Here is a 55,370-nt window from a genome sequence, read left to right as displayed (position 1 = left end):
CAGTGCCTGTTTCACGGCTCTGACGCCGCTGGTGCCTGAGGGGCTTTACGATTTGCTCAAGTCGGCTTCGTTCCTGGAGTGAGTCGGATCAGCGAAGGTCATCCACTATCCTCAGCCAAGGCCAGCGAGCCTGATAACTTTTCGCCTTCTCATCGAACAAGTCCGGCTGGGGATTTCTTGGATTCATGCGAAGGACGCCTTGCTCTACGTCGTCCAGGCCATAGGGCGCATAGACCTCACCGGTTTCAACATCCAGCCCAATACACGTACCCGCAATCAAGTAACGATCAATGCCATCCTTGGCCGACTGTAGCTGAGGATACGGCTTGCCAAACCGCTGGCCGTACCAAAGGTGGACGCGCGCCTGGTTCTTGATCTCGATGTTGACGTCGAGGTCCTGAAACAGACGCTGGGCGGCGCTGATCACTTCATTCTCGGCCTCCCAAGACAGGTCGGGGTCGAAGTAAAAAACGTCGTAGTCCTTCACGCCCCAAGCGGGTGGGCGCTGCGACTGATGATTCCAGACGGCTTGGAACAGGCAGCCAGCCGTGAGCATGCATTGATTCAAACCGAGTGAAGGCAAGCGCGAAGTGATTTGCGCGTTGATTGGATTGGTCATTGCTATGCTGAGCAAACTTTCGACCGTCAATGTCATATTCATCCTTTTGAAATCGATCCAGGCATGGTGACTGAGCCTAGATCAACTGCAATTTTCGGATAGGAACGTCCATGAATTTCTTCAAGAAGCTCTTCGGTTCATCGAAAACCCCTGAAACCCAAAACGACCAGCCCGCGCCGCAGTCCCACGAGCTTGGCGACCTGACCGAGGCTGAAGCAGCCAATCTGGCCGTCCGGGAAGCCGGCGCAGCGTGCCTGGACCGTCATTGGAGCGCTGTCGGCACGGTCGAGCGGGATGTCCTTGCCTACCTGATCAGTCCGACCTTCTCCGGCGGCCCGTACTGGCCCTCGACCCGCCAGGCCTACCGCGTGGTTCGCCGTGACGACGCGATCATTCTCGCCACTGAAGGCCTGTCCGATCCATTTGATGATACGGAAGGAATGGGCAACGGCTTCGAAATGGAATTGTTCGTCGAAACCGCGGATATCCCCGAGCACGCTTATGGCCCGGTGGGAGAGGTCGATCCTTTCAAACGCAGTTGGGCATTCGAATTGTTGGAACACGTTGCCAAAACGGTGGCCGACGCGGGCGGCATCACCCACCAACTCGACCAGCACGGGGCGCTATCCCTTGAACTTCCCGGGCTGAGCCAATCGCACCACATGAGCGATCAACTGCCCAAACTCTTCGTGACCGATGACGACTCCACCGGCGTTCTGCTCGGCGCCCCGGCACCGGATTTCCCTACCCAACTGGATGACATGCCCTTGTCCCCGGTCAGATTGGTGCCGGTGGTATTGATCACCGCGGCGGAGCTGGAGTATGTCCGTTCCGGTGGACGAGCGGCTCGGGAGGATCTGGTGAGCCGTTTGAAGGCGGCGGGCGTTGGGCATATGAGCAGTCTGCATCGGGCGAGTGTGGTGTGAAGCTGGAACCGGTCATTGAACCTGGCGGTATCCCTTTGGCCTCCTGCTGACTCTTTCAATTCCATTTTCAAGGACGAACCCGTGACCGCATCCCCCGCCAAACTCATCTTCTTGCCCGGCGCCTCAGGCAACACCCAATTCTGGCATCCGGTGGCTGAGCGCTTGGCCCACCTGGCGCAGCCAGTTCATATCGGCTGGCCCGGCTTTGGAGACACACCGCCCATGCCTGGCGTGACCGGCATGAATGACCTGGTGGCGCGTGTGCTGGCCGAGATCGACCAACCCACAGCGCTTGTGGCGCAATCCATGGGCGGTATCGTCGCGGTGCTCGCAGCACTTGAACGCCCTGAGCGGATCACCCACCTGGTGCTGACCGTCACCTCGGGCGGGGTGGACATGTCGGCGCTGGGCGCGTACGACTGGCGCCCGGATTTTGCGGCGGCCAACTTGACACTGCCGAGTTGGTTTCTCGACGACCGCACCGACCTCACATCCCGCTTGGTCGAGCTGCGCATGCCGGTCCTGCTGCTCTGGGGCGACGCTGATCCGATCAGCCCCGTTCGCGTCGGCCAGTACCTTGCCCAACTGTTGCCCCGCGCTGAACTGCACGTTTTCCCTGGCGCCGATCACAGCCTGGGCTTTACTCACGCAGATGAGGCAGCGAGGCTGATCGAGAGACATCTGGCCAGCGAGTGAGCGCAGCACTTGCCGCTTGTTATCGATGCGTCGGACTGATTGTGCGACGCGGTGTGTTTCAAGACCTCTAGTGTCCCAATACCTTTTCGAGACAACAATGACTGACTACCGCGGACTCATCCTCGAACACACCCGTGAAGGCGCCACCGACCTTGCTATCGCGCAACTGGAAGCCAGCCTGGGTGCCCGCTTGCCGGACGACTATCGCCAGTTCCTGAAAACCTGCAACGGCGCCTACTTGGAATACGATGTGCTGGCCACGCTCGCCAATGGCGATGAGGAGTTGCTCAGCTTTTCACTGTACGGGCTGGACCCGGACAAAGAGTATGAATCCAACCCCTTCGAACTGGAGCAACTGCGGGCTCAGCCCGGCTTCCCCGCGACGGGATTGCTGCCGATCGGTCGCGACGGCGGCGCGAGTATCCTACTGCTGGATTTGCGCGAAGGGCGCCAGGACGTGGCGGCGATGGTGGCGGGCTTACCGGCCTGGACCGGGCGCCGTCAGCAGGGCGATGAGTATGTGGTGCTGGCGGATTCTTTCAATGGCTATTTGGATTCGTTGCATTTATCGGAAGAGCGGATCGAGGAGCATATCAATCACTTCATGATCAGCCCTGAGAGTATCGAGGCGACGTTGGAGTGGTTGGATAAGGGGAGTCCGGGCTGGCGGGAGCGGTATCGGGAGTTGTGGAATGCGAGGGTTGTGGATCGGTTGATTTGAAGATTGATTGGTGGATGAATTTCGCTCTTATGAGTGTATACAGTAGGCCCCTTTTGGATCGAAAGCAGGCGGTCATGACTGACTGTTTTCGGCCAGGAGCGGACGCTGGGCCGCGCATGCCCCCATGATCGCATCCAAGGTGATTTATGATGCTCTCTACAGGCTGCAGAGACCGCAGACGCTTTCAACAATCGCTGCGCTGGATCAGGTAACCACGAACTACGCAAGCATTTACAGCCACAAAAGTCATTGACTCGGCTCCTACCTTAATGGGCCCCGCACATTGAGTCTTCGGTCACACTTAGATATCTCTATCCAGTTCATCCCCGGACGCGGCACAATTCCAGCTTCAGTAGCGTCATAATTTGTGAGTTACTGCATAATTGAGGAATTGTCTGGTAACCAACTACTCCGGTTACGTCATACTCTGATACCGCCATTCGGACTCTATTACCATCGGACTATTCATACCACCGTGGCGATATAAAAACTTTCACATCAACTTTGTCGCGCAGTTTTTCGATATCTGTCAACAGGACTAATGGATCCCGGATCCGAGTCTCGGGATCATAGATAAAAAATACAATCTTATTGATGTGCTCATAAGCTGAATATCGAATAACATCAACGATGAGCTCATTCGATAGTTCTCGATCTGACAAACTCCCTCGTGTCTTCTTTATTTCAATAAGCACTCCTTCGTTGACGAGCTGAAAGTCCACCCTGGAAGCTGACCCGGCGATATCCGGGCCCCAGACTTCACGCTTGACGATTCCGAACTCCATTTGCAGCATAGGTAGCATGAGGTCCTGAACATCGTACTCATCGTTAACCTCAAAAGATGGTTTTCCGCGTTGACGGGAATTCAGGGACACCACAAAAGCGTTAAATCGTTTGAAGATAAGAGCGAGCCGGTTATCAACTCCAAGCATTTCACGGGTAGGCGGCAATCGTTCTCTCGGTGAAAAATGATTCTTAAGCTCTAGCTCCTCGAGTCGGATCAGCGCCGCAGGTGAGCGACGGGATAAAAATAATAGCCCAGAGACCAGCAGCATGCTCATCAATAAAACAAACCATATGAGGTGAACGAAATTCAGCGAAACTCTGAATTTATTTTCAAATTTGTACTGAGGAGTGCCGTCCGGCCTGTGCCCTGTTCCAGGCACTACACTTACCTCGTGCTTGACGATTACACCTAGAGTAGGGAAATAGAAACTCAAATGTGGAGGTAACGAATCGGCCACCCCCTTATTGTACCGCTCCAGCTGCCGCGCCTCATCCCGCATAGCGCTCCCATAATAGTCTGACGACAGGTACTCCCTGATGGCCGAATTCCCTAAATCAAAATCTTCGAAGACGGCGTGCACCCACATGATGTAATTCGAGCCAATCGAAATAAAAGCGCATACACCCATAATTTTCGCAAAGAAGACAGCACTTCGAGTGTTTAGTATCGTGTCGGCAAGGGATCGTTCTTCCCGCAACAACCCTAAATAAATGAGTATTCGATTCAACATTTCGAGATCCTAAATCCTTACTTTTCTACGGTCGCCCACCGAAGCGGCAGACAGTTGGTCGATTGAAATAGTTACATTGGATTGGTCTAATGACCAGCCGTTGGTAGTCGAACCGAGATTATTGCGTTCCTGCGAAGCTCCACAAAAAACGCGGAATCTTTTCAAGCTCACGATTGAAGATAGTACCATCGGATTGCAGTCACTGGTTCTGGTAAGCGTTAGCAGCCATGAGGGGCCGGCCTGGGTCGATAGCTGCCCTTCATGAACGGCAGCTGTCGGCCAAAAGCAGACTCTTGGCTACCACGGCATGGTTATGCCAACCCCGGGTTTGGCGAAATAACCATTGCCACCATCTAGCCGGTAAATACTCTCAGTTGCCCCGTGTTATCTTCAATTGCGCTTTTGTAGCGCTGGGCTTCATCCGAATTACGGCAGCACAGGTAGATCACCAGACCTTGTGAAAGGTGTTTTTTGATGTCTTCGATGATCGAAAATGCACGTGAGCGCATGAAGATACCGTCGGTACTGATGAAGATGGATGAGCAGGTGGTTTCAAATACCAGAATGCCATTGGGCGCGCGGAATCCGCTGCCTATCGTGTCGCGCCTGATGGTCACAGCACAGTTTTCCTTGGCTTTTCGAAGGTTCTTATCGACTCGGTGGAGCGAGAATCTGTGTTGATTTTTCTTGGCCCGATAGGAGACTTCACCATTTTCCATGTAACGTCCGGAGAAATCCTTCCAGGCCTCCGCCCCTCCGCGTCCTGTAGTTAGCTGGTTCATATCGAACACGTCGTTGTCGGTCACCACCGTAATCGATGTGGCATTCAGGCAGATGCTCAGCGTCTTAGAACCATTGTGCTTGAAGGCATTTTGGGCAAGTTCGAGAAGAACGTCACATATCAGATAAGGGAATTCACTGTCATATTCGATTTCAGAACAGTAGTTGTGCAGTTTACGTAGCAGTAGAGGGCCATACTCGTTGTTTAGAATGTCATTTAGGCCTAGTTTTTTCACATCTCGTTCGTGTAGAGAAATGGTGTCGCCAATCATCGCGTCGAATAGATGAAGGTAAGCGGGAGACGCAGTTTCAAAGCTGTAGCCATTCGACTGGCACAACGAATCGATAATGATAGGCAGACGCTGGGCTGTCGTAGTAGCAATTTCTTTCTGCCCGATATCCGAGAAGCTGTCGCCGCCGTAATCCGATACCGTCTTGACAACGACCCACGGCACTTGGCCGACGCTTTGCACAAAACCGAAGGCCTCCATTTCTCCGGCTTTCACCTCCGGGTACTGTGCGAGCAAGTCATCGCGGGCCGCATCGCTTTTGTACAGAGTTTCCAGGCTCGCCATGGTCGCAGTGGTACAAGGCACGCTGGCGAGTTGATCTTCGTCCAACACCGTATTGCTATTGAAGGATCTCTTTCTGTAACGAGTGCCAGTAGGCGTGACTTCCATATCATTCAGTGACAAGACATGGGTGCATACCAGTGTCTGACCAATGGATGTGAAATTGGGAGCACCCCAACAGATGCCGGTCAGAATGATCAGGCTCGGCTTCGAGTAAGCGTCGATGAATCGGACTGCGGCGTTGGCGATAGAGCCCTCTTTCGATGCGCCGCTCGCGCCGCTCAAATGCACTATTAGCCTTCTATCCAATGTACCGATGGTGCAGCCTCGGTTGGGTATCTGAAGCCTCAGCTCTGCCTTGTGCTTTAGAATGTCGTTAAGCGCATCCTTTTCCTTGTCGTTGGATGTGAGTATCAGGATGTAATTATTTTCGAGGGCGGGCTCGTGGTAATGAATATCGATGTACTTCATTGCTCTGTCTCATGCTCCTGGTGTTAGACTTTTTAAGAAAAGTTTCCTTACGGTGATCATGCTGTGATTAAACAGGTTCGACAATTATTTACAAATAGTGAACTCCGCTTCATCACCTATTTTTGCCATACTTTATCGCTATTCGGCTACTTTCCATACAATCTCTAATATGCATTACGCAGGGTCAATTTACTCACACCCGAAGGAGATCCGCCGAATCGTGGCGCGCTTCGACAAGCTCGCGGAAGGTTATGCCGCCATGGCCTCGCTCGCTTGCTCCATTCGATGTTTGCGACATCCATTTCCTTACAGGGCCTAAGTGGCTGAAAACAGTCGCTACCGAAGGGCCGCTTTGGGTCCAGAGTGTGTAAAAACGCTTCGCCAAAATTGAAATGTGCGCGTCCACGTTAAATCTGAAATTTATCGGCACGTCAGCAGATGTGGATTTCGCGTAGAAGCGCGATTTTCAGTCCAGTTTTAAGTACCTGTCGTGCTCAAAAACGTTTTTACACTGCCTCGGTCGATTGTAGCCGGTCGCGAAAGACCGGAACCGGCCAAAAGCAGTCAATCGCCGCCTACAAAATGAAGGGCGATTCACAGCGCCCGCATATTGGTTACGTTAGGCGCAGAGACGCTAAGCTCAATGCCCGCGGTGAAGCGTTGAAGCAGAGGGTCCAAGGATGAAGGACGAATACTTCTGCTCGGGCGTAGGGAAAGCTCATTGTTAGAGTGGATGTCCGCGTACTTATTCACATAGCCAAACGAGAACCCCACTCCATTTTGATGCTTATTCAAACACGAGAATATCTATACACGCCTTTAATATTTTCGGCGAGATAACCTCCAACCGAGTCGGCATTTACCAACCCATTGAAGGCGCTTTGTGGTACATCGAAGTATTGGTAAAGCGTACCATTTTTAAACTCCACCTCTAAAGTTTCACTGTCTTCGTCGTAGCCTACGGACTCTACGTTTGAAGATGACACCGGGCTTCGTTCCATAATTACTCCTAAGTTTTTATCTTATCAATTCGGGGATTCTGAGCTCGCCATGTTTCTACTAGTTCTTCATAGTTGGGACTGCCCTCCATTTTTATTCCCCATCCACCGGGAGAAAGAGATTCATCGATAGGAAACTCATCGTAAACTATAGGATCTTGGCTATCTGGTCGTCGATTTTTCGGAGGAGCTAGAATAGAGGTCCTCATAGGAAGCTTTACCGCCTCGCCTAAGATAATCGCCTCCCCTGTTCTCAAGATGGGCAGCATACTAGTCAATCCGTCCAGATTGTCTGAGAGTGCAGAGGTGATGTGCGCGCGATCTGTCGAATTGGTAAGTCTAAGAGCAAAAAAAGTCCCACACTGAGAGAGAATTGTAGGGTCTATTTCGGACGGACGTTGGCTGACGATCATTGCGCCTATACCGTATTTCCGTCCCTCTTTTACTATCCGCTGTACAATTTTAGAAGCCATACCCTTGAAACTGTCATTGAGATATATATGTGCTTCCTCCATGACAATTAATAACGGACGGTGCCTGCCACCTTGAGATAGGTTTCTTGCCCAAAAAAGAGCTTCATACAGTATCCTTAGTACCGCCCCTATAGTGGTTTGCAATATGTCTGGGGGGACGCCAGATAAATCTAAGATAGATATCGATTTTCGGCCAATCCAACTCTCAAGTAATTTGTCTAGGTCAGTCACTACTGCACCGTCTGCTTCTGGCATCCAATCGCCGGGACGAAATATAAAGTCATACCTAGGTATTCGAAGTTTTGTGCCGAGCAGCAAAACATTTTTCCCAATGTTCAATGAGCCTGGCAGATAGTTGATTTTCTCCTCGTTGGCCTCGGTAACGATATTCTTGAATATTGGAGGTATCCCAGCAGCGGGATTTCCTCTTAGTTCCTTGCCAGCGGGATCAAGTTCAAAGGCAAGATTATTCATCGGCTTTCCTGGACGGCCTTTGTAGTAAGTTGCAAATGTCTCGATGAAAAGGTCGTACCACAGATGGTGGATACTAAAAGGAATAGGGGAGTCAACACTAACCGAATCAAGGGACGCGCCAGTTCTTGGATATTTCGCGATCGACTCGGCTTTAAGTTTATGAACTCGCTCCATAACAACGTTTTTTTCTTTTTCGTTGCTGAACTCGCCAAAGCTAATTTCGCATAGCTCATCAAAATTTAACGCCCAGAATGGAATTCGCAGCTCGCTTTCTGCGAGTTTAGACGACTTGAATGAGTTTATTTTGAAGATATCAGCCTTGTCTTTAAGGGCAGAACCATACTCCCCATGTAAGTCGAGCATAATAATTCGCGAAGAAGGGTATTTCTCAGTGTCGGACAGCGCATTCATAATGCTTGCCACCGTTGTGGACTTACCAGATCCTGTCGTACCAACGATAGCGGAGTGACGAGTGACAAGCTTATTAATGTCAATCAGGGCCGGTATAGATTCAGCGTTTGAGATATGACCTAATTTTACGAAATATGGTCGATCTGGACGGCCATAAATTGTTTTTAGCTCCTTTTCGGATACTAAATGAACCTCATCCCCAATTGTGGGGTACTGTGATAGACCTCGTTGAAATGAACCATTTCGTTGCCCCTCACCGACAAGCTGGATTCTCATCCATCTATTACTTTGATCGTCGATGCTGTTCTTATTTTCCGGTACAGCGCTTGCACCTACTTGACTGACAATTCCGAATAAATCAGAAAAGCCTATGGGTATTCTTACAAAACTACCAATCTGTCCGACCCTATATCCTTGGCCGTCGATATAAATGAAGCCTGTTAATGACTGCTTGGATAATGAAATGCTAACCGCCGTCCCGTTTACATCTTGGACATCGCCCAAGTAGGTTTCTTTGCTAGCCATTAACTTCCCCCTGATGCTGAGCCGATTATCCTTTTCAAAAAGCTCGTAAAGACAGCAAAGTCACCAAGCTTGATAATGTTCTCTGTCTTGCCTGATGTGTCATCAATCTTGGTAGAAGTAATAAATGCTCTGATATCCAGGTCAGCATCGTCGTTTTCAGGAAATAGAGACCATCGCCCCGGGTTTGTACCAATAATGGCCTTGTCGAATGTCCAAATATTTAGATTGTGCTGGTTTTTTGCTAATCGATATGCCTCAGGGTACTTTTCTTTCGCTAACCCGTCAGGAAGCTGATCTTCGAAATTTCCATACATCAGCGCCAGCACCATCGCTGTAGGGTTTGCTTTTAGAGCGTTTATTATGGTGTCATTTAAATGGCCATCATTAAATGAGTAGCCTGACATTATGAGCAATGACGACTTTTTACGAATAAATCTATTTAGTTGATCTATGAGTGCAAGGTAGGGCATTTTCCGGCTTTCTTCATACTTCAAGTGCGAAGGATAAATCAAGTGGGACGCGTCCTCCTTTATCTCCGAAGATCGATAGACTTTTTTCTGGCCAGATATTTCCTCTTTGTACCAGTTAATTGATCCGTGAATTTTCCAAAGTCTAGACCAGTGAACGGGTATTAGATTGTCTTCTAGAGCTCGCAAGTCAAAAAATGATCTACGGGCACCCACGAACCCATCGAAATACTCGACCTCAAGATCCTCAAGTGATTGTTCCATAAGCAAGTCGTAATTCGTGGTAAATATTTCGACGGGAGTTTTCCTGTCTATAGAGCGTATCCACTTGCACAGCTGGTGATATGGAGTGTCGTGACTTGGAAGTAATACATCAATTTTTTTAACAATAATCTTGCATATTTTTTTCTCAAGCTCTAAAAGACTAGCCTCACTTAAACCTCTAACTTCTCCGCCTTTGGATACAGCTAAGAGACTTCTTAAGAAGCTTAGTGTGTCTTCTATATTCTCAGAATTTCGTTCTGCCTTAACCAGCTCAGCCAAAAGAATTTTATATTGAGCGTCTTCCACCAGCTGACTGTTAATGAATTTTGTAAGGTTTGCTACATCAGGGATTAATGGCCATTCATCTGTTGGCATACTTACTGAGAGAGGACATCCCGCAGATAAAAAAAAGCCGATTGATTCATTATCTTGTGACAAAGATTGCCGAAGATATTTTAAATGCCTAATAGGATCATGAAAGCCTTCCATGTAACCGTTCCCCTCTGACATTGGTGTTTAGGCTGGTCACATTTTCAGAGGGGCGTAACATTGGCTTCCCGCCTGATGATTCCCTGCTTAGCCTGAACGTAGCAGGCAACTAAAATAGACACAAGCGCTTTCATGGCTGGATGCCATCTACGACGGCCTATAAACTCGGTCATCAATGCGCGAACGCGCGAACTGATTGACGCATGGGCGACTAGGAGGTGTCTAAAGCAGGGTTACACACCCTGAAGTGTGAAGAAATCACCTTCAAAAACACGGCTATCATCGATATTTTGGACTGATCACGTGCCGCCTCGCCAAAGCCAGCTTAGTAAAGCGCCTAACGCAGGTATACGGTGTCGGGCAGGCCTCAAAAAATTGCGCCAACAATTACCTCAATGCTCAGCTTGTCGCCAATCACCAACTCGTTTAGTAGTTCTGTCGACAAGCGAAGTTCGCTGACCACTTCTGGCCGTATGCTGCCTGTCACGAAGGCTCGCAATCGGCCAAAAGTAGTCATCCAATCTCGTTTTTTTAGCTATCTTCTGATCATGCGAAATGACCCACCCTTCGATTTCTATCAGAGGTCGGTTCATGAGTTCGAATCTTACAATCTCAAATTTTTTGGGTCCGTGGTGTGGGGATTCACCTACAGGTCTGATGCAGCGTTGCAAGGCGGTCTGGGATACCCCTTTAGCAAATTTGACCGACCTGATGGTTGCCACTTTTTTGAATCAGGACATCGCTGTCACGCAGATGCTTATAGAAGCAAAGCGCCGCATAAAAGAGCAGGAACGAGATGGGAGCGAGTACTTTGAGGGCCAGCTTCTCGAAGCCATGAAGAGCGTGCAGTCAGGGGAGTAAGTTATCCCTTCGCCGTTTGAATCCAGTCTTCAGTCAAGGCGTTCGATGGCGCGAGCAAGATTTACGCGTGCCTGCTGCTCGAATGCGTCGAAGTACGGTGCAGTCGTATAAATGCGCCCACGTGCCAGAAAACCTTCAAGGACCTGGCGGCGCTTTTGGCGGTACACAGACAGCGGTACAAACGAGTACTCGCGGCGGATTTGTTGGTCGTATTCCTCGAACCGCTCGAACGCTGCCCCAAGGATCGCCAGATCCGTGTCCACCAGCACCGCTTCGTCTGCCGACGCCGGAGCAGCGTCGTGCCGCGTCACCATCACCAGCTCGTAAAGCCTGCGTCGCGTTTCATCGCCCAGGCCGCTATCGCGTGCCACGTCATCCAACCATTGAGCACTGCGCAGCTCGTTGTCGCTGCGAAGAGGGTCGTAGATCGCATCATGGAACCATAGCGCGAGGTCGATTTCGGCGGGGGCCTGGCAGGCCGCGTTGACGAATCGGCGCACTTGAAGGCATTCCTGCAGATGTTGGAGGGTGTGGTAAGCGCGGTGCGGCTCGCAGTAGTGTCGAATGAGTGCTTCGTACGTCTCTTGTGACGCGCATCCGACGCCAAGCTCTGCCCAGACGCGAGCCCAGGCGGCGAAGCCCGTGGCATCAGCCACATCGAGGTCGCCGTGTGTGCTGGCCGGCAACAGCGCACTCCCTTCTGGCGAGTCCGTCATCGTCTCTCCTGCGCTTCAAAAATGAAAAACGGCACACCCATTTTGAATTACTGGGCATCACCCGCTGGGGCCTCGTCGGCACCGTCCGGTGGCGCTCCGTAAGGTACACCAATCTCGACCCGGTCTGCCTTTACCCAACCGGTGTAGTCGTCGCCACTCTTGGCGATGAAGTTCACCTCCAGCCATGACTCGTCTTCAAGGCTGGCGTAAACGGTGAGAGAGTCGCCGGGTATTACGAAAATCTTTTTATTGGCACAGGCTTCATTCGGCGCTTCGTGAAAATGCAGGCGCCCGGTGCCAATGACCTTGCCTTGCACCGACGGGTGAAACTCAGGCACGGTGCCAGAGATCTTTTTCGCGAGGGCAGAGCAGTTGACAGCGGCCTGGCTCAGGGTGCTGAACAGGCATAGGCATAACACGCTTGAACGCAGATACATCTTGGCGAATTCCGTTTGGGGTGGAGGCGCAGGATAGTTAAGTCGGAAGCTATTGGGGAAGGGACATACCTTGACTCCTTTCGGGCCAAAAGCTGCCGTTCCCAAACGGTCGCTTTATGTCCGAAACTGTCCCTGTAAATTTTCTCATTGGAATAGAAGATGGCTCATCACATTTTTGTCTTGATGGCGCGAATGGCTGCCAGGTAAGCGCTATTTCCGATTCCGACCTGACCCCAGACCTTGCGACTCTCTCCTCCTTGACGGTCGTATTGTTCATCCGCATCCCATAGCGTCAGGATTTGGTTAGGAAATAGGTATTCATATGGTGAGAATTCATGCGTACCGGAATTGTCCGAAGCAGCCATCAGCGAAAACACGTCGATGGCAGAGTGCCTGAAGACATCGATGCCCTTGAAGACGAATGTGACGTTCGGATTTCCGGAGGCACCAATGAAGCTGACTTCATCGTTTGGTCCGTGGGAAACCTGCATGCAGGACTCGCAAAAATAATCGACGCTGTTCCGGGAATGCTCAAGCGGGAACCCAATGGCGGCCATTGCTTGCCTCGCTACAGCGCGTGCTACACCAAGACGCACGGGACCAATAGCTTCGAGCGGTAAAATTTCAAAAGCAGGCATTTCCTGGCTCCGTAAAGTGGATGGCTGGCCAACAGCTCCGCTGGGGAGGGCGCGGGAGTTTTGCGGTACATTGTCCGAGAGTGGCAACTCGGTACGTTGTCGACCTTATCTGATATGGAAATCATTAACATGGATGCGCACGCTCTGATCGCCAGAAATTTCGTCGGGTGCGAAGCATACGAAGACGCCTCGTTCATCGGACGGTTACACGAAGCAGGACTCTGGGATCGTGAAGAATACTGGCTACTGGAGTGGGCACTTTATCAAATCGCGACAGAGGCAAGCTTCAGTCAGGCGCTCTCACATAGGGTGTTCGAGATATTCAGCTACGGCTTTCTGTTATTCGGGTGCCACTTTGATCGCAAGGATCTCTTCAAGATCCGAAATCTAAAAAGAAAGCAGATCTATGATTTTCGCGAGAGATTCCAGATGGTTTTTGAGGGCTTCTTCGCAGGGGAAATGCCGACACCGGCTCGCTTTGACGAACCCAATCCGTGGCTCCGAGGGGGCCAGTGATTCTGACCGGACGGGATTAATAGCCACTGATATGTATGGGCGCAAAATGGCTCCTCCGGCGTTTGCATCAAACCGCTTAAAGTCAGCACCACCCGGTTACAAACTACCTTCTTTATAGCCCGATGACTGCGCCAAAAACTCAACGATCAGCGATGCAACCTGCTGCTGAATCACCCCCCGAGCACGACCGCCATCACCTCAGGCAGGCCAACAACAGGGCGCCGAAAACTATTTTCAATGTCGTTTCTTCCTTGATCAGACGAATGGTGTTCTCAAAAAGCTCGGGCATTAAAGCTCGGATTCGAACCGTTGCGCACAACTTTCATCGACCCACAAACCTAGCCCTCGAAAGTAAACGCCGAGGGGGCGAATCGATCGCGGGTGTCCATGCGAATATTGCGCAGCGCCACGGTTTCCAGGTGTGACGCGTAGAGCGATTCCGCGAAATAGCTGATCAGGATGGAGCGACGGCGTGCGCCGATCGCGTTCAGGCTGCCCGCGTGCACCAGGTCGACATCGAACACCAGGATGTCACCGGCACTGCCTGAAAGCTGTACCGCGCCTGACTCGTCATTGAAGTCGAAGGGTGGCGCATCCGGCTCGGGGCGATGGCTGCCGGGGACGATCCGTGTCGCACCGTTCTCGGGGCCGTAATCGTCGAAGAATGCCAGGGCGATGGCGATGTCGCCTGGTCGTTGGGCCGACAGATCGCGGTGCAGTGGTTGCTGGCCGCCACCGGCAAGGGGCTCGCGACCTTCCACTTGGGAGAGGAAGAATTGCTCGCCGATCAACTCTCCCGCCACCGCCAGTAATTGGGGCAGACGACATACGGCCTGAATCCTCGAATCATCGTCCAGCATCGAATAGCGCCAGTCCGTGCCACGGGGCACTGGCCATTGATCTGACGGCCGCACGCCTGCATCGAACACGCTACGCAAGTCAGCCAGCCACTCGTTCGGGATGGCTCGGCGGAGCAGGGCGTAGCCGTCTTGGTGGAGTCGTTTGCGGTCAGCCATGGTTCGTCCTTGGGCGGGCATTTGGAAGGCTAGTCTGTAAACCAAAGTGGGCAACTGCGCTGAATGATCAATCGCGGGTTGGTGTGATGACGTTTGTCGAGTAGTTCAGGTCGACAAGGTACCCGTGGCGAGGGAGCTTGCTCCCGCTTGAGTGCGCAGCGCTCACAAAAGGGGCCGCTGCGCAGCCCAGCGGGAGCAAGCTCCCTCGCCACAGGTTGTCGGCGGACAGGCTTATAGCGTGGAGCCTGCCGGTGCCGCATCCAATCGTCGTGCAATCACATCCATCACGTCGCACCCATCGCGCAGTGGGATGCAGCACAGTTGTGCGAGGTCCTGAAGGGTTGCGGGATCGATGGTCAATTCATCACGCATCGCCAGGTTCTCCAGGAATTGGGTGGCGGCACGGATTCGGTAGGCGGCTGAGTCGAGCAGGATGTGTAGCGGGGCGGTGGTATCGACGTAGAGGGGTTGGTCGTCGGCGTTGCTGGTAAGGCCCATATATTGATTCATAAGTAAGCTCCACTGGAAAAGTTTCACCACCTAATCGTCGCCAAACGAAAGGTGGCAACTGTACGCAGGTTGGCGAACCGGAGTGGAAGCCGGCAGACCCGAAGGTCTCCCGCGTACAGCTGCCATAACGACAACTCTACAGATGCAAGAACGCCTGCAACAAAGCAAGCGCTTTTGCATCCCACTGCGGGTCGCCAAACCCGGCCACCATCTGGGCGACGCGAAGACTATAGTCGCCGCCGCAAAAAATACGCAAGGGATTGATAGCGAAGGGGATTCCCAATCATGTGTAGGACGTTGCCACAGCCGTAAGCATCTGAGCTATATGTCTTACAACTGAGCAAGCCCCTCACTTACATCGGGCCAAATCCCAACGATATGTAGGATATTTCTGTAGCCTCATCGCCATTATCTGCCCGTTCCCCCCCATTTGCCCCCCGACGCCTCCCACAATCCAATCGCGCATTCCCACCCGTCGCGGGATAATACGGCCCTGCCTGGGGTCACAAGCGTTTCCCCCCCTCGTTGGTATTGGCGTCTCAGAAGGATCGAACGCAATGACAGATTGGCTTCAGAGCTCTGGAGAAATGGCTGAACGGGTTCGGCGCCATCCTTGGGGGGACACGCCGCTCGGGCCGCCTTCGCAGTGGCCTGATGTGCTGAAGACCACCGTGGCCCTGAGCCTCGCCTCGCATTTTCCCCAGGCCATTGTGTGGGGACCGGACCTGATCACGTTGTACAACGATGCGTTCCTGACCATCCTCGGCAACAAGCCTGAGGCGTTGGGGCGGCGGTTCGATGAGGTGTGGCGGGAGGTCTGGAACGATATCGGGCCGATCGTGCGCGCGGCCTTCGATGGGCAAGCCACTTATATAGAGAACTTCCCCCTGGTCATCGAGCGCGGCGGCGGTCCTGAGCAAGCTTATTTCACGTTCTGCTACAGCCCCATCCGTGACCAGTTCGGCAAAGTGGTGGGCATGTTGGATACGGTCACCGAAACCACGTCCACGGTGTTCATGACCCAGCGGCTGGCCGTGCTGGATGCCATCGGCAATGCCGTGGCCAACGCCACGGACCCGCAGGCCATCATGGCAACCACCACGCGGATTCTGGCGGCGCACTTGAACCTGTCCAATTGTGCCTATGCGGACATGGATGAAGACGAGGACGGCTTCACCATTCGCGGTGATTGGGCCAGGGCCGGTTCGCCTCACATTCTCGGGCATTATCGGTTGGCTGATTTTGGGCGGCTGGCTGTCGCCAACCTGCGGGCCGGCAAGCCGCTGGTGATCAACGATAACCTCAAGGAGCTGGCGCCGGAGGAAGCGGCGACGTTCCAGGCCATTGGCATCGCGGCCACCATTTGCGTGCCGTTGATCAAGGGCGGGCGCTTGACCGCGCTGATGGCCATTCACGACAAAACGCCGCGGGTCTGGTCATCCAACGATCTGGCGCTGCTGATGGAAGTCACCGAGCGCTCCTGGGCCCACATCGAGCGCGCCCGTGCCGACGCTGCCGTGCGCGAAGGCCTGGCGGCCCTGGCCGAATTGAACGCGACGCTGGAAGAACGGGTCGAGGAACGCACCACGCGTCTGAAACAGACCGAAGCGGCGCTGCGCCAGTCGCAGAAACTCGAAGCCATCGGCCAGCTCACCGGTGGCGTGGCCCATGATTTCAATAACTTGCTGACGATCATCCGTTCTTCGGTGGACTTCCTGCGCATGCCCAACTTGTCCGAAGAGCGCCGACAACGCTATATGACCGCGGTGTCCGAAACCGTGGAGCGCGCCTCCAAGTTGACCAGCCAGTTGCTCGCGTTTGCCCGGCGCCAGCCGTTGAAGCCAGAGGTCATCGATGTGGGCAAGCAAGTGCAGAGCCTGGGGGACATGCTGCAAACCGTCACCGGGGCGCGGATCCAGGTCAACGTCGAATTGTGCGATCGGCCCTGTTACATCCGCGCGGACCTGAGCCAGTTCGAGACGGCGTTGATCAACATGGCCCTCAATGCCCGGGATGCCATGAACGGCCAGGGCACGCTGTGGCTTCGGCTCAGTTGCGGCGGTGGCATACCGCCGATCCGTGGTCATGCCGGGGCCGGGCAATCCTTTGCCGCCATTGCCCTGGCCGATACCGGCACCGGCATTGACTCGCAAGTGCTCGAGCACATCTTCGAACCCTTCTTCACCACCAAGGAAGTGGGCAAGGGCACGGGGCTGGGCTTGTCCCAGGTGTTCGGTTTTGCCAAGCAGTCCGGTGGCAACGTCGATGTTTCGACCGTGGTGGGCGAGGGCACGGTGTTCACCTTGTACCTTCCGGAAGTGGCGCCCGAGCAAAACCACGAGCCGGTCAAGGAAGAGGTCACGCACCTGGTGCTGGAAAAGGGCAAGCGCCGAGTGTTGATCGTGGAAGACAACCTGGAGGTGGGGCGTTTCGCCAACCAGATCCTCCAGGATCTGGGCTACGAAACCGCCTGGGCGACCAACGCCGAAGAAGCGCTGGAAATGGTCGGGCCGGATGCGATGGCATTCGACGCGGTATTTTCTGACGTGGTGATGCCAGGCATCGGCGGTATCGCCTTGGCCCGGGAACTGCGCCAGCGTCGCCCGGATCTGCCAGTGGTGCTCACTTCCGGCTACAGCGAAGAGTTGGCCCACAGTGGTCATGAAGGCTTTGAGTTCTTGTCCAAACCCTATTCGGCCGACCAGGTTTCCCGGGTTTTGAACCGGACGATATTGGGCGCTGAATGAGTGTTTCCTTTTTGCAACAGTGAGTTCCACTCGTCGGCGAAGGACCTTGTTGAATCAACAGTCTGTTGATGACCGACTAGTCTCATTGTCGTGAAGGTCGATATTGTCAGGCAACCGGTTGTTGTCGGTGTGGACCTCAATGAAAGGGGAAAGGCAATGGGAGCATCGTACAGCGAGGAGCACGGAGCCGCGTATCCGATCAATGAAGGATTGCAGTGTGGTCAGTCGACCTACCATGCAGACTTTGGCGACGAGCCGATCAAGTCCATCAGGACGAAGGTGGCCAAAGTGCAGCGAGGGGAGAAGGCCAAGTTCTTGCCCAGGGTTCCGGTCAAGAAGTGACAGGCTCCCACCGGGCTGCGATCTTTCTCCTATCGATTGAATCCACAGCGAACGATAAAAGGTCGCAGCCTTCGGCAGCTTCTACAGGCGGAAATATTTTTCATCTTTTCTCAACCATTGGTTTCTTTCACGTTTCTTTCACAAGCAGGTACGTACTCTCAGCTCATCCGTTAGAAAGCAGTACCTGCCCGTTTCCCCAGCGGGCTTTTTTTTGCCTGTCACAAAATAATCCGCCGTTTCGTTGTCCAACCATCATGGTTGAGGCTGTTTGGCGTACACTCGCGCCCGCGCGCACTGGCCATTTCTCCCCGATGCGGCATTCTTGAGGTTTCTATCATGCGTTTGACTTTGTCCACCTTGGTACTGGGGCTGGTGGTTGCCCAGGGCGCGATGGCGGCCGGTGACGGTACTGCTGCAGTCGGCGGCGGTCTGGGCGGTGTGCTGGGCAACGTGGTCGGCCAGCAGATGGGCGGCAGCACAGGTGCCGCGATCGGCGCGGGTGTCGGCGGCGCAGCTGGCAGTGCCGTGGGCGCGCGCAAGGGCAGCCGCACGGAAGCCGCCATCGGTGGTGGCCTGGGGTCGGCCGGTGGTTCGATCGTCGGTAACCGTCTGGGCGGCTCCACCGGCTCCACCATCGGCGCTGGCGTCGGCGGCGCGGCGGGCGGCGCGTTGGGCAGCAACCTGTCCAATGACAACGACGGTCACTCCGGCGGCAAGAAGCACAAGTACAAGCACAAGAGAAATCATCGTTAAGCGGATGCTTGGATGAAAAGACCCGGCCTCTGTGCCGGGTTTTTTATTGACCTGCCATTCCCGTGTACAGGGCTCTCCTGAACATTTCTCGGAACGATTGCCACCCCCCCACCTCAAATTCATACATCCATCAGCGATTGCGAGGTGTGCCATGACGCCGGAAACCGAAGGCAAGGAAGAAAAGGGCCCGACGGGCGTGCCCTTCATCAATGATCCGGGCCCCAACGACCCGGGCAACGAAGACCCCGGTTCCCTGATGGATGACGCCCAGGTGCCCTTGCTCGACGATGAAGACGCTGAACTCGAGGACGAATCCTACGAGTGAAGGCGTTCAAACTGATCGTCCGCGTTCTCTAAGCTGCAGGACAGGTGCGTGCACCTGTCAGGAGATTGTATGACTGCCGATTCCCCCGTTCCCAATGACGAAGAAACCCCGGAGTACCCGCTGCCATCGCCCACCAATCCGTTGAGCCGCGACCAGCTCCCGCCCGATGACGAGGCGGGCGTCGAGCAGGTACCCAGCGACGACGAGGACGTCGAAGCGACTCCGGATGATCCGGACATCGCCGGTGACGACGCCTCTGGCACGCCGAGTTGATCGACGGGCCCGCCTGTCGATTCAGTGGCACCATCGCCCCGCCACGCATGCCAGACATCAGGTAAGTATCTTGAAAAGGAGACTCACCATGATGAAGTCCAACCTGACAGCGCTGACACTCGCCGGGATTCTTTCCGTCAGTTCATTAGCCGCTTTCGCACAATCTTCGAGCGGCACGCCCCCCGTGGACAAGGGCGGGATGCCACCTTCCTCGGAAATGGAAGCCGGCTCCAATTCTGGTGCCAGCGGTAACGCCTTGCCTCCGGGCTCTGTAGGCGGCGGGAATGGCGGCGATGCCAGCGGCAGCAGCACCAGCCCCGGCACGGGCAGCGGTTCGCTGAGTGGCGGTAGTACGATGGGCGGTGCCGACGCGGGTGGTGGGACCAACGGCGGAACCGGTAGCAGTGGCAGCGGGGGCAGCTCGGGTGGCAGTGGTTCGGGGTCGGGCGGCTCCGGTCAGTAACTTCCCATCATCATCATCCGACACTACTGGCGAGGGAGCTTGCTCCCTCGCCACAAAGCTCATCCTCATTTCCCATTGCCGGTTCCAAGCCCCCTTCGTTATCCTGCTGAATCCTTTAAGGCGAACACGCTGCCCTGGCCGCACCTGAGCCATCCCTGGAATGTTGTGTTGATAACGGATCAGATGCGATGAATGCACCGCTGAAAGAGTTTGGCCCGATCAAGGCTGTGATTTTCGACATGGATGGGCTGTTGCTGGACACCGAGGGGATCTACACCGAGGTCACCTCCATCATCGCCGAGCGCTACGGGCGCACGTTCGATTGGAGCGTCAAGCAGAACATCATCGGGCGCGGGGCCACCGACCTGGCCAATTACGTCGTCCAGGCCCTGGAGTTGCCGATCACCCCCCAGGAATTCCTGGTCATCCGCGAGCCCTTGATGCGCGAGCGTTTTCCTCACGCCCTGGGTATGCCCGGTGCCGAGGAACTGGTGCGGCATCTCAAAGCCCACAACGTTCCGATCGCGGTGGGTACCAGTTCATCGAGTGCCACGTTCGAACTCAAAACCACCTTGCACCGGGACTGGTTCGCGCTGTTCGATTGCATCGTGACGGCGGACGATCCTGAAGTCGGCGCGGCGAAACCGGCACCGGATATCTTCCTCACCGCCGCCCGGCGCCTGGGTGTCGAGCCGCGCGATTGCCTGGTGTTCGAGGATTCGCCGTTCGGCGTGACAGCCGCGAAAGCCGCCGGCATGACCGCCATCGCCATTCCGGACTCGGCCATGGCGGACGAAAAATACGCCCATGCCGACGGGATCATCCGCTCCTTGAGAATGTTCCAGCCGAGCCTTTGCGGTTTGCCGGAGTTGGAATGGACCTGACAGCGAAGGGCTGCTGCGCAGCCCTGCGGGAGCAAGCTCCCTCGCCACAATGATCGGCTCGGGTCAGGCGCCGAAACCACCGTCGATGGTCAGGCTGGCGCCGGTGATATAACCGGCTTCCGGCCCTGCCAGGTAGGCGACGAAACTGGCGATTTCATCGACGTTGCCGTAGCGCCCGACGGCCATCAGGGACAACAGGCTGGAGGCGAAGTCGCTGTCGGCCGGGTTCATGTCGGTGTCCACCGGGCCGGGCTGCACGTTGTTGACGGTGATGCCGCGCGGGCCGAGGTCGCGGGCCAGGCCTTTGGTCAGGCCCACCAGCGCGGATTTGCTCATGGCGTAGGTCGCGCCGCCGACGAAGGGCATGCGGTCGGCGTTGGTGCTGCCGATGTTGATGACCCGGCCACCTTCGCCCATGTGCCGCGCTGCCGCCTGGGTGGCGACGAACACGCTGCGCACATTGACGGCCAGGGTCTGGTCGAAATCTTCGAGTTTGAATTCATCCAGCGGCCCCATGGCCAGCACGCCCGCGTTATTGACCAGGATATCCAGTCGCCCGAACGCTTCGACGGTGGCGGCGACGGCGTTACGGACGGCGTCGGCGTCGGCGCTGTCCGCCTTGATTGCCAAGGCCTTGCCGCCCGCTGCGGTGATGCTGTTCTGCAGTTCTTCGGATTTTGCGCCGGAGCTGACGTAGGTGAAGGCCACGGCGGCGCCTTCTGCGGCAAGGCGTTTGACGATGGCGGCGCCGATGCCGCGAGAACCGCCCTGGATCAAGGCGACTTTACCGTTCAGTGCTTGGGTACTCATGATGTTCTCCAAAAAGTGCCGGGGCGAGGTGCCGCGGTGATGGAGCGAGTATCAAGAAGACGTCATGGGCTGTGTAGACCGTCATTGCTATAGTCTGTCTAAACCAAAAGTTTAGAGTGGGCCCCATGGAGACCTTCAACAGTATCGAATGCTTTGTGCGCAGCGCCGAAGTCGGCAGCTTTGCCGAAGCGGCGCGCCGCTTGAGCGTGACCCCGGCGGCGGTGGGTAAAAGCGTCGCCAAGCTGGAGGCGCGGATGGGCGTGCGACTGTTCCAGCGCAGCACCCGCAGCCTGAGGCTGACCGAAGCCGGCCAGTTGTTCCTGAGGGAAGTCGGCAGCAGTTTCAACACCATCCAGAACGCCGTCGCCAACCTGGCCAGCGCCGGTGGGCAACCGGCGGGAACGCTGAAGGTGAGCATGGGCACGGCGTTCGGTCGCTTGTATGTCGTGCCATTGCTAGGCGAGTTTTTGCGGCGCTACCCGGCGATCAACCCGGATTGGCATTTTGATAACCGCCAGGTAGACCTGATCGGCCAGGGTTTCGATGCCGCCATCGGCGGTGGTTTCGAGCTGCCCCAGGGCGTGGTGGCGCGCAAGTTGACGGTGGCTCATCGGGTGCTGGTCGCGTCCACAGACTACCTGAACACTCACGCTGCATTGGTGGAGCCGGAAGATCTGGCGCAGCACCAGGGCATCTTGATTCGCTCGCCACAAACCGGTCGCGTGCGTTCCTGGCAACTGACCAGCCGAACCCAGCAACACAGCCCGCTCATGCTCAAGACCCGCATGACCATGAGCGATTCGGAAGCCGACTGCGCGGCCGCGGCCCAAGGGCTGGGCATCGGGCTGGTGAGCATGCCGGTGGCCGTGCCCTACCTGGAGTCCGGCGCGTTGCAACGGGTGCTGCCGGACTGGTACGTCGATGACGGCAATATCTCCATTTACTACGCCGAGCATAAGTTGCTGCCGGGCAAGACCCGGGCGTTCGTGGATTTCATCATCGAGCAGTTTGCCGAGCTGGGGTTGGCGCGGCGGTTCAGTGCGGTTTGAGTTGGGCTCTGGACCGAGTTGGCCTCAATTGCGAGCAAGCTCGCTCCCACAGTTGGTGGATGATCAGCAGTTTCGTGAGCACCACAAACCCTGTGGGAGCGAGCTTGCTCGCGATTAGGGGCAACTCGGTCCAAGCCTGTGAACTCACCGCCCAAACCGCCCCGGCCAGCCAATGATGGTCTTGGGCCGAGGCGTGGCGTAGGTGCGCACTTTCGAGGTCGACAAACCCAGTCGCACCAGCGACTCGGCAATGGTCACCGCCGCCGTCACGCCATCGACTACCGGCACCCCGGTGCGCTGGCGGATCTGCTCATCGAGCCCGGCCATGCCGCCGCAGCCCAGGCAGATCACTTCGGCCTTGTCCTGGCTGACCGCCAGTTCGGCCTGGCGCACGATGGCCTCGACCGCCCGTTGCGGGTCTTGCTCCAGTTCCAGCACCGCCAGGCCGCTGGCCCGTACCGAGGCGCAGCGGTCGAACAGGCCGGACAGCTTGAGCCGGTCTTCGATCAGCGGCACGGTGCGGTCCAGGGTGGTGACCACCGAATAAGCGTGACCGAGGAACATGGCGGTACTGGCCCCGGCATCGGTGATGTCCACCACCGGCACGTTCAGCAGTTCTTGCAGACCTTCGCGGCCATGCTCGCCGTAGCCGGCCTGGATCACTGCGTCGAACGGCTGGTCGTAGGACATCACCCGGTCCATCACCGCAATGGCCGCCAGGTAGCTTTCAAAATTGCCCTCGATGGAATCGGCACCGAAATGCGGCGTGAGCCCGATGATCTCGGTGCCCGGCGCGGCCACGGCCTGGGCCTGGCGGGCGATGGCCTGGGTGATGGATTCGGTGGTGTTGACGTTGACCACGAGAATTCGCATGAGCTGTCCTCCTTGCTGCATGAAAGTAAGCGGCCCGTACCGGCCGGGCCGTTTGAGGGATCAATGATGAACGTTATCCACAGCGATGGATTCGCCGCTGACGTCTTCGTAATACGGTTCGCGCTTGGCGATGATCAGGTACAGCAGCCCTGCAATCGAAGCGCCAATCAGCCAGGAAAACGCTGAGACGGCGTCAAAACCGGGCACCAGGGCCAGGATAATGGCGATCAGTGCGGCCGGAATGAACGCCGCCACCGCCCGCAGGTTGACCCCATTGCTGTAGAAATACGCACCGTTCGGGTCCTCGCTGTACAGTTGTGGCACGTTGATGCGGCCTTTTCGCAGCAGCCAGTAGTCGACCATGATCACCCCGTACAGCGGCCCGAGCAGGGCGCCGAGACCGGACAGGAAATACACGATCACCAGTGGGCTGTTGTACAGGTTCCACGGCAGGATCAGTACGGCAATGGCGGCGCTGATCAGCCCGGCGCGGCGGAAGGTCAGGTACTTGGGCGCCAGGTTGCTGAGCACGAACGCCGGGGCGACGAAGTTGGCCATGATGTTCACCGCCACGGTGACGATCAGGAAGGCCAGGCAGCCCAACACCAGAAGGAACGTGTTGGGGATCGAGGCGACGACCTGGGTCGGGCTTTCGATGATTTGCCCGTTGATCTGGAACTGCGCACCGCAGAGCAGGATGGTGATCCCGGCAAATACCAGGATGTTTACTGGCAGGCCCCAGAAATTGCCGACGATGATGGTTCGGCGGCACGGCGAGGAGCGGGCGAAGTCGCAGAAATTGAGGATCAAGGTGCCGTAGATCGACAGCCACAGGGCGCCGCCGGCAAAGATATTGCGCCACATTTCGCCACCGGTCAGCGGCTCGCGGATCGACCAGGCAATGGTGGCACCGGCCTGGGTGTACATCCAACCGGCCAGGGCCGCGACGGTCACCAGGATCACCGGACCGGCGAAACCTTCATATCGGCGCACCGTCTCCATGCCGTAGGCCAGGATCACCAGTTGCACGAGCCAGATCGCCACGAAACACACCCAGCCCAGGCTCGACAGGCCCAGGATCGAGTCGCGGTCGTAGTCGGCGAAGCCCGGGTGGATCGCCACCAGCAACACGCGAAACACCACCGACGCCAGGTAGGTCTGGATCCCGAACCAGGCAATCGCAATGACCGCCCTGATCAACGCAGGAATCTGCGCGCCGTGGATCCCGAAGCTGATCCGGCTGATCACCGGGAACGGCACCCCGGTTTTCTGGCCCATGTAGCCGGACAGGTTCATGAAGCCATACACCAGTGCCGCGCCTATCCCCAGGGACAGCAAGATCTGCCAGCCACCCAACCCCAGGGCATAGAGGCCGATGGCGAAGGAATAGTTGGCAATGTTGTGCACGTCGTTGGTCCACAGGGCAAAGATGCTGTAGCGGCCCCAGCGGCGACCTTCGGCCTTGGTGGGCGCCAGGTCCTTGTTGTGCAGCCGCGGGCTCAAGGCCAGGGACGCTGCGGCGTTGTCATCGGGGGCAGGGGTGGAGGAGGGCAGATCCAGCGCGATGTTATTGGAGAGACTTGTACGCATTCCGGCAGGCTCCTGATTCTCGGCGCTGCGATGACTGTGCATGAGCGCGGGGCTCGACAAATCTTCGTCGCGGCGGGCGAGCATCATTGGTTACGGGGCATCTGCAGCCTGTACGGGATAGGGCGCTTCAGGCTTGCGGATCTAAAGTGTGTGTATATTTTATAAATGTTGTATACAAAACACTTGTCGACTCAAGCCAGATTTATGCCACTTGTGGATCTATCCAACGTAGCGCTAATTTCGTTTCGTTATGTTCTTTGAATAACTGACTGAAATATGGAGATTTAAAGCTGACCGTTTAAACAGGTATTTATTTTTGGGCGAACGCCAGTGAGGGAAGGAAGCCAGGTGGGAGGGGAAATTGGGTGTAACCTTTCGGGGCAGTAACGATAGAAGTGCACACAAAAATGCCATTTGCGGTGACATTTTTGTGTACAGAGGGCGATGGACGCTTAGACGGTCTTGGATTTGGCGATGATGTTTCCGGCGTGCAGCCCGCATTCTTTCTGCGTGGCTTCTTCCCACCACCATCGGCCTTCGCGTTCGTGCTGGTTCGGCAGCACCGGGCGGGTGCAGGGTTCGCAGCCGATGCTGATGAAGCCACGTTCATGCAAGCTGTTGTAAGGCAGCTCGAGCATGCGGATGTAGCCCCAGACTTCTTCGCTGGTCATCTGCGACAGCGGGTTGAACTTGTACAGGGTGCGCTCGGGGGTGGAAAACGCCGTGTCGATTTCCAACACGGCCACCTGGCTGCGGGTGCCGGGGCTCTGGTCGCGGCGCTGGCCGGTGGCCCAGGCGCGGACATCGGTCAGCTTGCGGCGCAGCGGCTCGATCTTGCGGATGCCACAGCACTCGCCGTGACCGTCCTTGTAGAAGCTGAACAGGCCTTTTTCCTTCACGAAGGGTTCAAGTTTCGTGTAGTCCGGCGAGACCAGTTCGATGTCGATCTTGTAGTGCTCGCGCACCTGATCGATGAAGCGATAGGTCTCCGGGTGCAGGCGACCGGTGTCGAGGCTGAACACCTTGACGTTCTTGTTCAGTTTCCAGGCCATGTCCACCAGCACCACGTCTTCGGCGCCACTGAACGATATCCACAGCTCGTCGCCGAATTCGGCGAAGGCCAGCTTGAGGATGTCCTGGGGGGACTTGTTGGCATAGGTCGTGGCGAGTTCCACGACGTCGAACGATGGGCTCATCAGGGCGGTTTCCTACAGGTCGGTGGCGCTGGGCGCTCTATATGGGGCTGATGGTAACAAAAGCTGTCGGGGCTGGCGCGCTCCTGTGCGTTGCGCGGGCTCTGGCGAATGGCTAGAGTCGGCAAGCCTTTTATTCGCTCAACCGATAAACATCAGAAAAAATGGGAGTGTCTTGTGGAAATTGCCTGTCTCGACCTGGAAGGTGTGCTGGTCCCGGAGATCTGGATCGCCTTCGCTGAAAAAACCGGGATTGATTCCCTCAGGGCAACCACTCGGGACATTCCCGACTACGACGTGCTGATGAAGCAACGGTTGCGCATTCTCGATGAGCACGGCCTCAAGCTCTCCGACATCCAGGAAGTCATCGCCACTCTCCAGCCGCTGGACGGCGCCATCGAATTCGTCGACTGGCTGCGCGAGCGCTTCCAGGTGGTGATTCTTTCCGACACGTTCTACGAATTTTCCCAACCGTTGATGCGCCAGCTGGGTTTCCCGACGTTGCTCTGCCATCGCTTGATTACCGAGGACAGCGGGCGGGTGACGGGGTACCAGTTGCGTCAGAAAGATCCCAAGCGCCAGTCGGTTCTGGCTTTCAAGAGCCTGTATTACCGTGTGATTGCGGCGGGGGATTCCTATAACGACACCACGATGCTGGGCGAAGCCGACGCCGGAATTCTGTTCCATGCGCCGGAGAACGTGATCCGTGAATTCCCGCAATTCCCGGCGGTGCACACGTTTGCCGAGTTGAAGCAGGAATTTATCAAGGCGTCGAACCGTGATCTCAGCCTGTAAGTAAAAAACTGTGGGAGCGAGCTTGCTCGCGATAGCGGTGTGCCAGCCAGCATTGATGTTGACTGACACACTGTCATCGCGGGCAAGCCTTGCTCCCACAGACTGGCGCTATACCCTGTGGGAGCAAGGCTTGCCCGCGATGCTTTTAGAGGTTCTGCAAGGTTTCGAGCAACACCCGAACCTTGGTGATCGACTCCTGATACTCGGCCTCCCAGTCCGAATCCGCGACAATCCCGCCACCGCCCCAGCAGCACACCTGCCCATCCTTGACCAGTAAACTGCGGATGGCGATGGAGCTGTCCATTTCTCCGCGCACGTCCAGGTATAGCAACGAGCCGCAATACAGCCCGCGCCGGGTCGGTTCGAGTTCGTCGATGATTTGCATGGCGCGGATTTTCGGCGCGCCGGTGATCGAGCCGCCGGGGAAGCTGCCGGCGATCAGATCCAGGGCGTCCTTGTCGTCGGCCAGTTCGCCGGTCACGCTGCTGACCAGGTGATGCACGTTCGGGTAGCTTTCCAGGCTGAACAACTCCGGCACTCGCACCGAGCCGATACGGCAGGTGCGGCCCAGGTCGTTGCGCAGCAGGTCGACGATCATCAGGTTTTCCGCCCGGTCCTTGGGGCTGGCCAGCAGTTCGGCGGCGTGGGCCGCGTCTTCCTCGGGCGTCGTGCCGCGGGGGCGGGTGCCCTTGATCGGCCGGGTTTCCACCTGGCCTTCGCTGATTTTGACGAAGCGCTCTGGGGACAGGCTCAGCACCGCGCCGCCCTCCGGCAGGGTCTGGAAGCCGGAAAACGGTGTCGGGCAAGCCGTCCGCAACGCCTGGTAAGCGGCCCAGGCATCACCCTGGCAGGGCGCGCGGAAGCGTTGGGCGAAGTTGACCTGATAGCAGTCGCCGGCCTGGATATACGCCTGGATACGTTCGAACGCCTGTCGGTAGGCTTCGGCACTGAGGTCCGGCGTCATCGGTCCTTCAAGGCTGAACGAGGGAATGGCGGCGGTGGTCGGCTGGCTGAACAACGCGATCAGGCGTTGGCGTTCGTCTTCGCCACAATGGGGATGGAACACCAGTTGGCTGGTGCCCGCCTGGTGGTCGCTGATCAAAGCCCAGTCGTACACGCCAAAACGCGCGTCGGGCAGTTGCAGGTCGTCCTGGGCGTGGGATGGCAGGGTTTCTAGGTGTCGGCCGAAGTCGTAGCTCAAGTAGCCGATCAGGCCGCCGGCGAAGGGCAATTGCACCGTGCCCGGCAGCACCGCATCGCCCAGTTGCGTCAGCTGAATGCGCAGGCGTTGCAGGAAATCGCCGCCGCTCTCGTTCGGCAACACCGCCAATTGTGCCAGCGGCCAGGCACTGAGCAGGTCGTAACGCCCACGCTCGGCACTCGGCCGGCCACTGTCGAGCAGCACGCTGCCCGGGGCATGACGGATCGCCGCGAAATACTCGGCGGGGTTGGTGCGGTAGGGCAGCGGGTGTACGGAGCAGGTTGGCATGGGCGGGGCGGGTCAGCCATTCAGGCGGGGGAGCGATTGTAATCCCCTGTAGGATTTGCTCCTAGGGGGATGTCGGAGATGAGCAAGTATGGGGTTATCGAAAATATTCGGATGTGAACACCTTGTGGCGAGGGAGCTTGCTCCCGCTGGGTTGCGAAGCAACCCCAGGCAGTTGAACGCGGTCAGCCTGATGCACTGCGGTGCTGGGTTTTGAGGGGCGCTTCGCACCCCAGCGGGAGCAAGCTCCCTCGCCACAGGGTTTCACACTCCAGCCTTCAGCCTCAGCTTCAGACTCCCGCTTTCAAGCCTCAGCCCTCAACCGGCGGAATATGCCCAAACAGCTCCTGGGCAAACGCCACGCGTTCTTCAGCGGTTTCGATAACGCCCCGTTCCTTGAGTTCTTCCAGGCGGGCTTCCACCGCGTGGGTGCGCAGGGTCAGGCCGCAGTCGTTGGCGATCTGGATGTTCAGGCCCGGTCGGGCATTCAGTTCCAGGATCAACGGCCCTTTCTCCTGATCCAGCACCATGTCGACGCCGATGTAGCCCAGCCCGCACAGTTCATAGCAACCGGCGGCCAGTTTCATGAAACCGTCCCAATAGGGCAGTTGCACGCCGTCCACCGCGTTGGTGGTGTCGGGGTGTTTGGTGATGATGTTGTTCAGCCAGGTGCCGCGCAGGGTCAGGCCCGTGGCGAGGTCGACGCCCACGCCGATGGCGCCTTGGTGCAGGTTGGCCTTGCCGCCGGACTGTCGGGTTGGCAGCCGTAGCATGGCCATCACCGGATAGCCCATCAGCACGATGATGCGGATGTCCGGCACGCCCTCGTAGCTGATGCTCTTGAAGATCTGGTCCGGCGTCACGCGGTACTCGATCAGCGCCCGGTCACGGTGCCCGCCCAAGGAATACAGGCCCGTGAGGATGCTGGAGACATGGTGCTCGATTTCCTCATGGCTGATGATCTTGCCGGACACCGTGCGGTAGCGGCCTTCGAAGCGGTCGGCGATGACGATGATGCCGTCGCCGCCAGCGCCCTGGGCCGGCTTGATCACGAAGTCGGTGCGCCCGCCGATGATGTCGTCGAGCTTGTCGATTTCTTTCTCGGTGGAGATCACCCCGTACAGCTCCGGCACATGGATGCCGGCGGCGATGGCCCGTTCCTTGGTGATGATCTTGTCATCGACGATGGGGTACAGGCTGCGCTTGTTGTACTTGAGCACGTAATCGGCGTTACGCCGATTGATGCCCATGATGCCCCGGGCTTCCAGGGCCTTCCAGGTCTTCCAGAAGCCGAACATCAGGAGTCTGCCTTGAGGAAGGCCTTGAACCGCACCAGCTCGGTCAGGCGGTAGCCGCGATAACGTCCCATGGCCAGCATGAAGCCCACCAGGATCAGCAGGATCGCCGGGAAGGTGAACACGAAGTACACCAGTTCCGGCACGCTCATGATCAGGTGCGCCAGGGACGCGGCGAACAAGGTGCCGATGGCGACTTTCATCGCGTGGCCGGCGCCGCGCTCTTCCCAGGTGATGGACAGGCGTTCGATGGTCATGGTCAGGATCACCATCGGGAACAGTGCCACCGACAAGCCGCGCTCCAGGCCCAGCTTATGGCTGAACAGGCTGATGGCGGCGATCAGCACCACCACGAACGTCAGTACCACCGAGAGCCTTGGCAGCATCTGCAGCTTGAGGTGCTCCAGGTACGAACGCAGCGACAGGCCCAGCGTGGTGATCACCGTGAACAGGATGATGCCGAAGCCCAACTGGGTTTCACGGAAGGCCAGGGCGATCAGCACCGGGGTAAAGGTCCCGAGGGTTTGCAGGCCGATCAGGTTGCGCAGGATCAGGATCACCAGCACGCCGATCGGGATCATCACCATGATCATGAAGGTTTGCTGGGTTTGCAGCGGCAAGCCGTAGAGCGAGTATTCGAGGAAGTTGGCGTCGGTGTTCTCGTCCGTCAGCTTGGCCAGGCGGATGGCGTTCATTTCGCTGTTGTTCATGCTGAAGGTGACGGTGGCTTTCTTGCCGCCATCGACGGTGATCAGGTTTTCATCGCCGGTCCACCACAGCAGGCGGTCGGTGGGCAGGCCCTGTTCGCCGGAGTCCGGGTTGAAATACAGCCAGTCGGTGCCGTTGAAGCTGCGCAGCCACAGTTCGGGCGTCTGCGGCTGGTCGGCCACCAGGCGGATGGTGTGGACCTTTTCCACCGGCACGTGGGCGATGGACAGCACCAATTCGACGATGCGCGCCTTGTTGGCCGAGGAAGGATCACCGGCCAGCAACAGCTTGACGTTGTCGTCGTTGAGGTTGTTGACCCGCTTGATCGCTTCGCTGATGAACGTCTCGACGTCGGCCGAGTGCTGGCGGATCGGCGCGAGCAGGGCTTCGGCGGCCAGTTTCTCCGGGCCTTCGACGGCGATGCTGTCACGGAAGGTCGGGCCCTTGACCTTGGTTTTCTCGGCGCTGTAGCGCTTGGTCAGCACCAGGCGGTAATAAAGGGTCTGGTTGCCCTTGGCGCGCCGGGCTGACCAGGTCACTTTGCGGTTACCGTCGACCCGGTTCACCGCCACGCCGTAATTATTGGAAATGAAACTCTCGTTGAGGCTCACGTAGTCGCGGCTCAGGGGCGGCACGAACATCTGGATCTTCACCGGATCCTTGGCGTTGGGCACGAATTCGACCTTGGCGTCGATGTTCCACAAATCGTCGGTGGCGTCTTCGGTGACCGGGATGCCGAGCACGAAAATCTGATAGGCCGTCACCGACAGGCCCAGCACCACCAGGATGGCGATCAGCATTTTCAGATGGAGGGTAAGGGAGCGCATTGGAATTACTCTGCGGTTTGAGCGGCATTGGCGCAGGCGGGTTTGCCGGCAGCGTATTTAAGACTGGGGTCGACCAGCGCGTCGAAGCGCTTGAGCGCCTCGGAGCCGATCAGCAACGGGTATTGGAAGGCGCTGCGGTCGGTCAGGTTCACTTCGATGCTGCGCAGGGCCGAGCCCATGCAGATGTCCAGTTCGATGACCGGCCGGGCCGTGTATTTCTTGCCTTCTTCCGGGTCGTAGTCACCGGCGCGGCGTTTGATCTTGCTGACCCGCGCCAGCGGACGTTCGATGGGGTGCGAGTGGGCGGCGTCGATGGCCAGGTAAAAACGCACCCAGGATTCGCCATTGCGCTTGAAGCGCTTGATGTCCCGGGCGCTGAGGGATGCGGTCTTGGCGCCGGTGTCGAGCTTGGCGGCGACCTCCAGGTCGATACCCTGCAGGGCGGCGTATTCGTTGAGGCCGTACACGGTTTTTTCACCCGCCACGGCAAGCCCCGGCAGGCACATGAAATAGAAAGCGGCAGATAAGGGCTTGAGTGTCATAGATCCTGGTGCGCAGCGTTCCGTTTATCGGTTCAGGCCCTGGCATTACTGCACAAGCTCCCTAGGCAGCCTTTCTCTAATAAAAGGAGAGCGGCGAATAACCGCGGCATTCTAGCACGGTGGTTTTCTGACGCCACCGCTGGCCGGAGGCTACGAGTCTTCATGCAACAGGGTTATCTCCAGGGTGTTTATTAGACGATTGTCGACAATGTTGATTTTTGTTTTGACGTAAAGGTCGTTGTTGGTTAGTTTTTGCCATATTGATTTCCAAGGTGTCGACAATATGCTCGATCAGCTCGAAGCCCCGGTGATGGTCCAGGACGACTCGGAGACCCTGTCCGAGAACGTCTTCCGGCGTATCCAGGCCGCCATCGTCAAGGGCGAGATCGCCCCTGGCAGCAAGATCTCCGAGCCTGAGCTGGCGCGCACCTACGGCATCAGCCGCGGGCCGCTGCGCGAGGCCATTCACCGCCTGGAAGGCCAGCGCCTGCTGGTGCGGGTGCCTCACGTCGGTGCCCGGGTGGTGTCGCTGAGCCACGCCGAGCTGCTGGAACTCTACGAAATCCGTGAATCCCTCGAAGGCATGGCCTGCCGCCTGGCGGCCGAACGCATGACCCTGGAAGAAATCGACGAACTGCGCCGAGTGCTGGAAACCCACGAGCGCGATGCGGCGTTCCAGGCCGGTGTCGGTTATTACCAGCAGGAAGGCGATTTCGACTTTCATTACCGGATTATCCAGGGCAGCGGCAACCGCACCCTGACGCAGATGCTGTGCGGCGAGCTGTACCAACTGGTGCGCATGTACCGGATCCAGTTCTCCACCACGCCCAACCGTCCGCGCCAGGCCTTTGCCGAGCACCACCGGATTCTCGACGCCATCGCCGACCGTGACGGCGAACTGGCTGAATTATTGATGCGCCGGCACATCGGCGCTTCCAAACGCAATATCGCGCGTCATTTCCAGGACAGCGCCGCCACTGAACGAGGTGAGTCATGAGCAACAGCACTCCAGGCCAGCGTTTCCGCGATGCGGTCGCCAGCGAGCATCCGCTGCAAGTGGTGGGCACGATCAACGCCAACCACGCGCTGCTGGCCAAGCGCGCCGGTTTCAAGGCGATCTACCTGTCGGGCGGCGGCGTGGCGGCCGGTTCCCTCGGCGTGCCGGACCTGGGCATCACCGGCCTGGATGACGTGCTGACCGATGTACGTCGCATCACCGATGTGTGCGACCTGCCGCTGCTGGTGGACGTGGACACCGGCTTCGGTTCCTCGGCGTTCAACGTGGCGCGCACGGTCAAGTCGATGATCAAGTTCGGCGCCGCGGCGATTCATATCGAAGACCAGGTCGGCGCCAAGCGTTGCGGCCATCGTCCGAACAAGGAAATCGTCTCCCAGCAAGAGATGGTCGACCGCATCAAGGCCGCCGTCGATGCCCGTACCGATGACAGTTTCGTGATCATGGCGCGTACCGATGCCTTGGCGGTGGAAGGCTTGGAGTCTGCCCTGGACCGCGCCGCCGCGTGCATCGAGGCCGGTGCCGACATGATTTTCCCCGAAGCCATCACCGAGCTTGAGATGTACAAGCTGTTCGCCAGCCGTGTGAAAGCGCCGATCCTGGCCAACATCACTGAATTCGGCGCGACCCCGCTGTACACCACCGAACAGCTGGCCGGTGCCGACGTGTCCCTGGTGCTGTACCCGCTGTCGGCCTTCCGGGCCATGAACAAGGCGGCCGAGAACGTCTACACCGCGATCCGCCGCGACGGCACGCAACAGAATGTCATCGACACCATGCAGACCCGCATGGAGCTTTACGATCGCATCGACTACCACACCTTCGAGCAGAAGCTCGATGCGTTGTTCGCGGCGAAGAAGTAAGGCGCGACTCCCCCACAATTTCAAGAAAATGGAGACAGCAAATGGCCGAAGCAAAAGTACTCAGTGGCGCCGGGCTCCGTGGCCAGGTGGCCGGGCAAACCGCATTGTCCACCGTGGGCCAATCGGGTGCCGGCCTGACCTACCGCGGCTACGATGTTCGCGACCTGGCGGCAGATGCGCAATTTGAAGAGGTGGCCTACCTGCTGCTGTACGGCGAACTGCCGACCCAGGCACAGTTGGATGCCTACACCGCTAAACTGCGCCAGTTGCGCGACCTGCCCCAAGCCTTGAAGGAAGTGCTGGAGCGCATTCCCGCCGACGCCCACCCGATGGACGTGATGCGCACCGGCTGCTCGTTCCTGGGCAACCTGGAACCCGAGCAGGATTTTTCCCAGCAACATGACAAGACCGATCGCCTGCTGGCCGCGTTCCCGGCGATCATGTGCTACTGGTATCGCTTCAGCCATCAAGGCCAGCGCATCGAATGCGTGACCGACGAAGTGTCCATCGGCGGCCACTTCCTGCACTTGCTGCACGGCAAGAAGCCGAGCGAGCTGCACGTCAAGGTGATGAATGTCTCGCTGATCCTCTACGCCGAGCACGAATTCAACGCCTCGACCTTCACCGCCCGGGTCTGCGCCTCCACGCTGTCGGACCTGTTCTCCTGCATCACCGCCGCCATCGGCTCGCTGCGTGGCCCGTTGCATGGCGGTGCCAACGAAGCGGCGATGGAAATGATCGAGCGCTTCAGCTCACCGCAGGAGGCCATTGAAGGCACCCTCGGCATGCTCGCGCGCAAGGACAAGATCATGGGCTTCGGCCATGCGATCTATAAGGACAACGACCCGCGCAACGAGGTGATCAAGGGCTGGTCGAAAAAACTCGCCGACGAAGTGGGCGATACCGTGCTGTTCCCGGTCTCCGAAGCCATCGACAAGACCATGTGGGAGCAGAAGAAGCTGTTCCCCAACGCCGATTTCTACCATGCCTCGGCGTACCACTTCATGGGCATCCCGACCAAGCTGTTCACGCCGATCTTCGTCTGCTCGCGCCTGACCGGCTGGGCCGCCCACGTGTTCGAACAACGCGCCAACAACCGCATCATCCGACCGAGCGCCGAGTACACCGGCGTCGAACAGCGCAAGTTCGTGCCAATCGAACAACGCTGAGCTGGAGGGCGCTGACGCTAATTGCTGTGATCGTTCCCACGCTCTGCGTGGGAATGCCGCCCGGGACGCTCCGCGTCCCTGTGACGCAGAGCGTCACTGGATGCGTTTCCACGCAGAGCGTGGGAACGATCATGGTCGTGGCAAGCGCCTTTCTGAAACCACCGTGACCGAGTCCTGACGATGAACACAGAATTTCGCAAACCGCTGCCTGGCACTTCGCTGGATTATTTCGACGTTCGCGGCGCCGTGGAGGCCATCCGCCCCGGCGCCTATGACGGCCTGCCGTACACCTCCCGCGTGCTGGCGGAAAACCTGGTGCGTCGCTGCGACCCGGCCACGCTGCGCGAGTCGCTGCTGCAACTGATCGAGCGCAAGCGTGACCTGGATTTCCCGTGGTTTCCGGCCCGCGTGGTGTGCCATGACATCCTCGGCCAGACCGCCCTGGTGGACCTGGCCGGCCTGCGCGACGCCATCGCCATGCAGGGTGGTGACCCGGCGCAGGTCAATCCGGTGGTGCCGACGCAGCTGATTGTCGACCACTCCCTGGCGGTGGAAAGCGGTGGTGCCGATCCGCAAGCCTTCGCCAAGAACCGCGCCATCGAAGACCGGCGCAACGAAGACCGTTTCCACTTCATCAACTGGACCAAGAAAGCCTTCAAGAATGTCGACGTGATTCCGCCGGGCAACGGGATCATGCACCAGATCAACCTGGAAAAAATGTCGCCGGTGATCCAGCAGCGTGACGGCGTGGCGTTCCCCGACACCTGCGTCGGCACCGACAGCCACACCCCCCACGTCGATGCCCTGGGCGTGATTGCCATCGGCGTCGGTGGCCTGGAGGCCGAAAGCGTCATGCTCGGTCGCGCCTCGTGGATGCGCCTGCCGGAAATCATCGGCGTCGAGCTGACCGGCAAGCTGCAGCCGGGCATCACCGCCACCGACATGGTGCTGGCGTTGACCGAGTTCCTGCGCAAGCAAAAAGTCGTCGGTGCCTGGCTGGAGTTTTTCGGTGAGGGCGCCAGCGCCCTGACCTTGGGCGACCGGGCGACCATTTCCAACATGGCGCCGGAATACGGCGCCACAGCGGCGATGTTCCATATCGATCAACAGACGATTGACTACCTGAAGCTCACCGGCCGCGAAGACACCCAGGTGCAGTTGGTGGAAACCTATGCCAAGCACGTGGGCCTGTGGGCCGATAGCCTCAAGGGCGCGCAGTACGAGCGTGGCCTGACCTTCGACCTGTCCTCGGTAGTCCGCAACATGGCTGGCCCGAGCAACCCCCACGCCCGCGTCGCGGTGTCGGAGCTGGCCGCCAAAGGCATTTCCGGCCAGTGGGACGATGTGCCCGGGCAAATGCCCGACGGCGCGGTGATCATCGCCGCGATCACGAGTTGCACCAACACCAGCAACCCGCGCAACGTGATCGCCGCCGGCCTGCTGGCGCGCAACGCCAACCGCCTGGGCCTGACCCGCAAGCCGTGGGTGAAGTCGTCCCTGGCGCCGGGTTCGAAAACCGTGGCGCTGTACCTGGATGAGGCCGGCCTGACGTCCGAACTCGAGAAACTGGGCTTCGGCGTGGTGGCATTCGCCTGCACCACCTGCAATGGCATGTCGGGCGCGCTGGACCCGGTGATCCAGCAGGAAATCATCGACCGCGACCTGTACGCCACCGCCGTGTTGTCGGGCAACCGCAACTTCGACGGGCGTATCCATCCGTACGCCAAGCAGGCGTTCCTGGCATCGCCACCCCTGGTGGTCGCGTATGCCATCGCCGGGACCATCCGTTTCGACATCGAAAAAGATGTGCTGGGCGTGGTGGACGGTCGCGAGATCCGCCTCAAGGACATCTGGCCGAGCGACGAAGAAATCGACGCGGTGGTCAAGGCTTCGGTGAAGCCGGAGCAGTTCCGCCAGGTGTACATTCCGATGTTCGCCATCCAGGAAGACACCGGGCCGAAAGTGACGCCGCTGTACGACTGGCGCCCACAAAGCACCTACATCCGTCGTCCGCCGTATTGGGAAGGGGCGCTGGCCGGTGCGCGGCCGCTCAAGGGCATGCGCCCGCTGGCGGTGTTGCCGGACAACATCACCACCGACCATTTGTCGCCGTCCAACGCCATCATGCTGGACAGCGCCGCTGGCGAGTACCTGGCGAAAATGGGCCTGCCGGAAGAGGACTTCAACTCCTACGCGACCCACCGTGGCGATCACCTGACCGCGCAGCGCGCCACCTTCGCCAACCCGAAACTGTTCAACGAAATGGTCCAGGAAAACGGCAAGGTCAAGCAGGGCTCCCTGGCTCGCGTCGAGCCGGAAGGCAAGGTCATGCGCATGTGGGAGGCCATCGAGACCTACATGGAGCGCAAGCAGCCGCTGATCATCATTGCCGGCGCCGACTACGGCCAGGGTTCGTCCCGGGATTGGGCGGCCAAGGGCGTGCGCCTGGCCGGTGTCGAGGCGATCGCCGCCGAAGGTTTCGAACGCATCCACCGCACCAATCTGGTGGGCATGGGCGTGTTGCCGCTGGAGTTCCAGCCGGGCACCGATCGCAAGACCCTGGGCATCGATGGCAGCGAAGTCTATGACGTGATCGGCGAACGCACGCCGCGGGCGACGCTGACCCTGGTTATCACTCGCAAGAACGGCGAGCGCATCCAAGTACCGGTGACCTGCCGTCTCGATACCGCCGAAGAAGTGTCGATCTATGAAGCCGGGGGCGTGCTGCAACGCTTTGCCCAGGACTTCCTGGAATCGGCGGTGGCCGTTTAAATCGCTTGGGTGGTCCGTTCTCCGGCCACCCTTTTTTTCAGGAGTTAGAGCACATGGCTCACTCGCCTCAAATCAAGATCCCCGCGACCTACATGCGTGGGGGCACCAGCAAAGGCGTGTTCTTCAGCTTGCAGGACCTGCCCGAAGCGGCTCGCGTGCCTGGCCCGGTCCGCGATGCCCTGCTGTTGCGGGTGATCGGCAGCCCTGACCCGTACGAGAAACAGATCGATGGCATGGGCGGCGCAACGTCCAGCACCAGCAAGACCGTGATCCTGTCCAGGAGCACCCGGGCCGACCACGATGTCGATTACCTGTTCGGCCAGGTGTCCATCGATAAGCCGTTCGTGGACTGGAGCGGCAACTGCGGCAACCTGTCGGCGGCGGTGGGGTCGTTTGCCATCGGCAGTGGTCTGGTGGCGCCCGACCGTATTCCGCAAAACGGCGTGGCCGTGGTACGGATCTGGCAGGCCAACATCGGCAAGACCATCATCGCCCATGTGCCAATCACCGAGGGCGTAGTGCAGGAAACCGGTGACTTTGAACTCGACGGCGTGACCTTTCCAGCGGCCGAAGTGCAATTGGAATTCATGGACCCGGCGGCCGAGGAGGAGGGCGGTGGTGGCTCGATGTTTCCCACCGGCAACCTGGTGGACGACTTGGAAGTGCCCGGTGTTGGCACCTTCAAGGCGACGCTGATCAACGCGGGGATCCCGACGATTTTCATCAATGCCCGCGATGTCGGCTACACCGGCACTGAATTGCAGGGGGCGATCAACAGCGATCCCAAGGCGTTGGCCATGTTCGAAACCATTCGCGCCCACGGTGCCTTGCGCATGGGCTTGATCAAGCACCTGGACGAAGCCGCCCAGCGCCAGCACACACCGAAAGTGGCGTTTGTCGCACCGTCGGCGGATTACCTTTCCTCCAGCGGAAAAGCCGTGGCGGCGGGGGATGTCGACTTGTTGGTGCGGGCGTTGTCCATGGGCAAGTTGCACCACGCCATGATGGGCACCGCAGCGGTGGCCATCGGCACGGCCGCGGCGATTTCCGGTACCCTGGTGAACCTGGCCGCCGGCGGCATCGAACGTAACGCCGTACGCTTCGGCCACCCCTCCGGTACCTTGCGCGTCGGCGCCGAGGCCAGCGTGGTCAACGGCGAATGGACCGTTAAAAAAGCCATCATGAGCCGCAGCGCGCGGGTATTGATGGAAGGGTTCGTGCGGGTGCCGGGGGATGTTTTGGGCTGACAGCCAGCCTCAAGTGAAACCTGTGGGAGCGGGCTTGCTCGCGAAGACGGTGTGTCAGTCGCCATAAAAGTTGACTGTATGATCGCATTCGCGAGCAAGCCCGCTCCCACACGGGGACCGCATTCGTGCAATCAGCTCTTCGTCAGCGCCGCGACCACCAGTCCCACATTACTCTCCAGTTCCGCCACCGGATCGGCCGCATCGGTGCTGAGCACCAGCAATCGGCTGCCGCCCTCGGCAATGGCTGCCTTCAACGCATCCGAAGGCTGGCGATGATGGAGCACCAGCGCCACGTCGTTGTCCTTCAACGTCGCACTCAATTGCTTGAGGGTTTCGGCGGTCCATTCGGCATCGGGCCGGGTATCGGTGCTGATGGCGTCCAGGTTGAGCCCACTGATCAGGTAGCCGAAATGCTCGCTCAGGCTGACCACGCTCAGGTTATCGGCGCTGGCGAGGCGTTTTTCGCTGTCGGCGCTGAGTTTGAGCAGGCGCTGCTTGAGTGCCGCCAGGTTGGCGTCGATTTTCGCTTTGTCCGCCGGGGCCAGGCGCACCAGGTCGGCGGCGATCACGTCGGCCATGCGCCCGAGGTTATGGCTGGCCATCCACGGCTGGCTCGCCAGCCCGTCGGCCATGCCCGGTTGCACGGCGATACCGGGAAGGGCGCCGTCCACCGGGCGCGCGGCATCGACTTCGACGATGCGGATATTGCTGCGTCGGGCCATGGGGTACAGCGGATCGTCCGGCCATAGCGAGCGCAGGCCGATCACCCCGTCGGCAGCGCTGGCCAGTTTGCTCAAGGCCGGCGCGCCACGACCGCTGAAGTAGGCACTCTGGCGGGTGCCGGGCAGATTGGCGGGCGCGGCCCGCTCCAGGCTGACCTCGGTGCCCTTGAGCAAGGCCTCGCCCAAGCCATAGGTGACTGGCAGCGATGCCAGCAGACGAACCTTTTCGCCGGCGAATGATGAGGTGACGGCCACGCCGCACAACGCGACGGCCAGGGTCAGTTGTCGCAATGAAAAAACCATTATCCAAGATTCCCTTTGAGGCTGGGGACGACGCCGCGGGCGATGGCGCTCAGGGCGAAGGCGATGCCGGCCACCAGGATGATCGCGGCGCCGGACGGGATCGGTAGGTCGAACACAATCGGCGCGAGGATCCCGCACAAGGTGCTGACGGTGGCGATCAGCACTGAGCACCAGAAAAAGCCTTTCAGTGATTGACTGAGCAAGCGCGCCGCCGCGGCGGGAATCACCAGCAACGCGCCCACCAGAATGGCGCCGATGACTTTCACCGCCGCCACGGTGATCAGCGTCACCAGGACCACGAACAGGTAGTCCAGGGTCTTGACCGCCACCCCGCGCACCGCCGCCAGTTGCGGGTTGAAGCTGGCGAGCATGATGCGGTTGTACAGCGGCAAGGCCAGGGCCATCACCAGCGAGCCGACCACCGCCAGCACCAGCAGGTCATTGCCATTGACCGTCAGCACCGAGCCGAACAATACGTTTTCCAGGATGTGCACATTGATCTTGCCCGCCAGGATCAACAGCAGGCTGGCGCCCAGGGCCAGGGACACCGACAGGAAGACACCGATCAGCGTATCGGGTGCCAGGCCGGTGCGGTTGCGCAGGTAATTGAGCAGGATGCCGAACAACAGGCAGTAGCCGAACAGGCTGCCGTAAGGCCCGGTGTAGGGTTCGCCGAGCAGGATGCCGATGGCCACGCCGGTGAGCGCCGCATGGCCCACCGCCTCGGAGAAAAACGCGAAGCGCTTGACCACCACCAGCGTGCCGAGGCCGCCCAGCACCGGGCCGATCAGCAGTCCGGCCAGCAACGCATTGACCACGAACCCATAGGCCAGCGCTTCTGGCAGGTAACCGGCCGAGGCCCAGCCCTGGACCATCAAACGAAAGGCTTCATAACTCATCAGACCGCGCTCCCGTTCGTGCGTGGATGGGTGGAAAACAGCGTCAGCAGCCGTTCCGGGGTCAAGGTCTGGCGTGGCGGGCCGTCGAACAGCACGCGGCGATTCAGGCCGGTGACACGATCGGCCAGGCGCCCGACGGCTTCCAGGTCATGTTCGATCCACAGCACGGTGATCCCGGCCTGGCGCCAATCCTGCAGCAACCGTTCGAACACCTGGATACCGGCCTCGTCCAGGGCCGACATCGGTTCATCCAGCACCAGCAATTGCGGCGAGGGAATCAACCCCTGGGCCAGCAACACCCGCTGGCGCTCGCCGCCGGACAGCGCGCCCATGCGCCGCTTGCGCTTGTCCTGCATGCCGACCCGCTCCAGGGCCTGGCCGATGGCGCCGGCGTAATGCTTGCTCAAGCCGAGAAACGCCGGCCGCCGCTGACACATCGCCGCCATGAAATCGTCCACGGTCATGGGCAGGCCCCGGTCGAATTCCAGCGCCTGGGGTACGTAGCCGATCACTCCGGGTTCGCCCGGCCATTGCAGGCTCAAGCGTCCCTGGTGTGGCATTTGCCCCAGCAAGGTCTTGATCAGCGAACTCTTGCCGCCGCCATTGGGACCGACCAGGGCATGGATGCTGCCGGACTCCACCTGAAAGGCCACGTTGTCGAGAATGGTGGTGCGGCCCAGGTTCAGGCTGACCTCGGCGAACTCGATCAAGGGACCGACACGTTGCAGGGTGAGGGGTTCCTGGACGGTCATGCGCCGGACTCCTGTATCGCCCGGACCACGGTGTCGAGGTTGCCGGCCATTTCCTTTTCGTACTTCTCGGCGCTGTAGTCGCCGTAGGAGATGTGCGAGAGCGGGTACAGCTTCACGCCCGATTCACGTTGGATGGTGTCGACGTAGGTGGAGGGGAAATCCATCTCCGAGAAGATCACCTTCACGTCCAGCTCCCGCAGTTGGTCGATGGTTTTCTTCAATTGGCTGGGGCTCGGTTCGATGCCATGGGCCGGTTCGACCACGGCGGTCACTTCCAGGCCGAATTCGCGCAGCAGGTAGTCGTAGGCGGCGTGCACCGTGGCCACGCGCAATTCGGCATTGGGGGCCTGGGTCAGCTTCGCCAGGGCGGCGGCGCGCATCTGCCGCAGGCGCTTGCCATAGGCGCGGGCGTTCTGGGTATAGGCCTTGGCGTTGTCCGGGTCGAGCTTGCCCAGTTCCCGGGCGATGTTATTGACCTGGGCGATGGAGGCGCTGATGGACAGGAAGGTGTGCGGGTTCACGACCTTGCCCGCGCCTCGGGCCGCGGTGCCGGTGGCGGCCAGCAGGGGCACGTTTTCGTTGGCCTCGATCACCTTCACGTCCGGGGTTTCGCTGGCGGCGATCATGCGGTCGGCGAAGTCGTCATGGCCCACGCCGTTGAGCACGATCACGTCGAGGCCGCTGATGCGCTTGATGTCTTCGGCCCGTGGTTCATAGGCGTGGGGGTTGAAACCGGCCGGGATCAGCGGCACGACCTCGGCCTTGTCGCCGACGATGTTGGCCACGTAGCTGTAATACGGGTGCAAGGTGATGCCGATGCGCAGGCGCTTGGCGGTTTCGGCGCTCACCGGCGAGGTGAACAGGCAGGCCAGCAGGCCGATCAACAGCAAGCGCAGCAAGGGTCGGCGTTGGGAGGCAATAGGCATGGGCAAACGGTCTTCTCTCGAATGAGGGCGTGGGGGTCAGTGCCGGTGCTGGCGGGTTACGCCGGCATCGAATTGCGCGACGATCTGTTGCCAGCCAGCGGCGGACAACGCCGCATCGTCCAGGGCGGTGGGCGTCGCGAGGCCAGTGCCGCGGTTGAGCCAGATGTCCGGGGCGGCGTCGGACGCTTCGCCGATGCGCATCAGAAACGAACCGGCCACCGAGGGATTGGCACTGGCGCCGAAGTAGGCCTGGTCCCGCAGTTGTTGCCAGGCGTGGCCGCCCCGGCTGACGGAACTGGCGTCCTGGGCGAACGGCGCGAAGCCTTCTTCGGCCAGGGTTTGCGGGTTGGGCAGGGTGGGTTGGTCTTCGCGCAGCAAGCGGATTTCATCCAGGGTCACCCGCAGGTCGGCATAGATGCCTTGCTCGGCGGCGCTGAGGTCGCGGCGGGCGTCGAGTTGGTTCGAGGCCAGGTGAGGCGTGTCCTCGGCTTTGCCATGCCAGGCCACCACGGACCCGGCCACCAGTACGATGACCAGGCAGAGCAGCAACACGTACAGGGTTTCATGGCCCGCGCCGGCGGGGCGGATGACTTGAGTCGTGACGTTGCTCATGGGGCCTCGATGTCGGCTTGGTCGATTTCCACCACGTGGCCGGGGCCGGCGTCGAAGAGCACGTAGAATTCAGCGTTCGGTTTCTTGAAGGTCAGCTTCGAGTCAGCGCCGAGCTTGCCCGGGACTAGGATGGTTTCGTCATAACCGATCACGTCCAGGGTTACCCCAGGCGCACCGCTGCCGTCGGAAAAACCACCTGTGCATTGGATCTGCTCGGCGTCGATGGCCTTGCACTCGCACATCGGGTTGTGGGCCAGGACGCTGGTGCTTGCGCCTGCGCAGAGCAACAGCGCCAGGCCCTTGGATAAAACGCGGAGGGTCATGGTTTGGCTCCTTGGTGCTTCAGCCAGGCGACGGTGGCCGGGGAGGCTTGGCTCAGGGGAATGGAGGCCTGATGCATCGAACCGTCCCAACCTTCGAGGGTTATCCACAGTTCGGCATCGGGCTGGGTCTTTGGCGGGACCGGCAACAAGGCGCCCATGCGATAGGGCGAGCCGAAGAAAATCACCCCGGCGGCGCGCAGGCTGCGGGGCTTGCCGATGCGCAGGTAAGTGGCCTTGACCTGGCCGATACAGCTCTGGCACAGGGCGGCGTTGAAGTGCTTCATCGGCCCGGCAGGCCCTTGGACGCGGGGGGCCTCGTTGCGAAATTCCGCCAGGCGCAGGCTCCAGGGACCGACCTGGACTTCACCGACGTCCCGCTCGCCAAGCCCGGCATCACCGCGGAACAGGGCGGCTTCGGAAAGGTATTTAGGCATGAATCCCAGGGGAATCAGCAGCAGCAAGACGTTGAGATGGAAGCGCCATTTATGCCAGAACAGGCTCAGGCGTGACGGTGGCGAGGCTGTGTTGGACGAGTTCACAGGTTGCCCTCCGGCGATTCACGTTGCATGGACGGCTGCAATGTCCGGGCAGCTCGGGTTTCACGTGCAGGTTTTTGGCTGCGCTTGAACGCATTGGCGGTGGCCAGGGCGGTGCGTTTGGTCCAGATCAGCAACCCGCTGAGGACCATCATGCTCAGGATCAGGCCGAAGAAGAACCAGATGAGTTTGATCCAGAGGCCGCCGAAATCCCCGGTGTGCAGTGGGCGCATGGACTCGGTGACGAACTCCAGCGTCGTGCGGTCCGACAGCAACCGCGAGGCCGCCACTTCACCGTTGTAGGGATTGATGGTGGCGGTCTGGTACATCAGCGGGTACCAACCACGGCCGCCGACTTCCAGATGGCTGTAGGCGTTGCCGGGCAGGCTGACAAAGCTCGCTTTCAAGCCTGGGATGCGCTGCCGGGCGATCTCTATGGCCCGGTCCAGGTTCAGTTGCGGCGGCGCAACGCCATCGGCGGACAAGGGCACGCTTTCCCGGGCGACGACCGGGATGACCGGGGCGCTGGAGATGGAAATCTGGTTGTCGGACAGCAAGGCTTCGATCAGGAACCAGGTGCCAGTGACAGAGATGACCGCGATGAACCAGATCGACCAGATACCGCTGAGCCGGTGGAAGTCGCCCCAGAAAATGCGGGCGCCGTGGCGGATACGCAAGGTTGGACGGAAAAAGCCTTTCCAGAAGCGCTTGTAGACCACCAGCCCGGTCACCAGGGACGCCAGCAACGGTAGCCCCAGAAGCGACACAAGGTACCAGCCCCAGCTGTAGCCGTTGGTGAACGGCACCAGCCACCATCCGTGCAGAGCGCGGGTGAAGCCCCTGAAATTGAACGACGGTGCCGAGCCCTGGATGACGCCGCTATACGGATTGACGTAGACCGTGTCGGGGCGCCCGTCGGGATAGGTCACCTTGGCCTCCAGGGCAAAATGCGACTCGTCCGGACGCGCGATGCTTTGCACCTGGGTTTGCGGTTGGGCTTGCTTGATCGAGGCAATCACCTGCTCATAGCTGAGCAGCGGGGCATCATCCGAGGGCTTGCTGGCCCGCATGTCAGGATTGGCCAGCCAGACGATCTCCTGGCTGACCACCGCGAGGGTGCCGGTCACGCAGACGATGAGCACGAAGAACCAGATGGGCAATGCCAGCCAGCTATGGACCAGGAACCAGAGTTTGGAGCGGGATTTCTTCGACATGATTGAACGTCTTGATTCGATGAAAGGTTCCGTATTACGGGCTTCGCAACACCCTGAACCCAAAAAGGCAGACCGTGGCTTTTGCCGACGCGGCCTGCTGCATCTAATTAAGACGAACGAGCGATCGTAATCCTGAAGGGGAAGATGAAAGAAAATGTTTCGCGTTCAGTTTCAGTGTCTTCTGTGGCTAGGGAGCGGGCCCCCTAGCCACAGACACCGGTCAGCCCTGTTGAAACATCTCCCTGGCCCGTTGCTCGATCTGTTCCTGGCTCAGATCTTCCTTGTGCGTCGCGAGGAACCACAGATGCCCATAGGGATCCTTCAGGGTGCCGCTGCGATCTCCGTAAAACTGGTCCTTGATCTCGGAAATCACCGTGCCACCGGCGGCAATGGCCTGGGCAAATGCGCTGTCCACGTCCTCGACATATAAATGCAGGCCGACCGATGGCGATGGGTCCGGATTACTCAAGGGGCCTTGATCGCAAGGCGTGCCCAGCATGATCGGATAACCGTTGATCCGCAGCTCGGCATGCCCGATGCCCCCGTCGGGCATGGCCAGGCGCATGACCTCGGTGGCATTGAAGGCTTTTTTGTAGAAGTCGATGGCTTCGGCAGCTTTTTGAATGCCCAGGTAGGGCGTGATGTTATGGAAACCTTCGGGAATGGCATTGACGCCCATGACGTTTCTCCTTTTGTTATAGGGAGGCGAAGAGAGTCTTCGTCGATTTGCGCTCCTCCACTATAGGCCAGCGACCCTGGCTGGACGCGGGGGCCGACGAACGCTTCAAGGCGATTCCAGCAGATGCGCCCCCGGCCCGCGTTGGCCCAGTACGTCGCCCTGATTGCGCAGCGGACAAGTTTCCATCGACAGGCATCCGCAGCCGATGCAACCGTTGAGTCGATCACGCAGCGTCATCAATTGGTTGATGCGTTCGTCCAGGTCCCGGCTCCACTGTGCCGACAAGGTCTGCCAGTCGGCGGCCGTCGGGGCACGGTTGTCCGGCAGGTTGTTCAACGCCTCGCCGATTTCCGCCAACGGAATGCCCAGGCGCTGGGCGACCTTGATCAGTGCCACGCGACGCAATACCGCCCGTGGGTAACGACGTTGGTTACCTGGGTTGCGCGTGCTTTTGATCAGCCCCTTGGATTCGTAGAAGTGCAGGGCGGTGACCGTCACGCCGCTGCGGGCAGCCACCTGGCCGACGGTGAGTTCCTTGTGGATATCGATCTGCGCCATTGTTTCAATTCACCGCTTGACCTCAAGTTAACTAGAGGTTTTACCCTGCACGCCTTCGGATCGCAAGATTCGCCTGACCTGCATAGGGGACCTTTCATGCAATCGCCAAGGAACAATCGCAGTTTCACCCAACTGATGGAATTCGACATCGAACCTCAATGGCAGCAGGCGCTGATAACCGCCTTGTCGGAACAGACCGAGCGCCTGGCCCGGGACCACCAGGGGTTCCTGAGTGCCAGTATCCAGGCCAGCGACGATGGTCGACGCGTGCTCAACTATTTGCAGTGGCAGACCCGCGAGGCAGGCGAGGCGGCACTTCGAAGTGTCGAAAATGGCGAGCAGGGTTTCTGGCGGCTGATCCAGGCTCACCGCGCCAAAGCCGTGACGTTCGCTTCGTTCCAGGTGCTACGCAACATCGAGCGCAGCCTGGACAACGCGTTGCATTGCCAGTTGGTCGATTAAGCGCAACGGTTGATCCAGGCAGGCAATACCCACTATCGAGAGGGTTGATTTCTGCCGCGCAGGGCCGGCGGGTAGCCTTTGTTCATCGCCCAACTCCAGAACACCGGACACTCGCCATGAACCGTACCTTTGCCGTTTTGCTGCTCTTGACCGCCACCCTCCTGGGCGGCTGTGCCAGCTCTTCCCCGGAGCTGCGCCCCTACACCGCCGATGAGACCCGCGAGCTGGCCCTTGAAGCCTTGAATCGCCGTGGCCTTTCATTCGAGGAATACCACGCGAAAAAAGCCGAACTGCTTGGCTCGTCGCAGAAAAACGTGGGGTTCGACGATCAGGGCCAGATGAGTGCCGAGCAGGTCGTGCAACAGCCTGGCCGGTCTAGCTGAAGGACTGTACCGCTCAAAGTTTTGCCCACTGTCCGTGGGTTTGCGCCAGGACGTGGGGTAGGGTCATGACTTGACTGACCGCCCCTGATGGACTGACCTGACATGACCCTTTCGCTTGACCTGCTGCTGGGCTTCGCCCTGTTTGCCCTGGTGACTTCGATCACGCCAGGTCCTAACAACACCATGTTGCTGGCCTCGGGTGTCAATTTCGGTTTCAACCGCACCATTCCACACATGCTGGGTATTACCTGCGGCTTCTTTTCCCTGGTGCTGGCGGTGGGCCTTGGCCTGGGCGCGGTTTTCCAGACGTATCCACTGCTCTATACCGCGCTGCGCTACATCGGTGCGGCCTACCTGTTGTACCTGGCGTGGAAAATAGCCCACTCCGGCCCGGTTTCGGACAGCCAGCCGGGGAACAATACGCCCATCAGCTATTGGGGCGCAGCGGCGTTCCAATGGGTCAATCCCAAGGCTTGGATCATGGCCATTGGCGCTATCAGTACCTACACGCCCCTCCAGGGTTATTTCTTCAATGTGCTGGTGATTGCGGCGGTGTTTGCCTTGATCAACCTGCCAAGCGTGAGCCTGTGGGTGGTATGCGGCAGCCTGTTGCGCAACCTGTTGCGTGATCGTCGCTGGCTGCGCTTGTTCAACTGGGGCATGGCGCTGTTGCTGGTCGCTTCGATGTATCCCTTGTTGCTCGAAAGCATCCGTTGAGGGCTGAGCTTCGAGGCGATGCCTGCTAAGCTCGCTGTTCAGGAGCGTTCCTACGCACTTTTAAACGAAGTCCGACTTCTTTAAGGTTTACGATCAGGTATTGCTAGTCTCGAATCCAACGAGGGCGCCTGATCCCGGAGCAGTCTCTGCGAGTTTCCTATGAATAAACGTCCTTTGTATTTCGATTACGCCGCCACCACGCCGGTGGATGAGCGGGTCATCCGGGTCATGGTCGAGTGTCTGGGCTTTGACGGCAACTTCGGCAACCCGGCTTCCAGTTCCCATGCCTTCGGCCAGGAGGCCCGGCGCTCGGTGGAGCGTGCCCGCCAGCAGGTGGCGCAATTGGTGGGGGCCCAGCCCGAACAGATCGTCTGGACTTCCGGCGCCACCGAATCCAACAACCTGGCCCTCAAGGGTGTGGCTCAGGCACGCAGTGGTTCTGTCGGCCATGTCATCACCAGCCTGATCGAGCACAAGGCGATTCTCGATACAGCACGCCAGCTCGAGGAAAGTGGCGTCGCGGTTACCTGGCTGGCGCCGGACGCCGAGGGCCTGATCAGCCCGCAAGCGGTTCGCGAGGCGTTGCGCGAAGACACGTTCCTGGTCTCGCTGATGCTGGTGAACAACGAGCTGGGCACCGTCAACGACGTCGTCGCCATTGGCGAGATCGTTCGCGAGCACGGTGCGTTGTTTCATGTGGACGCGGCCCAGGGCGCCGGCAAGGTGTGGATCGACCTGTCTCGCTGGCCGGTGGACCTGATGTCTTTTTCCGCGCATAAAATCTACGGTCCCAAGGGCATCGGTGCGCTCTACGTCGGCGACCGTGCCCGGCCACGGCTATCGGCGCAGATTCATGGCGGTGGACATGAGGGCGGTTTGCGCTCCGGAACCCTGGCGACCCACCAGATTGCAGCCATGGGCGCCGCATTCGAACTGGCAGCCGCGGCATTCGACGAAGAACTCGCTAAAATCGCCCGGTTGCGCAATCGTTTGCTCGAGCCGCTGCTGGCGTTGCCCGGTGTGCGTATTAACGGCAGTGCGAGCCGCCGGATTCCCCACACGCTGAGCCTGACGTTCAACGAAGGTGAGTTCAACCCGGCGACATTGGGCGCATCGATTGCATTTTCCGCGACCTCGGCCTGCAATTCGGCGCACAACACCCCGTCCCACGTGCTGCTGGCCCTGGGGCACGATGCCCGTGCCGCCGGGCGGACCATCCGCTTGAGCCTGGGGCGCTTTACCACCGAGCAGGATATCGACGAGGCGGTGCGGCTGATCAAGGCGGCGTGCGCGGCTGCGCCGGCGTTCTGGGCCACGACCCCATAAGCCGAATTCGGCATCGAACAACAACATCAATGAGCAGGAGAAACAATGAGCACCGAGCCTTTGCCCCATGGACTGGTTCCCCAGCGCCTGGCCCGAATCCGCCAACTGATGAGCCGAGAGGGTATTCACGCGCTGCTGGTGCCATCGGCCGACCCGCACCTGTCTGAATACTTGCCGGGTTACTGGCAGGGGCGGCAATGGTTGTCGGGGTTCCATGGTTCGGTGGGGACCTTGATCGTGACCGGCAGTTTCGCCGGCGTCTGGGCCGACAGCCGTTATTGGGAACAGGCCACCAAGGAGCTGGAGGGCAGTGGTATCGAGCTGGTCAAGCTGATCCCAGGCCAGCCCGGCCCCCTGGACTGGCTGGCCGAACAAACGCCTGAAGGTGGGGTGGTTGCGGTCGACGGTGCGGTCATGGCCGTGGCATCGGCCCGCACCCTGGGCGGCAAGCTCGCCGAACGCGGCGCGCGGTTGCGCACCGACATCGACCTGCTCAAGGAGGTCTGGACCGATCGTCCAGGCCTGCCGGATCAACCGGTCTACGCCCATTTGCCGCCCCAGGCGACCGTCAGCCGGGTCGAAAAACTCGCCAAGCTGCGCGAATCCCTCCAGGAGCGTGGTGCCGACTGGCATTTCATCGCCACGCTGGATGACATCGCCTGGTTGTTCAACCTGCGTGGAGCAGATGTGTCGTTCAACCCCGTGTTCGTTTCCTTTGCCTTGATCAGCCAGCAGCAAGCAACGCTGTTCGTGGCCCTGGACAAGATTGACGCACCGCTGCGTGCCGTCCTGGAGCAGGACGGCGTGACCCTGCGCGATTACAGCGAAGCCGCCGCCGCGTTGCGCGAAGTGCCGGACGGCGCGAATCTGCAGGTCGATCCGGCGCGGGTGACGGTCGGCTTGCTGGATAACCTGGGCAGTGGCGTGAAGCTGATCGAAGGTCTCAATCCAACGACGCTGGCCAAGTCCCGTAAAAGCCTGGCCGACGCCGAGCACATCCGTCGGGCCATGGAGCAGGACGGCGCGGCGCTCTGTGAATTCTTCGCCTGGCTGGAAGGGGCCTGGGGGCGCGAGCGTATCACCGAGTTGACCATCGACGAGCACCTGACTGCCGCCCGCACACGTCGGCCGGATTTCGTCTCCCTGAGCTTCAATACCATCGCCGCCTTTAACGCCAACGGCGCGATGCCCCATTATCACGCCACGCAAGAGGCCCACGCCGTCATCGAAGGTGATGGCCTGTTGCTGATCGATTCCGGGGGCCAGTACCTGGGGGGCACCACTGACATCACCCGCATGGTGCCGGTCGGAACGCCCACCGCCGAGCAGAAACGTGACTGCACCCGTGTGCTCAAGGGTGTGATTGCCCTGTCCCGGGCCAAATTTCCGCGGGGCATTCTTTCGCCCTTGCTGGATGCCATCGCCCGTGCACCGATCTGGGCGGAGCAAGTCGATTACGGCCACGGGACCGGCCATGGTGTCGGCTATTTCCTCAATGTCCACGAAGGCCCGCAGGTGATTGCCTATCAAGCCGCTGCCGCGCCGCAAACGGCGATGCAGGCCGGCATGATCACCTCGATCGAGCCGGGCACTTATCGTCCCGGCCGTTGGGGTGTGCGCATCGAGAACCTGGTGTTGAACCGCGAAGCCGGAAGCAGCGAGTTCGGCGAGTTCCTCGAGTTCGAAACCCTCACCCTGTGCCCGATCGACACCCGTTGCCTGGAGCCTTCGCTGCTGACCCAGGACGAAAAAGACTGGTTCAACGCTTACCACGCCGAGGTTCAGCGTCGATTGAGCCCGTTGCTGGACGGTGACGCACTGCAGTGGCTCAACACCCGGACGATGGCGATTTGAGGTAGAGGATCAGGCGAGGGCTTCACGGACGAAGTCCAGCCGATCCTGGCCGAAGAACAGCTCGTCGCCGACAAACATGCTCGGGGCACCGAACACGCCTCGTCCGATGGCGTCTTCGGTGGCGCTCTTGAGTGCTCGCTTGACCTGCTCGTCGCTCGTCAGGGCCAGCACATGGTCGGCGTCGAAACCGCCTTCGTTCAGAACGGCTGCGACAGTCGCGGGGTCATTGAGGTTGCGGGCGTTCACCCAAAAGGCGCGGAACAGGCAATCGACGAAGGCCTCGAAGCGTTCGGGATGGCGCAGTTGCATGGCGGTCACCGCGCGCATCAGCAGCAGTGTGTTGATGGGGAAGTAAGGATTGAACTGGAAGGCGACGCCGTAGCGCTTGGCGAAGCGATTCAGATCCTTGAACAGGTAAGGGTTCTTGGCTGGCACTGTCGCCGGTGATGCGTTGCCGGTTGCCTTGAAGACGCCGCCCAATAACATCGGACGATAGATCAACTGGCTGTTTGTCTGCGCACACAACGCCGGCAACTGGGTATAGGCCAGGTAGGTGGTCGGGCTGCCGAGATCGAAGTAGAACTCCACTGATTTGCTCATGGTATCTGCTCTCTTGTTGTTATGAGGGGAGGGCTTACCAGCGTTCGTTCCAGGGGCGCAGGTCCAGCTCGAAGGTCCAGGCGTCGCGAGGTTGGCTGTGCAGATACCAGTAGCTGTCGGCGATATGTTCAGGATTCAGGATGCCGTCCTGATCCTTGGTGGCATATTTTTCCGGGAAATGATCGCGGATGAAGTCGGTGTCGATGGCGCCATCCACCACCACATGGGCCACATGAATATTCAGCGGTCCCAGTTCCCGGGCCATGCTTTGTGCCAGTGCACGAATGCCATGTTTGGCGCCTGCGAACGCAGCGAACCCCGCAGCGCCGCGCAGTCCCGCCGTTGCCCCGGTAAACAGGATGGTTCCGCGTTCGCGCTTGACCATGCGCTTGGCCACTTCCCGGGCATTGAGAAAACCTGAGAAACAGGCCATCTCCCAAATCTTGAAATACTTGCGTGCGGTTTCTTCGAGGATGCTGCAGGGAACGTTGGCGCCGATGTTGAACACAAAGGCTTCGATCGGGCCGATCTGGTTCTCGATTTGCTCGATGAGTGCGATCACATCGTCTTCTTTACGTGCATCACAGGCAAACCCGTGGGCTTCGCCGCCCTGGGCGCGGATTCCATCCACAAGCGGCTGGAGTTTGTCAGCACTGCGACGGGTAACACAGGCCACGAAACCTTCCTGCGCAAAGCGTTTGGCAATCGCTCCGCCGGTGGCATCGCCGGCGCCAACAACCAGTACGACTTTCTTGTTATTCATGGTCTGCCTCATGGGTAAACGATCGTTAGCTAAACGGACGTTATGCTAAGGTCCGGCAAGCGTCAAGGTGAGCAATCAGGGGGCAGGGCCATGCGTTATTCAGCCAATCACAAAATGGAAACCCGCGAGAAACTGCTGGCCAGCAGTGCCGTGTCCGCCAAGAAATCCGGTTTCTCTACGGTCGGTGTCGACGGCCTGATGAAAGCGATCGGGTTGAGCGGCGGTGCGTTCTATAGTCACTTCTCGTCCAAGGATGAGCTTTTCAAAGCCATTGTCGAGCGGGAGTTGACTCAAAGCCTGGGTCGCTTGGGCGGCGACGGCACCATGGACTCGATGAAGCTGGAGCGCTGCCTCAAGCAGTACCTGAGCATGAGCCATGTCGAGCAGCCGGAGGGAGGGTGTGCGTTACCGGTATTGGGCGCTGAGATCGCACGATCGGATGTCCAGGTGAGGGAGGCGGCGCAAACGTGGATCTGTCGTCTGCACGAAAGCTGGGCGCGGATACTGGGGAGCGACAGCCTGGCCTGGGCCATTCTGTCTCAATGCGTGGGGGCGTTGGTTGTCGCGCGGATGCTGGTCACACCGCAGGTCCAGCGTGACGTCCTCAAGTCCAACCATGAGGACATCAGTCGTCGAATCGCCGAACAAGGGCTCGGCTAAGCTGATCTATTTGCAGATGACGATCATGCTGCGGCTGGTATAGCCGGCGGGATTGAGCCCGAAGGGATAATCCCCTGGTTCTTCGACGACGTCGCCGGACTTGGCAATGACCTTGTAACCCTTGGGAGCACATGCATTGGCGGCACTGGCAGCGCACTGGTCCCAGGATGAGGACAGGCCGGAGCAATTGATGTGCAGACCCTTTTTGCCACGTTTGACTTCAGTTTTCGATGTTGCCGCACAGCCCGCTACTGCAAGTACGGCGATCAGTATCAAAATTCGTTTCATTCCCGTCCTTATAACCGCCGCGGATCTTATGCCTGCGTGCGATCGTGTTCGCTCTTGCTTGAAGCGTTCATGACGTCCTGTATGAAAAAATCCATGTCTGGCATTAGGTTACTGGCCTAAACATGGCCTAAATGCGCGGCAAATGCCAGACCTTCGTTAAATCCTGATTCAATCTACCGCGACAGCAGGCTTTGCGGTACTGGCCATGGTCAGCGTTGCGCCCACCGACGCGAGGATGATGCAGGTAATGGCCATCCACTGGGCCAGGGACAGGTATTCCTGGAGAAAGACCAGCCCCGACAAGGCCGCGATGGCTGGTTCGACGCTCATCAAGGTGCCGAAGGTGCGGGCAGGCATTCGAGTCAGGGCGATCATTTCCAGTGTGTAGGGCAGGGCTGTGGATAGGATGGCGACGCCGATGGCGATTGGAATCAGGCTCGGTGTGAGCAGTGCGGCGCCGGCGTGGACAATGCCGATAGGCGCGACGAACAGGGCTGCGATCATGACTCCCAGTGCGGCAGTCTGCACGCCATTGTCCGCTCCGGCTTTCTGACCGAACAGGATGTACAACGCCCAGCAGAAACCGGCACCCAGCGCGTAGCCGGCTCCAATCAGATCGATACCGGTACTGGTCGCACCGGTCGGTATGAGCAGCAGCAGGCCAACCACTGCCAAGGCAATCCAGAGAAAGTCGATTGCCCGGCGGGAGGCGTAAATGGCGACTGCCAGAGGCCCGGTGAATTCCAACGCCACGGCAATGCCCAGTGGAACGGTGCGAACCGACATATAGAAGAGGAAGTTCATGCCGCCCAGTGCCATACCGTAAACGATCACCGTGCGCAGGGATTGGCCGGTGAGCTTGGCGCGCCAGGGGCGGAGCATTAACAGCATGATGAGGCTGGCGAAAATGAGTCGCAGCGTCGTAGTGCCTTGTGCACCCACTACCGGGAATATGCTTTTGGCGAGGGAGGCTCCTGTTTGAATGGAAGCCATGGCGATCAATAGCAGGGCAACCGGGTACAGGGTAGAAGCCAGGCTGCGATGTGGGGGGAGCGTCATTACGAAGTGTCGTCCAGAATAAAGGCGGGGAGGCTGCGTTGAGCAGTATATTGCGCATACGCAGCGATTCCGTCTACATACCGGGCATATTTAAGTGCCATGTTGGGCGATAGATAGAAAAGCGAAATTAAGGGTTGACGGCAGATTCTGGACGTCTATAATTCGCCCCACTTCCGGCGCAGTCGAAACGTAAAATTCCTTGAGATTCAACGAGTTAAATAGGTTTCGAAGGTGCAGGGCTTCAGTTCATCGAAGCTCGGAAGGAGCAGGTAGAGCAGTGTTGTTTGGCTCTATATGCGGTTCGATCTTCTCGGTCGAAAGCGGTGAAAAAGAGGTGTTGACAGCAGCGAGTAACGCTGTAGAATTCGCCTCCCGCTAACGAGAGATCGGAAGTGCAAGTGGTTGAAGTTGTTGAGGTTTCCGAAGCGAAACTTTGAAGATTTCTGAAAATAACCGCTTGACAGATACACGGGGCGCTGTAGAATGCGCGCCTCGGTTGAGACGAAAGGCTCAGCCAACCGCTCTTTAACAACTGAATCAAGCAATTCGTGTGGGTGCTTGTGGAGTCAGACTGCTAGTCAACAGATTATCAGCATCACAAGTTACTCCGCGAGAA

Annotated in this window: 59 protein-coding genes (1 of these 59 running past the window's edge); 26 read left to right on the top strand and 33 right to left on the bottom strand. The window is 59.0% G+C overall.

The genetic code is table 11. The annotated features are described in order from the left end of the window. On the top strand, positions 1-82 hold the end of the coding sequence (locus tag BM321_RS26480; protein ID WP_092445795.1) for an NUDIX hydrolase. The gene continues 365 nt to the left of window position 1, outside the view; only the last 82 of its 447 coding nucleotides appear in the window; its start codon lies beyond the left edge, outside the window; it ends in the stop codon at positions 80-82. 6 nt (positions 83-88) lie between these two features. Here BM321_RS26480 and BM321_RS26475 read toward each other — a convergent pair whose 3' ends face one another. After that, entirely contained in the window at positions 89-655 is a 567-nt protein-coding gene (locus BM321_RS26475) for a nucleotidyltransferase family protein (RefSeq protein ID WP_092445794.1), read from the bottom strand. A gap of 74 nt (positions 656-729) precedes the next feature. On the opposite strand from BM321_RS26475, the gene BM321_RS26470 reads away from it, so the two are divergent. The 3 genes from BM321_RS26470 (at position 730) to BM321_RS26460 (ending at position 2,962) form a co-directional block, all read left to right on the top strand. Beyond that, positions 730-1,545: a suppressor of fused domain protein gene (locus BM321_RS26470; protein ID WP_092445792.1), complete on the top strand. Its 816-nt coding sequence runs from the start codon at positions 730-732 to the stop codon at positions 1,543-1,545. A 15-nt stretch (positions 1,546-1,560) separates the two neighbouring features. Next, on the top strand, positions 1,561-2,241 hold the full coding sequence (locus BM321_RS26465; protein ID WP_256573497.1) for an alpha/beta fold hydrolase: 681 nt from the start codon (positions 1,561-1,563) through the stop codon (positions 2,239-2,241). 97 nt (positions 2,242-2,338) lie between these two features. After that, entirely contained in the window at positions 2,339-2,962 is a 624-nt protein-coding gene (locus tag BM321_RS26460) for an SMI1/KNR4 family protein (protein ID WP_092445790.1), read from the top strand. Between the two features lie 461 nt (positions 2,963-3,423). Here BM321_RS26460 and BM321_RS26455 read toward each other — a convergent pair whose 3' ends face one another. From BM321_RS26455 to BM321_RS26435, 5 genes are all read right to left on the bottom strand, one after another. After that, complete coding sequence (locus tag BM321_RS26455) at positions 3,424-4,479, bottom strand: PD-(D/E)XK nuclease domain-containing protein (protein ID WP_092445788.1); 1,056 nt, start codon at positions 4,477-4,479, stop codon at positions 3,424-3,426. A 353-nt stretch (positions 4,480-4,832) separates the two neighbouring features. Then, entirely contained in the window at positions 4,833-6,302 is a 1,470-nt protein-coding gene (locus BM321_RS26450; protein ID WP_092445786.1) for a 5'-methylthioadenosine/S-adenosylhomocysteine nucleosidase family protein, read from the bottom strand. Between the two features lie 791 nt (positions 6,303-7,093). Further along, on the bottom strand, positions 7,094-7,303 hold the full coding sequence (locus tag BM321_RS26445; protein WP_080274897.1) for a KTSC domain-containing protein: 210 nt from the start codon (positions 7,301-7,303) through the stop codon (positions 7,094-7,096). Between the two features lie 8 nt (positions 7,304-7,311). Then, positions 7,312-9,183 carry an ATP-binding protein gene (locus tag BM321_RS26440; RefSeq protein WP_092445784.1) on the bottom strand — a complete coding sequence of 624 codons (1,872 nt, stop codon included), beginning with the start codon at positions 9,181-9,183 and terminating at the stop codon, positions 7,312-7,314. Continuing rightward, a complete protein-coding gene (locus BM321_RS26435) occupies positions 9,183-10,403 on the bottom strand; it encodes an SIR2 family protein (RefSeq protein ID WP_175534973.1) in 1,221 nt (406 codons plus the stop codon). The genes BM321_RS26440 and BM321_RS26435 overlap by 1 nt, the downstream gene beginning before the upstream one ends. 591 nt (positions 10,404-10,994) lie before the next feature. On the opposite strand from BM321_RS26435, the gene BM321_RS26430 reads away from it, so the two are divergent. Continuing rightward, entirely contained in the window at positions 10,995-11,264 is a 270-nt protein-coding gene (locus BM321_RS26430; protein ID WP_139230545.1) for a hypothetical protein, read from the top strand. Between the two features lie 29 nt (positions 11,265-11,293). On the opposite strand, the gene BM321_RS26425 is transcribed toward BM321_RS26430, so the two are convergent. The 3 genes from BM321_RS26425 to BM321_RS26415 all read right to left on the bottom strand — a co-directional run bounded on the left by BM321_RS26425 (position 11,294) and on the right by BM321_RS26415 (position 13,055). Further along, on the bottom strand, positions 11,294-11,980 hold the full coding sequence (locus tag BM321_RS26425) for an HD domain-containing protein (protein ID WP_092445778.1): 687 nt from the start codon (positions 11,978-11,980) through the stop codon (positions 11,294-11,296). A gap of 47 nt (positions 11,981-12,027) precedes the next feature. After that, complete coding sequence (locus BM321_RS26420; protein ID WP_092445776.1) at positions 12,028-12,417, bottom strand: hypothetical protein; 390 nt, start codon at positions 12,415-12,417, stop codon at positions 12,028-12,030. A 167-nt stretch (positions 12,418-12,584) separates the two neighbouring features. Continuing rightward, positions 12,585-13,055, bottom strand: a complete 471-nt coding sequence (locus BM321_RS26415) for a hypothetical protein (RefSeq protein ID WP_092445774.1) — start codon at positions 13,053-13,055, stop codon at positions 12,585-12,587. Positions 13,056-13,184: 129 nt separating this feature from the next. On the opposite strand from BM321_RS26415, the gene BM321_RS26410 reads away from it, so the two are divergent. Continuing rightward, the gene (locus tag BM321_RS26410; RefSeq protein ID WP_158264772.1) at positions 13,185-13,571 is read left to right on the top strand and encodes an Imm41 family immunity protein; all 387 of its coding nucleotides are present in this window, start codon (positions 13,185-13,187) and stop codon (positions 13,569-13,571) included. Positions 13,572-13,909: 338 nt separating this feature from the next. Here BM321_RS26410 and BM321_RS26405 read toward each other — a convergent pair whose 3' ends face one another. Both BM321_RS26405 and BM321_RS26395 read right to left on the bottom strand, forming a co-directional pair. Beyond that, positions 13,910-14,587 carry a phytanoyl-CoA dioxygenase family protein gene (locus tag BM321_RS26405; RefSeq protein WP_092445772.1) on the bottom strand — a complete coding sequence of 226 codons (678 nt, stop codon included), beginning with the start codon at positions 14,585-14,587 and terminating at the stop codon, positions 13,910-13,912. Positions 14,588-14,818: 231 nt separating this feature from the next. Continuing rightward, positions 14,819-15,097, bottom strand: coding sequence for a hypothetical protein (locus BM321_RS26395; protein WP_058544244.1), 279 nt, complete (start codon positions 15,095-15,097; stop codon positions 14,819-14,821). A gap of 557 nt (positions 15,098-15,654) precedes the next feature. On the opposite strand from BM321_RS26395, the gene BM321_RS26390 reads away from it, so the two are divergent. The 7 genes from BM321_RS26390 to BM321_RS26365 all read left to right on the top strand — a co-directional run bounded on the left by BM321_RS26390 (position 15,655) and on the right by BM321_RS26365 (position 20,884). Then, on the top strand, positions 15,655-17,844 hold the full coding sequence (locus BM321_RS26390) for a GAF domain-containing hybrid sensor histidine kinase/response regulator (protein WP_092445768.1): 2,190 nt from the start codon (positions 15,655-15,657) through the stop codon (positions 17,842-17,844). A 90-nt stretch (positions 17,845-17,934) separates the two neighbouring features. After that, the gene (locus BM321_RS26385; RefSeq protein WP_256573496.1) at positions 17,935-18,186 is read left to right on the top strand and encodes a hypothetical protein; all 252 of its coding nucleotides are present in this window, start codon (positions 17,935-17,937) and stop codon (positions 18,184-18,186) included. Between the two features lie 336 nt (positions 18,187-18,522). After that, positions 18,523-18,939, top strand: a complete 417-nt coding sequence (locus tag BM321_RS26380; protein ID WP_060741339.1) for a glycine zipper domain-containing protein — start codon at positions 18,523-18,525, stop codon at positions 18,937-18,939. Positions 18,940-19,090: 151 nt separating this feature from the next. Then, a complete protein-coding gene (locus BM321_RS30630) occupies positions 19,091-19,264 on the top strand; it encodes a hypothetical protein (RefSeq protein ID WP_170842313.1) in 174 nt (57 codons plus the stop codon). 69 nt (positions 19,265-19,333) lie between these two features. Then, entirely contained in the window at positions 19,334-19,537 is a 204-nt protein-coding gene (locus BM321_RS26375; protein ID WP_060741340.1) for a hypothetical protein, read from the top strand. An 88-nt stretch (positions 19,538-19,625) separates the two neighbouring features. Then, positions 19,626-20,000, top strand: a complete 375-nt coding sequence (locus BM321_RS26370; protein WP_092445766.1) for a hypothetical protein — start codon at positions 19,626-19,628, stop codon at positions 19,998-20,000. A gap of 188 nt (positions 20,001-20,188) precedes the next feature. Continuing rightward, positions 20,189-20,884, top strand: coding sequence for an HAD-IA family hydrolase (locus BM321_RS26365; RefSeq protein ID WP_092332475.1), 696 nt, complete (start codon positions 20,189-20,191; stop codon positions 20,882-20,884). Positions 20,885-20,947: 63 nt separating this feature from the next. Here the strand turns inward: BM321_RS26365 and BM321_RS26360 are convergent, their stop codons facing one another. Further along, positions 20,948-21,694, bottom strand: coding sequence for a 3-oxoacyl-ACP reductase family protein (locus tag BM321_RS26360; protein ID WP_060741343.1), 747 nt, complete (start codon positions 21,692-21,694; stop codon positions 20,948-20,950). 125 nt (positions 21,695-21,819) lie between these two features. On the opposite strand from BM321_RS26360, the gene BM321_RS26355 reads away from it, so the two are divergent. Continuing rightward, entirely contained in the window at positions 21,820-22,743 is a 924-nt protein-coding gene (locus BM321_RS26355; RefSeq protein ID WP_092445764.1) for a LysR family transcriptional regulator, read from the top strand. A gap of 144 nt (positions 22,744-22,887) precedes the next feature. Here BM321_RS26355 and BM321_RS26350 read toward each other — a convergent pair whose 3' ends face one another. The 3 genes from BM321_RS26350 to BM321_RS26340 all read right to left on the bottom strand — a co-directional run bounded on the left by BM321_RS26350 (position 22,888) and on the right by BM321_RS26340 (position 26,402). After that, positions 22,888-23,616 carry an aspartate/glutamate racemase family protein gene (locus tag BM321_RS26350; RefSeq protein ID WP_092445762.1) on the bottom strand — a complete coding sequence of 243 codons (729 nt, stop codon included), beginning with the start codon at positions 23,614-23,616 and terminating at the stop codon, positions 22,888-22,890. 60 nt (positions 23,617-23,676) lie between these two features. Then, positions 23,677-25,206 (bottom strand): NCS1 family nucleobase:cation symporter-1, encoded by a 1,530-nt coding sequence (locus BM321_RS26345; RefSeq protein WP_092445760.1) that lies wholly within the window; start codon positions 25,204-25,206, stop codon positions 23,677-23,679. 452 nt (positions 25,207-25,658) lie between these two features. After that, positions 25,659-26,402 carry a phosphoadenylyl-sulfate reductase gene (locus BM321_RS26340; protein WP_013693959.1) on the bottom strand — a complete coding sequence of 248 codons (744 nt, stop codon included), beginning with the start codon at positions 26,400-26,402 and terminating at the stop codon, positions 25,659-25,661. A gap of 174 nt (positions 26,403-26,576) precedes the next feature. Here BM321_RS26340 and thrH point away from each other — a divergent pair, with 174 nt between their 5' ends. Next, entirely contained in the window at positions 26,577-27,194 is a 618-nt protein-coding gene (gene thrH, locus BM321_RS26335) for a bifunctional phosphoserine phosphatase/homoserine phosphotransferase ThrH (protein WP_092445759.1), read from the top strand. 145 nt (positions 27,195-27,339) lie between these two features. On the opposite strand, the gene pabB is transcribed toward thrH, so the two are convergent. The 4 genes from pabB to BM321_RS26315 form a co-directional block, all read right to left on the bottom strand. After that, positions 27,340-28,683 (bottom strand): aminodeoxychorismate synthase component I, encoded by a 1,344-nt coding sequence (gene pabB / locus BM321_RS26330; protein WP_092445757.1) that lies wholly within the window; start codon positions 28,681-28,683, stop codon positions 27,340-27,342. A 308-nt stretch (positions 28,684-28,991) separates the two neighbouring features. Beyond that, positions 28,992-29,978, bottom strand: a complete 987-nt coding sequence (locus tag BM321_RS26325; RefSeq protein WP_092168683.1) for an alpha-L-glutamate ligase-like protein — start codon at positions 29,976-29,978, stop codon at positions 28,992-28,994. Next, positions 29,978-31,510 carry an osmotic stress tolerance membrane protein RloB gene (locus tag BM321_RS26320; RefSeq protein WP_060741350.1) on the bottom strand — a complete coding sequence of 511 codons (1,533 nt, stop codon included), beginning with the start codon at positions 31,508-31,510 and terminating at the stop codon, positions 29,978-29,980. The genes BM321_RS26325 and BM321_RS26320 overlap by 1 nt, the downstream gene beginning before the upstream one ends. Before the next feature lie 5 nt (positions 31,511-31,515). Next, positions 31,516-32,052 (bottom strand): retropepsin-like aspartic peptidase RloA, encoded by a 537-nt coding sequence (locus BM321_RS26315; protein ID WP_053186065.1) that lies wholly within the window; start codon positions 32,050-32,052, stop codon positions 31,516-31,518. A 283-nt stretch (positions 32,053-32,335) separates the two neighbouring features. On the opposite strand from BM321_RS26315, the gene BM321_RS26310 reads away from it, so the two are divergent. The 5 genes from BM321_RS26310 to prpF all read left to right on the top strand — a co-directional run bounded on the left by BM321_RS26310 (position 32,336) and on the right by prpF (position 39,118). Next, positions 32,336-33,049 carry a GntR family transcriptional regulator gene (locus BM321_RS26310; RefSeq protein ID WP_092445756.1) on the top strand — a complete coding sequence of 238 codons (714 nt, stop codon included), beginning with the start codon at positions 32,336-32,338 and terminating at the stop codon, positions 33,047-33,049. After that, positions 33,046-33,930, top strand: a complete 885-nt coding sequence (gene prpB, locus BM321_RS26305) for a methylisocitrate lyase (RefSeq protein ID WP_030137801.1) — start codon at positions 33,046-33,048, stop codon at positions 33,928-33,930. The genes BM321_RS26310 and prpB overlap by 4 nt, the downstream gene beginning before the upstream one ends. Positions 33,931-33,971: 41 nt before the next feature. Continuing rightward, positions 33,972-35,099, top strand: a complete 1,128-nt coding sequence (gene prpC / locus BM321_RS26300; RefSeq protein ID WP_092147410.1) for a bifunctional 2-methylcitrate synthase/citrate synthase — start codon at positions 33,972-33,974, stop codon at positions 35,097-35,099. A 180-nt stretch (positions 35,100-35,279) separates the two neighbouring features. Beyond that, a complete protein-coding gene (gene acnD / locus BM321_RS26295) occupies positions 35,280-37,871 on the top strand; it encodes a Fe/S-dependent 2-methylisocitrate dehydratase AcnD (RefSeq protein WP_092445754.1) in 2,592 nt (863 codons plus the stop codon). Between the two features lie 53 nt (positions 37,872-37,924). After that, a complete protein-coding gene (gene prpF, locus BM321_RS26290; protein WP_092445753.1) occupies positions 37,925-39,118 on the top strand; it encodes a 2-methylaconitate cis-trans isomerase PrpF in 1,194 nt (397 codons plus the stop codon). Between the two features lie 131 nt (positions 39,119-39,249). Here prpF and BM321_RS26285 read toward each other — a convergent pair whose 3' ends face one another. The 10 genes from BM321_RS26285 to soxR form a co-directional block, all read right to left on the bottom strand. After that, positions 39,250-40,143 (bottom strand): metal ABC transporter substrate-binding protein, encoded by an 894-nt coding sequence (locus BM321_RS26285; protein WP_092445751.1) that lies wholly within the window; start codon positions 40,141-40,143, stop codon positions 39,250-39,252. Further along, positions 40,143-41,042, bottom strand: coding sequence for a metal ABC transporter permease (locus BM321_RS26280; RefSeq protein ID WP_014339414.1), 900 nt, complete (start codon positions 41,040-41,042; stop codon positions 40,143-40,145). The genes BM321_RS26285 and BM321_RS26280 overlap by 1 nt, the downstream gene beginning before the upstream one ends. Further along, positions 41,042-41,794: a metal ABC transporter ATP-binding protein gene (locus BM321_RS26275; protein ID WP_092445749.1), complete on the bottom strand. Its 753-nt coding sequence runs from the start codon at positions 41,792-41,794 to the stop codon at positions 41,042-41,044. The genes BM321_RS26280 and BM321_RS26275 overlap by 1 nt, the downstream gene beginning before the upstream one ends. Continuing rightward, entirely contained in the window at positions 41,791-42,720 is a 930-nt protein-coding gene (locus tag BM321_RS26270) for a metal ABC transporter solute-binding protein, Zn/Mn family (RefSeq protein WP_092332497.1), read from the bottom strand. Before BM321_RS26270 ends, BM321_RS26275 begins: the two co-directional genes overlap by 4 nt. A gap of 36 nt (positions 42,721-42,756) precedes the next feature. Next, on the bottom strand, positions 42,757-43,332 hold the full coding sequence (locus BM321_RS26265) for a DUF6162 family protein (protein ID WP_092445746.1): 576 nt from the start codon (positions 43,330-43,332) through the stop codon (positions 42,757-42,759). After that, entirely contained in the window at positions 43,329-43,655 is a 327-nt protein-coding gene (locus tag BM321_RS26260) for a hypothetical protein (RefSeq protein WP_092168700.1), read from the bottom strand. Before BM321_RS26260 ends, BM321_RS26265 begins: the two co-directional genes overlap by 4 nt. After that, a complete protein-coding gene (locus BM321_RS26255) occupies positions 43,652-44,194 on the bottom strand; it encodes a thiamine pyrophosphate-binding protein (RefSeq protein WP_092445744.1) in 543 nt (180 codons plus the stop codon). Before BM321_RS26255 ends, BM321_RS26260 begins: the two co-directional genes overlap by 4 nt. Further along, a complete protein-coding gene (locus BM321_RS26250; protein ID WP_092445742.1) occupies positions 44,191-45,405 on the bottom strand; it encodes a PepSY-associated TM helix domain-containing protein in 1,215 nt (404 codons plus the stop codon). Before BM321_RS26250 ends, BM321_RS26255 begins: the two co-directional genes overlap by 4 nt. Positions 45,406-45,625: 220 nt before the next feature. Beyond that, positions 45,626-46,084, bottom strand: coding sequence for a VOC family protein (locus tag BM321_RS26245; protein ID WP_092445740.1), 459 nt, complete (start codon positions 46,082-46,084; stop codon positions 45,626-45,628). Positions 46,085-46,189: 105 nt separating this feature from the next. Continuing rightward, a complete protein-coding gene (gene soxR / locus BM321_RS26240) occupies positions 46,190-46,642 on the bottom strand; it encodes a redox-sensitive transcriptional activator SoxR (RefSeq protein ID WP_092445738.1) in 453 nt (150 codons plus the stop codon). A 96-nt stretch (positions 46,643-46,738) separates the two neighbouring features. On the opposite strand from soxR, the gene BM321_RS26235 reads away from it, so the two are divergent. The 5 genes from BM321_RS26235 to BM321_RS26215 all read left to right on the top strand — a co-directional run bounded on the left by BM321_RS26235 (position 46,739) and on the right by BM321_RS26215 (position 51,384). Then, complete coding sequence (locus tag BM321_RS26235; protein WP_092445735.1) at positions 46,739-47,104, top strand: antibiotic biosynthesis monooxygenase; 366 nt, start codon at positions 46,739-46,741, stop codon at positions 47,102-47,104. A gap of 116 nt (positions 47,105-47,220) precedes the next feature. Then, positions 47,221-47,487, top strand: a complete 267-nt coding sequence (locus BM321_RS26230; RefSeq protein WP_053123631.1) for a hypothetical protein — start codon at positions 47,221-47,223, stop codon at positions 47,485-47,487. A gap of 102 nt (positions 47,488-47,589) precedes the next feature. Then, on the top strand, positions 47,590-48,204 hold the full coding sequence (locus tag BM321_RS26225) for a LysE family translocator (protein WP_092204725.1): 615 nt from the start codon (positions 47,590-47,592) through the stop codon (positions 48,202-48,204). A gap of 159 nt (positions 48,205-48,363) precedes the next feature. Next, the gene (locus BM321_RS26220; RefSeq protein ID WP_092445733.1) at positions 48,364-49,530 is read left to right on the top strand and encodes a cysteine desulfurase family protein; all 1,167 of its coding nucleotides are present in this window, start codon (positions 48,364-48,366) and stop codon (positions 49,528-49,530) included. A gap of 45 nt (positions 49,531-49,575) precedes the next feature. Further along, the gene (locus tag BM321_RS26215; protein WP_092445731.1) at positions 49,576-51,384 is read left to right on the top strand and encodes an aminopeptidase P family protein; all 1,809 of its coding nucleotides are present in this window, start codon (positions 49,576-49,578) and stop codon (positions 51,382-51,384) included. Positions 51,385-51,393: 9 nt separating this feature from the next. On the opposite strand, the gene BM321_RS26210 is transcribed toward BM321_RS26215, so the two are convergent. Both BM321_RS26210 and BM321_RS26205 read right to left on the bottom strand, forming a co-directional pair. Beyond that, complete coding sequence (locus tag BM321_RS26210; protein WP_092445729.1) at positions 51,394-51,984, bottom strand: 2-hydroxychromene-2-carboxylate isomerase; 591 nt, start codon at positions 51,982-51,984, stop codon at positions 51,394-51,396. A gap of 34 nt (positions 51,985-52,018) precedes the next feature. Then, positions 52,019-52,747: an SDR family oxidoreductase gene (locus tag BM321_RS26205; RefSeq protein ID WP_092332519.1), complete on the bottom strand. Its 729-nt coding sequence runs from the start codon at positions 52,745-52,747 to the stop codon at positions 52,019-52,021. 90 nt (positions 52,748-52,837) lie between these two features. Between BM321_RS26205 and BM321_RS26200 the strand changes: the two genes are divergently transcribed. After that, the gene (locus BM321_RS26200) at positions 52,838-53,407 is read left to right on the top strand and encodes a TetR/AcrR family transcriptional regulator (RefSeq protein WP_092445810.1); all 570 of its coding nucleotides are present in this window, start codon (positions 52,838-52,840) and stop codon (positions 53,405-53,407) included. Between the two features lie 6 nt (positions 53,408-53,413). Here the strand turns inward: BM321_RS26200 and BM321_RS26195 are convergent, their stop codons facing one another. Further along, positions 53,414-53,695, bottom strand: coding sequence for a hypothetical protein (locus BM321_RS26195; protein WP_092332521.1), 282 nt, complete (start codon positions 53,693-53,695; stop codon positions 53,414-53,416). A 168-nt stretch (positions 53,696-53,863) separates the two neighbouring features. Further along, a complete protein-coding gene (rhtA, locus tag BM321_RS26190) occupies positions 53,864-54,754 on the bottom strand; it encodes a threonine/homoserine exporter RhtA (RefSeq protein WP_092445727.1) in 891 nt (296 codons plus the stop codon). Positions 54,755-55,370 lie beyond the last annotated feature (616 nt).

Origin of the sequence: Pseudomonas sp. NFIX10 (assembly GCF_900111955.1) — a bacterium.
GTDB classification, from domain to species: Bacteria; Pseudomonadota; Gammaproteobacteria; order Pseudomonadales; family Pseudomonadaceae; genus Aquipseudomonas; species Aquipseudomonas fluorescens_AA.
This window is presented reverse-complemented; position numbering and strand designations above follow the sequence as displayed.

Coding starts and splice junctions, on each gene's coding strand:
- BM321_RS26475 (WP_092445794.1), bottom strand. CDS start 655: ATGACATTGACGGTCGAAAGTTTGCTCAGCATAGCAATGACCAATCCA.
- BM321_RS26470 (WP_092445792.1), top strand. CDS start 730: ATGAATTTCTTCAAGAAGCTCTTCGGTTCATCGAAAACCCCTGAAACC.
- BM321_RS26460 (WP_092445790.1), top strand. CDS start 2,339: ATGACTGACTACCGCGGACTCATCCTCGAACACACCCGTGAAGGCGCC.
- BM321_RS26455 (WP_092445788.1), bottom strand. CDS start 4,479: ATGTTGAATCGAATACTCATTTATTTAGGGTTGTTGCGGGAAGAACGA.
- BM321_RS26450 (WP_092445786.1), bottom strand. CDS start 6,302: ATGAAGTACATCGATATTCATTACCACGAGCCCGCCCTCGAAAATAAT.
- BM321_RS26445 (WP_080274897.1), bottom strand. CDS start 7,303: ATGGAACGAAGCCCGGTGTCATCTTCAAACGTAGAGTCCGTAGGCTAC.
- BM321_RS26440 (WP_092445784.1), bottom strand. CDS start 9,183: ATGGCTAGCAAAGAAACCTACTTGGGCGATGTCCAAGATGTAAACGGG.
- BM321_RS26435 (WP_175534973.1), bottom strand. CDS start 10,403: ATGGAAGGCTTTCATGATCCTATTAGGCATTTAAAATATCTTCGGCAA.
- BM321_RS26430 (WP_139230545.1), top strand. CDS start 10,995: ATGAGTTCGAATCTTACAATCTCAAATTTTTTGGGTCCGTGGTGTGGG.
- BM321_RS26425 (WP_092445778.1), bottom strand. CDS start 11,980: ATGACGGACTCGCCAGAAGGGAGTGCGCTGTTGCCGGCCAGCACACAC.
- BM321_RS26420 (WP_092445776.1), bottom strand. CDS start 12,417: ATGTATCTGCGTTCAAGCGTGTTATGCCTATGCCTGTTCAGCACCCTG.
- BM321_RS26415 (WP_092445774.1), bottom strand. CDS start 13,055: ATGCCTGCTTTTGAAATTTTACCGCTCGAAGCTATTGGTCCCGTGCGT.
- BM321_RS26410 (WP_158264772.1), top strand. CDS start 13,185: ATGGATGCGCACGCTCTGATCGCCAGAAATTTCGTCGGGTGCGAAGCA.
- BM321_RS26405 (WP_092445772.1), bottom strand. CDS start 14,587: ATGGCTGACCGCAAACGACTCCACCAAGACGGCTACGCCCTGCTCCGC.
- BM321_RS26395 (WP_058544244.1), bottom strand. CDS start 15,097: ATGAATCAATATATGGGCCTTACCAGCAACGCCGACGACCAACCCCTC.
- BM321_RS26390 (WP_092445768.1), top strand. CDS start 15,655: ATGACAGATTGGCTTCAGAGCTCTGGAGAAATGGCTGAACGGGTTCGG.
- BM321_RS26380 (WP_060741339.1), top strand. CDS start 18,523: ATGCGTTTGACTTTGTCCACCTTGGTACTGGGGCTGGTGGTTGCCCAG.
- BM321_RS30630 (WP_170842313.1), top strand. CDS start 19,091: ATGACGCCGGAAACCGAAGGCAAGGAAGAAAAGGGCCCGACGGGCGTG.
- BM321_RS26375 (WP_060741340.1), top strand. CDS start 19,334: ATGACTGCCGATTCCCCCGTTCCCAATGACGAAGAAACCCCGGAGTAC.
- BM321_RS26370 (WP_092445766.1), top strand. CDS start 19,626: ATGATGAAGTCCAACCTGACAGCGCTGACACTCGCCGGGATTCTTTCC.
- BM321_RS26365 (WP_092332475.1), top strand. CDS start 20,189: ATGAATGCACCGCTGAAAGAGTTTGGCCCGATCAAGGCTGTGATTTTC.
- BM321_RS26360 (WP_060741343.1), bottom strand. CDS start 21,694: ATGAGTACCCAAGCACTGAACGGTAAAGTCGCCTTGATCCAGGGCGGT.
- BM321_RS26355 (WP_092445764.1), top strand. CDS start 21,820: ATGGAGACCTTCAACAGTATCGAATGCTTTGTGCGCAGCGCCGAAGTC.
- BM321_RS26350 (WP_092445762.1), bottom strand. CDS start 23,616: ATGCGAATTCTCGTGGTCAACGTCAACACCACCGAATCCATCACCCAG.
- BM321_RS26345 (WP_092445760.1), bottom strand. CDS start 25,206: ATGCGTACAAGTCTCTCCAATAACATCGCGCTGGATCTGCCCTCCTCC.
- BM321_RS26340 (WP_013693959.1), bottom strand. CDS start 26,402: ATGAGCCCATCGTTCGACGTCGTGGAACTCGCCACGACCTATGCCAAC.
- pabB (WP_092445757.1), bottom strand. CDS start 28,683: ATGCCAACCTGCTCCGTACACCCGCTGCCCTACCGCACCAACCCCGCC.
- BM321_RS26325 (WP_092168683.1), bottom strand. CDS start 29,978: ATGTTCGGCTTCTGGAAGACCTGGAAGGCCCTGGAAGCCCGGGGCATC.
- BM321_RS26320 (WP_060741350.1), bottom strand. CDS start 31,510: ATGCGCTCCCTTACCCTCCATCTGAAAATGCTGATCGCCATCCTGGTG.
- BM321_RS26315 (WP_053186065.1), bottom strand. CDS start 32,052: ATGACACTCAAGCCCTTATCTGCCGCTTTCTATTTCATGTGCCTGCCG.
- BM321_RS26310 (WP_092445756.1), top strand. CDS start 32,336: ATGCTCGATCAGCTCGAAGCCCCGGTGATGGTCCAGGACGACTCGGAG.
- prpB (WP_030137801.1), top strand. CDS start 33,046: ATGAGCAACAGCACTCCAGGCCAGCGTTTCCGCGATGCGGTCGCCAGC.
- prpC (WP_092147410.1), top strand. CDS start 33,972: ATGGCCGAAGCAAAAGTACTCAGTGGCGCCGGGCTCCGTGGCCAGGTG.
- acnD (WP_092445754.1), top strand. CDS start 35,280: ATGAACACAGAATTTCGCAAACCGCTGCCTGGCACTTCGCTGGATTAT.
- prpF (WP_092445753.1), top strand. CDS start 37,925: ATGGCTCACTCGCCTCAAATCAAGATCCCCGCGACCTACATGCGTGGG.
- BM321_RS26285 (WP_092445751.1), bottom strand. CDS start 40,143: ATGGTTTTTTCATTGCGACAACTGACCCTGGCCGTCGCGTTGTGCGGC.
- BM321_RS26280 (WP_014339414.1), bottom strand. CDS start 41,042: ATGAGTTATGAAGCCTTTCGTTTGATGGTCCAGGGCTGGGCCTCGGCC.
- BM321_RS26275 (WP_092445749.1), bottom strand. CDS start 41,794: ATGACCGTCCAGGAACCCCTCACCCTGCAACGTGTCGGTCCCTTGATC.
- BM321_RS26270 (WP_092332497.1), bottom strand. CDS start 42,720: ATGCCTATTGCCTCCCAACGCCGACCCTTGCTGCGCTTGCTGTTGATC.
- BM321_RS26265 (WP_092445746.1), bottom strand. CDS start 43,332: ATGAGCAACGTCACGACTCAAGTCATCCGCCCCGCCGGCGCGGGCCAT.
- BM321_RS26260 (WP_092168700.1), bottom strand. CDS start 43,655: ATGACCCTCCGCGTTTTATCCAAGGGCCTGGCGCTGTTGCTCTGCGCA.
- BM321_RS26250 (WP_092445742.1), bottom strand. CDS start 45,405: ATGTCGAAGAAATCCCGCTCCAAACTCTGGTTCCTGGTCCATAGCTGG.
- BM321_RS26245 (WP_092445740.1), bottom strand. CDS start 46,084: ATGGGCGTCAATGCCATTCCCGAAGGTTTCCATAACATCACGCCCTAC.
- soxR (WP_092445738.1), bottom strand. CDS start 46,642: ATGGCGCAGATCGATATCCACAAGGAACTCACCGTCGGCCAGGTGGCT.
- BM321_RS26235 (WP_092445735.1), top strand. CDS start 46,739: ATGCAATCGCCAAGGAACAATCGCAGTTTCACCCAACTGATGGAATTC.
- BM321_RS26230 (WP_053123631.1), top strand. CDS start 47,221: ATGAACCGTACCTTTGCCGTTTTGCTGCTCTTGACCGCCACCCTCCTG.
- BM321_RS26225 (WP_092204725.1), top strand. CDS start 47,590: ATGACCCTTTCGCTTGACCTGCTGCTGGGCTTCGCCCTGTTTGCCCTG.
- BM321_RS26220 (WP_092445733.1), top strand. CDS start 48,364: ATGAATAAACGTCCTTTGTATTTCGATTACGCCGCCACCACGCCGGTG.
- BM321_RS26215 (WP_092445731.1), top strand. CDS start 49,576: ATGAGCACCGAGCCTTTGCCCCATGGACTGGTTCCCCAGCGCCTGGCC.
- BM321_RS26210 (WP_092445729.1), bottom strand. CDS start 51,984: ATGAGCAAATCAGTGGAGTTCTACTTCGATCTCGGCAGCCCGACCACC.
- BM321_RS26205 (WP_092332519.1), bottom strand. CDS start 52,747: ATGAATAACAAGAAAGTCGTACTGGTTGTTGGCGCCGGCGATGCCACC.
- BM321_RS26200 (WP_092445810.1), top strand. CDS start 52,838: ATGCGTTATTCAGCCAATCACAAAATGGAAACCCGCGAGAAACTGCTG.
- BM321_RS26195 (WP_092332521.1), bottom strand. CDS start 53,695: ATGAAACGAATTTTGATACTGATCGCCGTACTTGCAGTAGCGGGCTGT.
- rhtA (WP_092445727.1), bottom strand. CDS start 54,754: ATGACGCTCCCCCCACATCGCAGCCTGGCTTCTACCCTGTACCCGGTT.